This is a genomic window from Cnuella takakiae (genome assembly GCF_001953305.1).
In the GTDB taxonomy this organism is placed as follows: Bacteria; Bacteroidota; Bacteroidia; order Chitinophagales; family Chitinophagaceae; genus Flavisolibacter; species Flavisolibacter takakiae.
Genome location: NZ_MTFE01000010.1, coordinates 3,708,284 through 3,760,128 on the forward strand (window position 1 = coordinate 3,708,284; position 51,845 = coordinate 3,760,128).

Sequence of the window (51,845 nt, forward strand, 5' to 3'; positions counted from 1 at the left end):
GATAGGCAGCGGCAAATTTCAGCCAAATTTTTTTTGAAAAAGAAAGCCCCCTGGAAAGGGGGCTCGTAGTTATGATAAGCAAAAAATAAACTAGCGTTTCACCGTATCGAACTTGCGGAAGATGCTCCGCACGGTCGACTGGATGTCTTTCTTCGTCAGGTTGCGGCCCGACATTTCATCCGTTGCCCAACCCTGGAAGACCGTTTTTTCTGTTCTTGCATCAGCCATGCTGATGGTAACAGTGCCTTCCCGCACTTCCTGCGAAAAGTTGTTGTAACCCAGGAACTGCGAAGGGTAATGCAATCCAAACCATCTGCCGCTGTATGGGTTGAACATATAACGGGTAAATGGCCGGGAGAACATCGGGTTGCTTTGATCCCGGATGGATTTTTCTACCAACACATCGTAGGCAAGCAGCACATCGGGCTTTTGCTTGCTTTCCACCCAACCCTGCTTTTCCAATTCTACTTGTACTGCATCCTTGATTATCCTTTCTGTAAGATCCGACACTTTCCTTTTCTGTACCGAATCCTGCACCTGGCTCTCTGTCCATGCATAGGTTTTGTACTGGCTGAAGTTCACTGTTTCGTCCGTTTCAATATGGGCAACAGCAGCACAGCCACTCACTACAAAAGCTGCCAAAAACAGGAGTCCCAGCAGTTTCACAGTTTTCATGATCGCTCCTTTTTGCCTTATAGACGCAAAAAGCGCAGCAATATGTTCAAAGGCTTTGTGAAAACTGAGCCTTTAACAATTTGGCACCATGAACAAAGAAACTGAAAAAGGCCTAGCCCAGCAGGGGCATTTATCAAAATGCTTGTATCCAAATCACCAGGTGGGGTGACGCAAAAGAGAAAGCCTATGTAACGAAAACAGGTACCAACACCAACGCAAAAAGCAGCATGGAGGCATACCCGATTCCCAAAACCAAAGGAAATTTAGGATTTTTCACAAAAATGGAAAAACCAATTTATTACAGCCCAAATTCCTGGTGTTGGGCCGGAATCTGCACATCGGTAAAACCTTTGCGCAACAAACGCTCCTTGAACTCGCACTGCACGTCGTACTCGCCATGCACCAGGAACAGTTGCTGCACCTGCTTTGTATCCTGGCAGGCCAGCCATTGGCACATATCCTCGTAGTCGCCATGAGCGCTCATACTTTTGATGGCGCCAATTTCGGCGTGCACTTCGTGCTCTATACCAAAGATGCTAACCTCCTTATTCCCTGCCAGCAAACGGCCGCCCAGCGAGTGGGGCTCGCAGTAGCCACTCATCAGGATGGCGTTGCGTGAGTTTTCGATATTGTTGGAAATATGGTGTTTCACCCTGCCAGCCTCGGCCATGCCACTAGCCGATATGATGACACAGGGCTCTTTATGATAGTTGAGCAATTTGGATTCTTCAACGGTAGTGATGTACCGCAAACCAGGAAATTGGAAGGGGTCATTGTCCGCTTTGAGCACCTGTTGTATTTGTTTGTTGAAATACTCAGGGAACCGTTTTACCAGGTCGGTGGTGGCAATGCTCAGCGGGCTGTCGAGAAAATAATCCACCTTGGGCAGCCGGTTTTCAAGTTCCAGTTGGTTGAGGGCATACAGGATTTCCTGGGTGCGGCCAAGGCTGAATGCCGGGATGATCAATTTGCCTTTTCGCTTCAGGCAAACCTTTTCTATCCACTGGAGCAGCAGGTCTACACTGGAACTGATGCTGGCGTGCAGGCTATTGCCATAGGTGGACTCCATGATAATAAAATCGGCCTGTGGAAACGGGGCCGGTGAACGCAGGATCACATCGCGGTAACGGCCCAGGTCGCCACTAAAACTGACCTGGCGGGTTTGACCGTCTTCGGTGATGCGCAGGTGCACGGCGGCACTGCCAATGATATGACCGGCATCGGTAAACATCAGTTCCACACCTTCCGATACCGGAGTCCATTGGTTGTAATCAACAGCTTTGAATTGTTGGGTTGCAGTACGCGCATCTGTTACCGTGTACAGCGGCTCCACCAGCGGGCGACCTTCTACCCTGCGCTTTTTATTGGTGTATTTGATATCGCTTTCCTGTATGCGGGCCGAATCTTCCATCAGCAGGGCCGCTACCGCCACGGTTGCCGGCGTGCAAAAAACGGGTCCGGTAAAACCTTCGGCTACCAGGCGGGGCACCAAACCGCAATGGTCAATATGGCCGTGTGACAGCACCACTATATCCACCTGCGAAGGGATGAATCCAAAATCGCGGTTCAACGGATCCGTTTCTTTTCCCATGCCCTGAAACAATCCACAGTCCAGGAGGATGGTTGTTCCATTTTTCAGCGTGAGCAGGTGTTTGGAACCGGTAACGGTACGGGCAGCGCCATGGAAAGCAATTTTCATAATTGGTAGTTGGTCAGGTGATAGAGCATGAGGATTTAAGGTAAGCTTTATTGCCTGTGGGCAACCTAACACGGCTCAGGTTGCCGTGCTTTTTGCTTTAAACGACCATTCAAACCAGAACTCGGCGACCAGCTCGCCTTTTTCGCTCTTGCCTTCCGATCGCACTTTCACTGTTTGCGCCAGTCCCGTAGTATGGGCCGCTACAACGGCTTGTTTCACCTGGCTGCCCTCGCTGCAGGTAAACAAGGTGATACCGGTAACTTTTTTGTAAAAACGGCTTTCAACGCCCGTCACCAACATGGAAATGGGCGGATTTCGTCCCCAGGTCTGGGCCATGGCCAATATACCGGTACTGAGCTCTGCACCCATTGCCAGGCAGGCAAAATAAGTAGAGCGGAAAGGATTCTGGGTAAACCATTTATAAGGTACGCTCACAGCGGCTACTGTTTCGGTAGCGGACACTACCCGTAATCCGCTGAAGTAAGCGGCAGGTAACTTCTGCAGCAGGAAAACCCGCAATTTGACCGGTTTCCTGATCATGGAAAGAAAGGCTGCGGCAGTGGAAGAAGTGGCGGTTTCTGGCGGCATAAAGGGTTATGGAGCCGGTGTTTTTACTCCCGGCGCCCAGGCAACAAGTTACTCTTTATACAGTTCGGGTAAAAAGGCTGCTGGCGACCAGGCCTGCAAAAAGGCTTTCACTTTACGGTCATCGTAGCCGTTGCCTTTTTCCAGCAGCGAACTATTCTGGGTGTGCAACCTTTGACCCCTGGCATCCAACACCACCATCACCGGGAAACCAAAGCGCTGGGGGTAGCCCAGCCTCGCCAGCACCGCCAGGTTCTTGTTTTCCTTGCTGTAATTTAGGTGATAGTACAGGTAATTGTCGCTAACCAATTGTTTCAGGAGGGTGTCGGTTTGCACAAACGCATTGAACCGGTAACACCAGATACACCAGTTGCCGCCAACCTGTATCAGCACATGCTTTTTTTCTGCTTTGGCTTTCAGCAGCAAGGCCGAAATATCTTTTTCGGCATTGGCTGCCGGGTTGTACAGGCGGGTACTGTCGCCGGCAAATACCGGTGTAGAAAATAGTAAAGCCAGTATGATCAAAAACCGCATCTGCTTGTATTTGCTGCAAAATAGGTATTAAACCTGCTTGCCAATCACCCTCCAGGCAGCAGTGAGCGGATTGAATTAAAGTAATCTGGCTACCATTGTTTACAAATGGCTGTTCTTTTGCGGTTAGTTTTTCATTACCCCATTTTTTAAGGATATTTCGGAATGCTAATTGGAAAAAATGCCCAGATTGAATCGGAACGGTTAAAAACTGCCCTGGAAGCGGCAGGTGTGGGCGTTTGGGATTACGATCTGGTAAGGGATGAACTGGTTTGGTCGCTTCACTGTTACAGGCTTTTTGGCATCACTGATCCCTTTCCCATGAGCTTCGATATTTTCCTCTCCGGCCTCCACCCCCTCGACCGGGAGCGAACAAAAGAGGTAGTGCAGCATGCTTTCAATCCGGAATCGGGTGGCACCTATGATATTGAGTACCGCACGGTGGGCATACAGGATGGCATCACCCGCTGGGTGCGGGCTACAGGGAAAGCCTATTTCGATGCAACCGGCAAGGCTTACCGCTTTGTTGGTACCATCGCGGATATAAGCGCACAAAAAGAAGCGGAAGCACAACTGCAGGAAAGTGAAGCGCGCTTCCGCAATATGGCTGATAGCGCCCCGGTGATGATCTGGATTACCGACCCCAATGGCCACTGTAATTACCTGAACCTGCGATGGCTTGAATTTACCGGTCAGACCATGGAAGAAGGAAGTGGAATTGGCTGGGCAGATGCCGTTCACCCCGATGACCGGCACAAAACCAAGGAAGCTTTTGTAGCCAGCAATACGGAGAAAAGAGCTTTCAGGGTAGAGTACCGGCTGCGTTCCAAAAGTGGCCAGTATCGCTGGATGCTTGATTCTGCCCTGCCCCGCTTCGACGAAGCAGGACGTTTTTTAGGTTATATAGGTTCGGTGCTCGACATTTCCGATCGCAAACAGACTGAGGAAGAGCTTCAGTTCCGCACCGCCCAGCTTGAAGCCCAAAATGAAGCTACCGAATATGGATTGCTGCTGGTAGATACCAAAGGCAAAATCCTTTCCCAAAACAAGCGTTTTTCAGAGATGTGGCACATGCCGCAGGAAATCATCGACAGCAAAGACGACAACCGGGCCCTGGAACATGCCCAAACCATGGTACAGGAACCGGAACAGTTTATACGCCGGGTTAAAGACCGCTATGAAAGCAATATGGAAGTGGCCTCCGACGAATTCAGGTTTAAAGATGGCCGTATCATTGAGCGGACAGGGCGGCCAGTTACGGGCAAGGACGGAATGCATTATGGCTACCTGTGGCAGTTCAGGGATATTACCGCCTACCGTGCTGCGCAGGATGCCCTTGAACTACGCACTGCATTGCTGGAAGCCCAAAACGAGGCATCGCCATTGGGCATTTTGGTTATCGACCAAAACTACAAGTTCAATTATTTCAATAAGGGTTATGTGAAAGTGTTCGACCTCCCTCAAGAGGTGGTTGCTAACCCTTCACGGGAAGCACTGCTGGGCTATTTTGAACAAACCATCATCAACTACGAAGCATTTAACGAAAGGATCACCTATTTGTACAACAACCCGGTATCGGGAAGTTTGGATGAAGTATACCTGAAAAATGGGAAGATCATAGAACGATACGGCTATCCTATCCGCGGGAAGGAAGGTCGGTATTTCGGCTGGACCTGGCAGTTTCGCGACATCACCGAAGAGCGCCGCTACCAGGAGTATATGGAACAGAAAAACAGGCAACTGGAAACCTTGATCCAGGAGTTCAAATTCGTTACCGACTTTATGCCGCAGATGGTTTGGGCCACACAGCCCGATGGGTATCATGATTTTTTCAACAAACAGTGGTACGACTATACCGGGTTGGATTACGAAACCACAAAGGACAAAGGATGGAGCCTGGTGCTGCACCCTGACGACTCGGAACGTACCTGGCAGGTGTGGCACCACTCGTTGGAAACGGGCGCCATCTACCAGATAGAATACCGGATGCGCCGCTACGATGGTGTGTACCGGTGGATGCTTGGCCGCGCCATACCGATGCGCGATGCGGCAGGAACCATCATCAAGTGGTTTGGTACCTGCACCGATATTGACGATCAGCGCCGCTCCGCCGAACTGCTGGAACAAAAAGTTGCCGAACGTACGAGGGACCTCCAGGAAGCAAATGAAAACCTGGAGCGCTCCAATGCCGAACTGGAGCAGTTTGCTTATGTGGCCTCCCACGACCTGCAGGAGCCGCTGCGCAAGATCCGCACCTTTACCACTATGCTGGAGGGCGAACTGCAGCGCGGAGACCTGCACAAATCGAAGTCTTATATTGAACGCATCTGGCAGTCCAGTTCGCGCATGCAGGAACTGATCCGCGACCTGCTGGACTTTTCCCGGCTCAACCAGAGCGAGCCTGCGGCCTTTGAGTTGGTTGACCTGAATACCATTGCTAAAAACATCATTGGCGACCTGGAGCTTTCCATTGCTCAAAAAGGTGCAGAGGTGCATATAGAACCACTGCCCCACATAGAAGCGCATTCTGTGCAAATGAGCCAGTTGTTTTATAACCTGTTGAGCAATGCGCTTAAGTTTACCAAAGCAGGCCAGGTACCAGAGGTTAAGGTAAGTTGCGCCCTTGCCGACCCGGCTTTGCTGGAAGCACAGCACCTGAAAGGCAGTGGTACCTATTACCACCTCCGTTTTTCCGACAACGGCATTGGTTTTTTGAACGATTACGCGCAGCAAATTTTTACCATCTTCCAAAGGCTCCACAACCGCAGTACTTATGAAGGCACCGGTATTGGTTTAGCCCTTTGTAAAAAAGTTGTGGTCAACCACCATGGAGCCATCTATGCCGAGGGAGAGGAAGACAAAGGCGCTACCTTTCATGTGCTGCTGCCTGAAAAGCAGGGAGCCATCTAAAAGAAAAGGGTTTGAACATATAACCTGTTCAAACCCTTTTTTAATATTAATCGCGCTACTTTTTACAATACCTCGATCTGGTTGCGGAGCAGGTCTTCAAATTCATCGCGGCGGCGGATGAGGTGTGCTTCACCATCCTTCAGCAGTACTTCGGCAGGCTTGAGGCGCGAGTTGAAATTGGAAGACATCTCAAAACCATAAGCACCTGCATTATAAAATACCAGCAGGTCGCCTTCACGCACTTCGGCGAGGGTGCGGTCCCATGCGAAGGTATCGGTCTCGCAAATATGCCCTACCACGGTGTAAATGCGCGGGTTGCCGAAGGGATTGGAAATATTTTCAATACGGTGGTAAGCCTCGTAAAACATGGGGCGGATCAGGTGGTTGAAGCCACTGTTTACCCCCACAAATACGGTGGCTGTAGTTTGCTTGATCACGTTGGCTTTTACTATGAAATAGCCGGCTTCGCTCACCAGGAACTTACCGGGCTCAAACCATACTTCAAGCTCTTTGCCTGTTTCCTTGGCATAGGCATCAAACGCATGTTTCACCTTTGCGCCCAGTGCTTTTACATCGGTACGCACATCATCTTCATGGTAAGGCACTTTAAAACCGCTGCCCAGGTCAATGAACTCGATATCCGGAAAATGCGTTGCCACCTCGAACATGATTTCCAGGCCCGAGATAAACACGTTGATGTCCTTGATATCGGAACCGGTATGCATGTGCACCCCCCGCACATTGAGGCCCGTGGTTTTTACCACCCGTTCAATATGGCGCATCTGGTGAATGGAAATACCAAACTTGCTGTCGATATGACCGGTGGAAATTTTATAGTTGCCGCCGCCCATAATGTGGGGGTTGAAGCGGATGCAAATAGGATAAGAACCTCCGTACTTGGCACCAAACTGCTCCAGGATGGAAATGTTGTCGATATTGAGATTCACACCCAGGTCTTTGCCGGCTTCGATTTCTGAAAAATCAACGCAGTTGGGGGTAAACAAAATACGGTCGGGTGTAAAGCCAGCTTTCAGGGCCAGCTTCACCTCGTTGATGCTCACGCAATCGATATTGGCACCCAGGCTTTGCACGTATTTCAATACGTTGATGTTGGTAAGTGCTTTACAGGCGTAGAAAAAACGGGCCTTGGTACCGGTAAAGGCATCCTGAAGGCTCTCAAATTGTTCTTTGATTTTCTCGGCGTGGTAAACATAAAGGGGCGTACCAAAACGGTTGGCCAGTTCTACCAGTTGTGTATGCAATAAATTCTGTGACATATAAAGATCCGCACCTGCGGCATTTTCATTTGTAAACAAAACAAAAGCGTTGAAACAACGCTTTACAAAATTCAGGATGGCTGCTCCTCCGCACCGGTATCATCGGCGGAAGTTGTGCTGTCATCCTCATCCGGTTTTCGCTCCCATTCAGCGGTATCGTCGGCACCAGCACGGGCTGCTTCCGCAGCATCGTTGGTGCTGGCAGGGATAGCGCCGGAAGTACCATCGGCAGCATCTGCCAGGTCGATTCGGGCTTCTTCAGCGATATCGCTGGTGCCGCCACCCGCATCGGGCTCCACGCCATCCACAAACAGGCGGGCGCCGTCTTCGTTTCCTTCTACCTCGGTACGATCCACCAATTCGCCATCTTCCGATACTACCAGTTCTTCACTGGGCTCAAACTCGGTATTATTTACCAGGGTGGGCTGCACAATATTTTCCTGCAGCACTTCCCTGATCTTGGGCAGGTCGGCAGGACTGTTCAAGCCAAAATAATCCATAAAGCTCTTGGACGTGGTATACACCAGCGGGTGACCGGGTGCCAGCTCGTTGCGCCCGGCAATGATGATCAGTTCTTTTTCCAAAAGTTTCTGGATGGCATAATCGGCACTCACCCCCCGGATTTGTTCCACCTCGCCCTTGGTGATGGGTTGCTTGTAAGCAATAATGGCAAGGGTTTCGAGCGCTGCAGCCGAAAGCTTTTTCAAGAATTTTTCGCCATTGAGCTGGGCAACGGTTTTGTGGTATTCCTTTTTGGTTAGGAACTGCCAGCCACCGCCGCTCTGCCTGATGGTAAACGGATAAAATTCCGAGTCGTATTTCTCCACAATGCCTTCCAGCGCAGTTTCTATCTGCTCCACGGTCACCTTGTTTTCCATAAAGCCAAAAGCGCTGTTGATCAACTCGGTGATCTCAGCGCTGGTGAGCGGCTTGTCTGAAGCAAATATGAGCGCTTCGATGTGTGGGATGAGTTCGGAAAGTTCCATAGAAAAACGAATGTGCCAATTAGCCAATTAGCCAATATGCTAAGGAAGACAGCAGCCCACCCCAGCACATTGGCTAATTAGCACATTAGCAAATTATCTTTTAACCCTGCAGAGCCGCAGCACCGCTCACGATCTCTGTAAGTTCGGTGGTGATGGCAGCCTGGCGGGCACGGTTGTAAGAAATTTTGAGGTTGCGGAGCAGCTCGTTGGCGTTTTCCGAAGCTTTGTCCATGGCAGTCATGCGGGCGCCGTGTTCCGATGCGTTGGCATCCAGTACCGCTTTAAACAGCTGGGTATTCAGGATTTTGGGCATCAGTTCGGCGATCAGTTGCTCTTTGTTGGGATCAAAGATGAATTCGCCGGCGGCCTTGGCACCTTCCACTTTCTGCACCTTGGGAATGGGCAGGAAACGTTCGGTGGTAAACACCTGGGTAGCTGCGTTCCTAAATACGCTGTACACGATCTCTACGGCATCAAATTCTTTGCGCTCAAAAGCCTTCATAGCTGCCTGTGAAGCCTTCTGTACGTTTTCAAAGGAAAGGTTCAGGAAGGTATCGCGGTAGCTATCGCTGGTTTTGAAATTGGTTTTGGCAAAAGCTTCATACCCTTTTTTACCAATGGCCCAAACTTCCACTCCCCCTTTGGCAGCCTGTGTGGCATAACGGTCGGCGATCAGCTGTTTGGCAGCCTTGATCACGTTGGCGTTGTAGGCGCCAGCCAGTCCGCGGTCGGAAGTAATAACCAGCAACAGTACCCGTTCAATGGGGCGCTCGGAGGCAAGGGCCAGGGTGCCTTCCCCTTCGCTGCTGCTCACAATATTGCTCAGCATTTCCTGCAGTTTGCGGGCATAAGGACGCATCTGGATGATGGCGTCGGTAGCACGGCGCAGCTTGGCAGCGCTCACCATTTTCATTGCCTTTGTAATCTGCTGGGTGCTCTGCACCGATTTGATCCTGTTGCGTACTTCTTTTAACTGACCAGCCATGGAAAGTTTATAGTTTAATGTTTGGGTTTTGGAACGGCTTTAATCGCTCCAACATCACCGCTGAGGCCAATGGAAAAGAAAAGGCGGAGACAAGCCGCTCCGGCAAATCCTTGCTCAATCCTGCACATCAACGGTTCTGTATTCGGTGCGCAAAGGTAAGGGTAGCAGGGGAAACTGCCATATCTGTAAGCCGATAGAATGCCCTTGTGGATAATCTTAACGCAGGCTTGCCGGTTTATTCCAGCAGAAAGCTGCGGGTAAGGCTATAGGTTACCGATAAATTGCCCGGCAGCTTGCCCCCCAGCGGTCGGTCTTCCTCTGCCGAGAGGTACAGCACGATGGGGCCGCTGTGCATCTGCTCCAGGTGTGCAGCCGACAATACAATGGCCCCTGCTTTTACCAGGTATTGTTCATTGTATTCGTTTCCCGCAAAAGCAGTATCGGTAAGCACCATCCGCAGGCGGGAGCCATCGGGCAGGCCAGCCAGCCGGATTTCCAGGTCTTTTTTTGCCAACGTTTCCGGCAGCTCGGCGGCCAGGGTAAAAAGGGGAAAGTAGAAGGTATCCCTGAAGGTCACTTTATCTTCCGATTGGAACAGGATAGTATGCCTGCCGCCAAAAGAGGATAAAACTTGCTGGTATTCGTAATAAGTTCCTGTAATGCGGGCACTATCTCCCTCCAGTTCAGTTTGATCGAGTTGCACCCTTGCAGGCGCTTCCAGCAACAGGCTCTGCCGTTTTTGCTGATCGGTAAAGAATTGCAGCATGCAGGTAGCCATACTGTCGCCTTCAGCGGCCCATACCCGGTAGTCGGCAAAAATTGGCGGCGGGTTTGCCGGTTCTTTAGCGGGCGCCTGCTCATTGCCTGCACAACCCTGCAGCAGCATGCCCATAGATGCAAGTGCCAGAAGCCAGGCATAAAGCGGCGCAGTCGGTCGGAGGGTAGCGGTGAAATAAGGGGGCATGTTTAAACAATCACAAAACCTTATGCCAGCCGCAACCCCCATTCAGGCACTTGCCAATCAGGTAGGGAAATACCGTTATCTTTGGCGGCCTGTCAATTTGGCCAGAAAAACTTTTCAGCCCCATTTTTGACAACAAGCAACTTTCAACGACAACAGAATATTATGGGTTTTTTTTCCAAATTATTTGGCGGCTCCAAGTCGGAACGTGATGTGAAGACCATCATGCCCATTGTCGCCAAGATCAACCAAAATTTCCAGCAGTACCAATCGCTTTCCAACGACGAGCTTCGCAATAAAACCGTTTTCTTTCGTCAGCGCATTGCCGACCACCTGAAAGACGTAGACGCACAAATTGCAGCTACCAACCAGAAGGCTGACGATCTTTCTTTCGACGACCTGGTAGGTAAGGATACCATTTACCAGGAAGTGGACAAACTGAAAAAAGACCGCGACCAGAAGATCGAGGATATCCTGAAGGAAATCATGCCCGAGGCTTTTGCCGTGGTAAAAGAAACGGCCCGCCGTTTCAAAGAAAATAAAGAGATCGCATCTACCGCTACCGCACTGGATCACGAGCTGGTTGCGATGGGTAAAAATTATATCCGTATTGAAGGCGACCAGGCCATTTACCAAAATACTTGGACCGCCGCCGGCGGCACCGTTACCTGGAACATGGTACACTACGATGTGCAGCTGATTGGTGGCATTGTGCTGCACCAGGGCAAGATTGCCGAAATGGCTACCGGTGAAGGTAAGACCCTCGTGTCTACCCTCCCCTCCTACCTCAATGCACTGGCAGGTGAAGGCGTACACATCGTAACGGTGAACGACTACCTGGCGCGACGCGATAGCGAGTGGAACGGTCCCATCTTCGAGTGGCTTGGCCTGCGGGTGGACTGTATTGATAAATACCAGCCCAACTCCGAAGACCGCCGCCGTGCCTATATGGCCGATCTCACTTATGGCACCAACAACGAATTTGGCTTCGACTACCTGCGCGACAACATGGTGCACACACCAGAAGAAATGGTTCAGCGCAAGCACCATTTTGCCATGGTGGATGAAGTTGACTCCGTACTGATTGACGATGCCCGTACGCCCCTGATCATTTCGGGCCCGGTGCCGCGTGGCGACGACCAGCAATACCATATTCTCCGACCCCGTGTACACCACATGGTGGAAGCACAGGAGCGTCTGGTACGTGGGTTTCTCAACGAAGCAAAAAAACGCATCGCTGCAGGCGACGATGATCCCAAGAGCGGTGGCCTTTACCTGTACCGCGCCTACCGTGGCCTGCCTAAGTACGGCCCGCTGATCAAGTTCCTGAGCGAACCCGGCATCAAGGTTAAACTGCAAAAAGCAGAGAACTACTACATCGCCGACCAGCAACGCAATATGGGGATCGTGGACGAGGAGCTGCTTTTCCACATCGAAGAAAAACAAAAGTCGGTAGACCTTACCGATAAGGGCCTGGCGGCCATCACCGCTGCCAACGAGGACCCAGAGTTCTTCGTACTGCCCGATATTTCTACCCGCCTGGGCGAGATCGACGAATCGCAGATGTCGGCCGAGGAGAAAATGGCGCACAAAGAAGCCATCCTGAACGAGTACTCTGCAAAAGCCGACCGCATTCACTCGGTACAGCAACTGCTGAAAGCGTTTACGCTTTTTGAAAAAGATGTTGAGTACGTAGTAATTGAAGGCGCTGTGAAGATCGTTGACGAGCAAACAGGCCGTATCATGGAAGGCCGCCGTTACTCCGATGGTTTGCACCAGGCCATTGAAGCCAAGGAGAACGTGAAGATTGAAGCAGCTACCCAAACCTATGCTACCGTTACCCTTCAGAACTTCTTCCGAATGTACCACAAATTGGGTGGCATGACCGGTACTGCCGAAACAGAAGCAGGAGAATTTTGGAGTATCTACAAACTGGATGTGGTAACCATTCCTACCAATATCCAGGCGGTACGTAAAGACGAACAGGACCTGGTATATAAAACCAAGCGTGAAAAATACAAGGCAGTGATCGACGAGATCGAAACGCTGCGCAATGCAGGCCGTCCTGTGCTGGTAGGTACCACTTCGGTAGAAGTGAGCGAACTGCTCAGCCGTGCCCTGCAGGTTAAAAAGATCCCCCATAACGTACTGAACGCAAAACAGCACGCAAGGGAAGCACAGATTGTAGCAGAAGCCGGCTTTCCCGGCGCTGTGACCATCGCCACCAACATGGCGGGCCGTGGTACCGATATTAAACTGGGTGCTGGTGTGAAAGAAGCGGGTGGTTTGGCTATCATTGGTACCGAGCGCCACGAAAGCCGCCGGGTTGACCGCCAGCTGCGTGGTCGTGCCGGCCGCCAGGGTGATCCCGGTTCTTCGCAGTTCTATGTTTCGCTGGAAGATGACCTGATGCGGATGTTTGGCTCCGAGCGTATTGCCGGACTGATGGACCGTTTTGGTTACAAAGAAGGCGAAGTGATCCAGCACAGCATGATCACCAAATCCATCGAGCGGGCACAACGCAAGGTGGAGGAAAACAACTTTGGTATCCGCAAGCGCCTGCTGGAGTACGATGATGTGATGAACAAACAGCGGAATGCCATTTACGAGCGCCGCAACCACGCACTGTTTGGAGACCGCCTGGCCTTGGATATTGACAATGCCTTCTCTGTAACTGCTGAAGAGCTGGTAAGCATTTACCGCGAGCAGGATGATTTTGAAGGGTTTAAGATGGCTTGCATCATCAACTTCGCAATCGATACCAAAATCACCGAAGAGCACTTCAAGCGTACGGATGCCAACCGTTTGACAGAAGAACTGTACAACGAAGCCGTGGCCAACTACCAGGCGCACAAGGTTGCGGTACAGCAACAGGCCACGCCTGTTTTCCAGAATATCCGCGAAACACAGGGTGCGCATATCGAAAACGTGATCGTGCCGTTTACCGATGGCCGCAAGGGCATCAACGTAATGGCCGGCCTGGAAAAAACCATCACTTCCGAAGGTGTGGAGCTTACCAATGCCATGGAGCGCAACATCACGCTTGCCATCATTGACGACAAGTGGAAGGAACACCTCCGTGCCATGGACGATCTGAAGCAGAGCGTACAAACGGCTTACCTGGAGCAGAAAGACCCGCTGGTGATTTACAAGGTGGAAGCTTATAACCTGTTCAAAAACCTGAGCAGCGAGGTAAACAAAGAGATCGTTTCCTTCCTTTGCCATGCCAACCTGCCGGTAACCGAGGAAGTACCACAGGAGATGATGCAGGAAGCGCCTATTGAGCGTACCGATATGAGCCAACTGCTGGCCAACAAGGAAGAGATTGATGCTATTGGCGACGACTATGCCGCCAATGAAAAAGACTACCTAGGCCCCAACGACAGCGTACCTGTAAAGCAGGAACCCATCAAGGTTGGACCTAAGGTAGGCCGCAACGATCCCTGCCCCTGCGGAAGCGGCAAGAAGTTCAAGAACTGCCACGGACAGGATGTAGTGTAAACAAGTCAGCATTGCTTAAATAACTCAAAAGCCACCGGTCAGCCGGTGGCTTTTTTCTTGCATGCTTTAACAGCTTCCTATCATCAAACCCCGGCAATAAGTCGGAACTTGTTGGTAAGAAAACAAGAAGAGATGCGGTACCACATTATACTATCCATAGCATTTGTATTGCTGGCATTTACATTTGCCGGATGTGTAAAGGTGATTGCCGGCGAGGAAGAACTGACAGACAAGGCCTACCTGCACAACCAGCGCATTGGCGCCTCCGCCAAAGACCTCTTGCGCGCCGATAGGTATACTGCGTTACGGGTAGAAATTCAGTACATGGAGGGCTTTGAACCCGATAAGGCATCCTTGTATAACCTGCAGATTTTCTTACAGCAATACCTGGATAAACCCGACGGCATTTACCTGGAAGTAAAACAAATTGATCCGGCAGCAGATAAAATTCTGAACCGCGAGAATGTTCTGGGACTGGAACGAAGCTCCCGCTCCGTATATACAAATGGAAAGGAACTTGGCCTGTACATCCTGTACACCAACGGCAGGTATATCAATGAAAAAATTGCGGGTCTTGCTTACCGCAACACTTCGGCTGTGCTGTTTGGCCAAATGATCAAGGATCACTCGGGAAGAATTGGCCAACCCGACCGCACCAAGCTGGAAACAACGGTATTACTTCACGAAGTAGGCCACCTGTTGGGGCTCATCAACAAAGGTTCGGACATGCTGAGCGACCACCAGGATGAAGACCACCACGGCCATTGCAGCAATAAAGAATGCCTGATGTATTACCGTATTGGTACCGATGATCGTTTTGCCTACCTGGTAAAGGGTAAAATCCCTGAGTTGGATGTGCATTGCCAGGCCGACCTGCAAGCGATCAGGAATTAAGCACTGATATGGTGCCCTATTGTTTCAGTTCAGCAAAAAGCTTCTTATACCTGGAACATGCAATAAAAAAGGCCGCCCAAGCAGGCGGCCTTTTTAGGAGTGAAACAGCATACCACTACTTCAATTCATACTTGTGCTTATAGCGCTCATATAATTGCTTCTGCTTATCATCCAGTACAATCTTCCGACCCTGGATAAAAGCATCTGTAACCACTGAAGAACGCATATCGAGGAGATCGCCATTGGCAATAACGATATTGGCATCTTTACCCACTTCAATAGAGCCGGTTTTATCGGCGATGCCGAGAATTTTAGCCGCATTGAGGGTTATGGCCTGGAGTGCCTGCTCTTTGGATAAACCATAGGCAGCAGCTGTGCCGGCATTGTAAGGCAGGTTGCGGCCACGGGTTTGGCCATCTTCATCAGAAATGGCGAAAAGCACACCTGCCTGCTGCAATTGTGCCGGCGTTTTATAAGGCTGGTCCACATCATCGTCGTCCAAGATGGGCAGGCTGTGGCTCTGGCTCAGAATTACAGGGATGTTGTTTTGCTTCAGCAGGTCGGCTACACGCCAGCTGTCGGCACCGCCCACAACTACCATATCCAGCCCGAAGTCCTTGGCCAAATCAACGGCGATCAGGATCTGCTTGATGGTGTTGGCATGCACAAACAGCTTCATGCTTTTATCAAACAAGCCTTTTACCGCATCAAACTTGAGATTGGTCTGCCCCGATTTATCAGCTACGGCAAAATGTGCCTTTGCTTCACCCAGGAAGCTGCGGAACCGGTCGATGGCTTCCAGGCCGGTTTTCACCGGGTCGGGGGCATTGGCTGCTGCAGGAATAAACGAAGGGCGCGGCATCAGCAGGGGCAGGTACACATGCAGGCCTGCATCCATTTTGTAGGCCGCATCTTCCCAGTTCCATGCATCCAGCTGCACCACCGAAGAACGGCCGGCAACCAGCCCGCCCTGGGGTACAATGTTGGCCAGCAGGATGCCACTCCCCCGCAGGGTATTGGTTACCTTGCTATCGGTGTTGTATGCTACAATTGACCGGATATTGGGATTAAGTTCACCCAGCTCCTGTGCATCATTGGAGGCACGAACGGAGTTCACCTCCACCAGGCCTAGATTGCTTATGGATTGTATGAGGCCGGGATAAACCTGTTTGCCTTGGGCATTAATCACCGTAGCACCGGCAGCTGGGGTCACATTGGAACCCACCGCGGTAATCTTGCCATTTTCGAAAGCAACAGAAGCGTTGTTCAGTACCTGTCCATTACCCACATGCACCGTGGCATTGGTAATCACTACCGCGCCTTTTTGTGCCGGGGCAGGGTAAACAGTTTCCTGGCTGTGAGCCGAAAAGCCGCTAATTATTGAGAAAAGAATAAAGTACTTCTTCATTGAATGTTCTATTAATAATCGAATGATTTCTGCGTCCCCCGCTACTCTGCGTCCCCTGCGTGAAACATTTCTCGCGGAGGACGCAGAGTAGCAGAGAACGCGGAAGGATTACTCAACCTCCTCCGCATCTACAGTCAATAAACCATGGCTGTGCGAATGGTCGCTGCAGGTATGCATCAACTGGTAGCTGGGCAAAGCGGGGGTAACCGCAGCACCACCACGCTTCTCGCCTACCATTTTGCGTACCAGGCGCTGGCGCTCGGCGGCAAGGGATTTGCGCATTTGCTCGTCCTTACCACGATCGTAGAAAACGGTACCGTCAACAATGGTATACAGCGACTGCGCATAGATGCTCAGGGGATGGTTGCTCCACAGCACCACATCGGCATCCTTGCCCGTTTTGATAGAACCAACCTGCTTGTCGATATGCAGCATTTTGGCAGGGTTGAGGGTCACCATTTTAAGGGCATCCTCTTCGCTCATACCACCATACTTCACGCTCTTGGCAGCTTCCTGGTTGAGGCGGCGGGCCATCTCGGCATCATCGGAGTTAATGGCTACATTAAGCCCTACACGCTGCATGATGGTGGCATTGTAGGGAATGGCATCAATAACTTCCATTTTATAATTCCACCAATCGGAAAAGGTAGAAGCTGCAGCACCATGCTGCTTCATCTTGTCGGCAACCTTGTAGCCTTCCAGGATATGCGTCAGGGTGTTGAACTTAAAGCCCAATTTATCCGCCACCTTCAAAGCTGCGTTGATCTCACTCTGCACATAAGAGTGACAGGTAATGAAACGCTTGCTGTTGAGGATCTCCACAAGGGCATCGAGTTCCAAGTCGCGGCGGGGCGCCACTGCACCTTTTTTGCTTTTGTTAGCTTCGTATTCCTTCCATGCTTTTTCATAATCCTTGGCACGGGTGAAGGCATCGGTGAGCACCTGCTCCACCCCCATACGGGTGTCCGGGAAGCGATTGTTCTGGGTAGAGGAGGTACGCTTTACATTCTCACCCAAAGCAAACTTGATGAAGCCATCAGCACCTTTAAACTTCAGTCCTTCGTCGTTGGCACCCCAACGCAATTTGATCAGCTGGGTCTGGCCACCAATGGTATTGGCTGAGCCATGCAGGATATGGGAGGTAGTAACACCACCGCTCAACTGGCGATAGATGTTGATGTCATCGGGGTTGAGGTTGTCCGCAATCCGCACTTCAGAGGTAACACTCTGGCCACCTTCATTGATGGAGGCAGCCGCAATATGCGAGTGCTCGTCAATCACACCAGGGGTCAGGTGCTTGCCGGTACCATCAATAATACGGGCACCTGCAGCAGTGAGGTTTTTACCCACTGCGGCAATCTTGCCATCACGGAGCAGCACGTCGGTATTTTGTAAAACACCATCAGCTTCGTTGGTCCAAACGGTTGCATTGCGCACCAGGATGGTTTCGGCCTTTGGCTGAGCACCTTCTTCATAGCCAAAAGGTTCAAAGGGATAAGTCACTTTACCCAGTGCACCGGGTGCCTTTCTGCGGGCACTATCAGCTTTTGCAGTTGCGGGGTTGGCAGCGGTGGCAGTCCAGGTAAAACGATTACCCAGGCTGTCTTCGCCATAACCGGTCCAGCCCTGGCCACCTACAGTGCCTGATAAGCGGTACAAATTTTCCGTACTGCGCTCAGGTGCTACGTTGATGCGCACCGAACGGCCATCATAATAAAACTTGGAGGTTACGGTATCCTTACCACCCACCAGTGCTGCGGAAGTTCCGCTCTTCACGTTAAGGGTATAGTTTACCGGGCCATTAGCAGTATTGAACACCACCTGGTAAGAACCGGCGGGATCAGCCCAGTTTTCATCTTTTACCACGTATTTTTTACCCTGGATCCAGTTCTGGTAAATAACCGTTTTATCGTTAAATACGGGACCGGAACTGATAAAGAAATTGGCCCATTTGCCGGCGTCAAGGCTACCCACTTCGTTGTACACACCAAGAACAGTTGCGGGTGTTTTGGTAAGGGCATTCAGGGCAGCAGTTTCCGACAATCCATAAGCCATGGCTTTTTTCAGGTTGCTCATGAACTCACGGGCATCTTTCAGGTCGGCAGTGGTAAGACAGAAAGGAATGCCGGCCCTTTCAAAAGCTGCGGGGTTGGTGGGTGCCAGTTCCCAATGTTTCATGTCCGACACCGATACCATGCGTGCATCGGCAGGATCTTCCACATCCTGCGCCTGGGGGAAGGAGAGCGGGAGGATAAACGTAGCATTGGTCGCTTTCATTTCTCCAATGCGTTGGTATTCGTTGCCACCGCCTTTAATGATGTACTGAACGCCGGCTTCATCACCGATGCGGTCGGCACGCAGCACATTCCACTTGTCGTTGGCTTCAAATACCTGGGGCAGACCCTGGTTTTCATTCCAGGCCTGGAGCGTCAGATTCTTTCCTTCGGTAACAGGGTTTTGCTTGTACCAACGTGCATCCAGGTAAGTCTGGCGCAACAGGGCAATCATACCCATCATGCTGGAAGGATAGCTTTGGGTAGAAGAACCTTTACTGAAAGAGTAATGGGCAGAAGCCTTCTCTTTTAGCAACGCAAAATTTTCTTTGTCGCCACCCAGGGTAACCAGGGCTCCGGTACCACGCGAAATGCCATCCTTTACATGGGTGAGCACCGCACCAAAACCAGCTTCCCGCAGGGATTTGGCCTTGGTTTCATCGGCGGTGAAAACTGCGAACGCGTTTTGCTCTGCCTTCAGTGCCTGGTTCCAGCCGTAAGCACCCTTGGTAGCGGTGTTCAACTGGGCTGGTGCGCCAAAGTTGAAACCTGGAGCACGCTGCACGGCAGGCGTACCATAGTCGCTGTAGGCATCTACAAAAGAAGGATAAATGAATTTTCCCTGGCAGTTTACTTCCACGGCTCCAGATGGCACGGGCAGGTTGGCACCAACCGAAACAATGCGGCCATCGCGGATAACGAGGGTTGCGTTGTTGAGCGTAGTACCTGCATCTTTTACCAGGGTAGCGTGGGTGAAGGCATAATAACCTGTTCGGGGATCGGCAACACCATTAAGGGGGAAGGTGTTCTGGGCCTGGACATGATGCAGCCAAAGCAGGCCGCCCAGCCCAAAGAGCCAGTGTCGGAGTTTTCTCATGTAATAAGAATTTGGGTTTCTTTGCACCTGCGGTGCATTCCTTGAAAGCTCTAAAAATAACTAAAACAAATGTCAATAGCACACTTTATAGATCATACTATACTTAAGCCGGAAACCACAATTGCCGAGATTGAAAAGCTTTGTGCCGAGGCAGTGACATATGGCTTCGCATCAGTATGCGTGCCGCCTTACTTCATTGAACTGGCAAAAGAAAAGGTAGCCGGCAGCAGCGTAAAAGTGGCTACAGTTATTGGTTTCCCTTTTGGCTACAGCCACTACACGGCAAAAGTGGCCGAAGTAAACGATGCGCTGGCAAAAGGCGCCGACGAGCTGGATATGGTGATCAATATTGCTGCCCTGTTGCGCGACGACCTGAACACCCTGGAAGCTGAGATCAAAGCAGTAACTGGAGCTATTGGTGGAAGCGGTGCTACCCTAAAGCTGATCCTTGAATCCGGCATTCTCACTATTGAACAGATTGTTACCTGCTGCCAGTTGTACCGCCAGTACCCGGTTCAATTTCTGAAAACCTCAACCGGGTATGCAGCGAAAGGGGCGTCGGTGACAGCCGTACAAACCATGCGTGCCAATCTGCCCGAGCACATCCAGATCAAGGCCAGCGGAGGCATCCGCGATTATGCGTTTGCAAAAGAGCTGATTGACGCCGGCGCCACGCGTTTGGGCTGCAGTGCAAGCGTTGCCATTGTGAACGGCGAACCAGCCGGGACAGGGAACTACTGAGTGATGAGGAAAGAGCAATGAATAGTAAATGGTGAATGGTGATTAGTGATTTGTGTAAGATCAAATAATAACCTGCCTCAAAACTGTTTCAATGATCTTTAAACTTTCAATTACCCATAACAAATCACCCTTTGCTCATCATTCATTACTCATCAGTTCTGGAACTATTTTTGATAAATAAAGGCAACAAGCCAATGAAATCTATTTTACTTCTACTGACACTGGCATTGAGCCTACCCGGGTTATCCCAAATAGATACCACCCGCCGGATGGAACAATCTGTGGTGGTGCACAAAGACCCGCGGATCGACCTGCTGGTATCGAAGCAGGCGAGCATCAATACCTCTTCAAAAAAGATGTATGGCCGCACCATGCGGGGTTACCGCCTGATGGTGATGAACACCAATAAACGCGACGAAGCCATTGCTGCAAAAACAAAGGTTTATACCGCCTTTCCTGAATTGAAGGCCTACCTGGTGTACCAGGCGCCTTTCTTCAGGCTGAAAGCCGGTAACTTTAAAACGAGGGATGAAGCGGTCCGGTACCAAAGGATGATGAATACCTATTTTCCAAAAGGGGTTTTCATCGTCAACGATGTTATTGAAGTCAAACCGGAAGAAAGTCCGGAAGAATAAAGGAAAGCCTGCACAATGTGCGGGCTTTTTGTTTCACGCAAAGGCGCAGAGGAGCAAAGACGCAAAGGTGTTATCACGCAACGACGCACTGGGTTTATAATTAAGGGTTGCTTTTTCTTGCAGCTTGAAGCTTACAGCTTATAGCTCCTTTTTGCGTCTTTGCTCCTCTGCGCCTTTGCGTGAAACAGTTTGCGCCTTTGCGAGCAATCCCCCTTGCACTTTGCGTGCAATTATCCCCCAACTTTGCCGCAGACAAAATAGTACATGGAACTATCCACCATAAAAGCATTAGCCAAACAATACGCACCCGAGTTCATTGCGGTGCGCCACCACCTCCACATGCATCCCGAACTCTCCTACCAGGAGTTTGAAACATCAAAGTTTGTTCAGGGTAAGCTGGCTGAATACGGTATTCCTTTCGAGGTAAAAGCTACTACCGGCGTAGTAGGCATGATTGAAGGGCGCAATCCGCAAAGCCGGGTAGTTGCACTTCGTGCCGATATGGACGCATTGCCCATAACAGAAGAAAACGAGGTGCCTTATAAAAGCACCCGACCCGGAATCATGCATGCCTGCGGCCATGATGTGCACACCACTTGTTTGCTGGGCGCCGCCCGTATCCTTTCGGAAACCAAGGATCAATGGGACGGCACCGTTAAACTGATTTTCCAGCCCGGCGAAGAGAAAAACCCCGGAGGCGCTTCCCTCCTGATCAAGGAAGGTGTACTGGAGCATCCCAGGCCTTCGGCTATTTATGCCCTCCATGTAAACCCACAGCTTGAAGTAGGACAGCTTTCATTCCGTGGTGGCATTGCCATGGCATCGGCAGATGAAATTTATATTACGGTAAAAGGCAAAGGCGGACACGCAGCGGCACCCCACTGGACTACCGATACCATCCTGGTGGCATCACACCTTGTTGTTGCCCTGCAACAGGTTATCAGCCGCAACAATAACCCCTTCTCCCCTTCTGTACTGTCCATTACAGCCTTCCAGGGTGGGCATACAACCAATGTTATTCCCACGGAAGTAAAGCTGATGGGCACTTTCAGGGCCATGGATGAACAGTGGCGTTTCCGGGCACACGAAATCATCCGCAAGATCACCAACGAACTGGTGGCCAGTATGGGTTGCGAAGCCGACATTCATATCGACGTGGGCTACCCCTGTGTGTACAACAACGAACAACTGTATCCCAAGGCACGAGCCTTGGGCGAACAGTTTATGGGTGCCGCATTTGTACAGGAAACGGAAATGCGTATGGGTGCCGAAGACTTTGGATATTACTCGCAGGAAATCCCGGGCTGCTTTTTCCGCCTGGGGACGGCTAACAAAGCAAAAGGCATCACGGCTGGCGTGCATACGCCGGTTTTCAACATCGATGAAAGTGCCATAGAAACCGGCATCGGGATGATGGCGACCTTTGGTGCATTGGGAAACTTATAAGGGTTTCAAACCTTGTTTGGTAAATAAAAAGGCCGGCTGCACAAACAGCCGGCCTTAATCATTTTAATCTTTTACAATCATCCAGATCACTGGTCACCCTTTTTCCTTGCGGTACCGCACGTCCAGGAAGCCGATGATGGTAAACACAAAGAAGTACCCCAATGCATTCCACTCGTGTGGCTGCAACCAATAGGTGGTACTTTTATTAACCCACTCCAGTGTAAGATTGGGATGCGCAAAAGGCAGTTCATAGATATACTCCCAATCAAAAGCATTGGCAACGGTAGCCCCTATCAACATGGCCAAACCAATACCCACAGGAGCAATAAAGTTTTTAAACCGCAACGACAACCAATACTGGATTGCAGCAATGCCCATTGTTGAAATATAAATCTTTACATTAAGTGCCAGCAGCTTACCTACTTCAAACCCTTTGTCCAGAAAGTTGAACTGCTTGTGCACCAGTGCAGCCGTTACCCCGGTGAGCAACATAAACAGGTTGTACGCCACAAAAAAGAACAGCAGCATGGTATGTATGGTAAGCAACTTGGAAAAGTATATCTGACCATAGCTCTGTGGCGATGCGTATACCTGTTTCCAGGTGTTGTTGCGATATTCTATTTGTGGTACCAGGGCACAAAGCAACACTACAAACATGGGCAACAGGAAGCCAGCCATTGCCTTCCAACCCATAAAGAAGTGCATATTCCACGGTGCGGCCTGCATGCTGCGGGCTGCGCCATCTGGTTTCAACAGGTAAGCCAGTAGGAAAATAGCAGGTATAAATGCGGCACCCAATAAACTTAGCCAGAAGGATGAGGTGCGTTTTGTTTTCAGCAGTTCTGCACGGTAAGATGTAGCAAGGCTCATTTGGACTGTGAGGTTAGGTCAAGGAATAATTGTTCCAGGTCGGAAGTGCGGGCGTTTAACTGGTATACATCAATGCCCTGGTTCACCAGCAGCCTGTTGATGGCGGCAGTGTCTTCCTGCGAAGTAAAAGGCACCAGCAGGTGCCCGTTTTGCCGCTCGGGAGCAAAGCCTTTCAACACGCCCAGGGCTGCTTCATTATTACTGGTTTGGAGTTGCACAAAAGCCTGTTTTTGTTTCAACGCCTGCAACTGGGGCAGGGTTCCCTGAAACAACAGGCGGCCACCATGGATAATGCCCATATGGGTAGCCATCTTTTCTACTTCCGCTAAGATGTGGCTGGATACAATTATCGTTACACCGGCTTCCCGGTTGAGCCTTTGCACCAGTTCGCGGGTTTCAATGATGCCATTAGGATCCAGCCCGTTTGTGGGCTCGTCCAGTATCAACAGTTTGGGCTGGTGCAACAAAGCCAGTGCAATGGACAAGCGTTGTTTCATACCCAGCGAAAACTGTTTGGCTTTTTTACTGCCGGTAGCAGCAAGACCAACAAGGTGCAGCACTTCGGTGACCCGAATTTTGTCAACGCCATAAACACCCCGGTACACTTCAAGGTTTTCTTTTGCAGTAAGATGTGCGTAAAGGGAAGGCTGCTCGATCAGCGAACCTACCTGGCGGAGCACGGCAACCCGTTGTTCCTTAAGATCACGGCCCAATATGGAAACGCTGCCTTGTTGTGTAGCCAGCAGGCCCAGGATAAGCCGCAGTGTTGTGGTTTTGCCGGCACCATTCGGACCAAGGAAACCATAAATACTGCCTTCGGGCACTTCCAGGTTTACATCCTGCAGTACCGGTTGGCCTCCCGAGAAACGATGCGTGAGTTGTTGTGTTTGTACAATTAGTTGGCTCATCTGTGCTTACCTGTTTAGGTAAGTGAAAGATAGATAGCCCAGCCTTGAGCAGCTGTAAAAAATGATGAATGGTAACACCTGACAGGAACATAAAACCTGTCAGGTATTACCATTTAAATCAACGTACAATTATAATTTGCCTGCTGACAACAAAAGCACTTTCCCGCACCACAAGTATATAAGTTGCAGGTGGAAGTGTTTCTACAGGCACCAGTAGTTGGCGGTTTGCAACCTGGTTGAAACGCATTTGCCTGCGCAATGCACCCGACCTATCCAAAACCTGCACGGTTACAGGGTGCACGGGGCTCCAGTTTAGCGTTACGCGAGCAGTGCCCATAACAGGATTGGGTGCAATATTCATGGACCTGGATGCAGAGGTGTCTGCCTGGATGTGCATGGTGGCAACAGGTAAATTCGTCACTGAATCAAGTGCCAGGTGATCTACATTAGGACCACTGGCGCCACTGGCAATAAGCCTGATATTGTTGGTGCCCGCCACCAAACTGACAGGTATGTCACTATAACCCCAGTTGTTGAAACTTCCCGTTGTGGGAAAATCAAGTGCAGCGGTAAGAACCGAATCATTCAAGGTAAGCTGCATGGGCCTGTTGGCCTTGCTGCCATTGGCATACCGGAACTTAAGCACCACGGATCTTGCCTCCGGTACATCAATCGTCCATTCAATAAAATCTTCCGTAGGATGTTGGTAATCCACATACCCGCTACTGGTATAACCGGGATGGAGTGTGTCAAGAATAGCTCCGGATCGTACGGCACTTTCGGCTTCCAGTATATCATTGCTCACTTTTACTGAAATGCAGTAAGAAGCACTGGTAAAACCTTCCCCTGTTACATCCAGGCTGGCCTGGTATTCACCCGGTTCCAGATTGGCAGCATCAATGGTATAGCCAATATCAACGCCATTTACAACAGCTACCCCATTTGCACCTTTAGTTGGCTTTAGCCAGGTAGCAGTGGAACTGACCGTATATGCAGTACTGCTGTCAGCAGTAAACAAAAGCGTTTGTCCTTGCGCCACACTACCCTTGAGTAAATTATAGGAACCACAGCCTGCCGGTAGCAAAAACCGGTAGTTGGGATTACGTGCAATGCTTTGGGTAAAAATGGCCTTTCGGGGCCTGCGGCTGGATCCTTCTCCCCCATGCGAAAACAATAAAGCACTGCCTATCACTTTAGCCGCTGGTCCTTCGTAGGCGCTGGGTAATTGCAGGGTACTATCGTTGTACCAACCACCAGCACCATTGTTGGCTGAAGGGTCGAAAACCGTGGCAAGTTTTGTATTGATGCTTCCTTCCACTTGCCCTCCCAGCACATAAATTTTTCCATCCACGGCAAAACTGCTGCCCTCCACATGCGAGCGGGCCTGGGGCATATCGGGCAACCGTTGCCAGCTGTCGGTAGCGGGATCGTACACATGGCTCCAGCGTTTGTCCTGCCCACCCCGGCAGTCATGCCCTGTTTGCCCGCCAATAGCATAAATTTTACCGTTCAAGATAACCGTCCCGAAATGGTTACGCTTTAAAGGCATCGGTGCCTTTTCATTTTTCCATGGTGCTGGCGCACCTGGATTGGCAAGCCAGGCATCCACATCAAGTGTTAAGTGGTAGGTGCTCTGGTCGGCATCACAGGCAGTTGCTACAAACCCGCCAAAAACATGCAGGGTGCGCCCTAAAAACACCGCACCCCCGGCTCCCCACAACAGTGGATTTCCAGTTGCCGGATCAAGGATGGAAGGACCCTGGCTCCAGCTATCCGTGCTGATATCATAGATCCAGATTTCATTTGTCAGCGGGCCTGGGTGGTTGCCCCGCCGGCCACCTATATGCCACACCCGGCTGTCTAGTCGCGCCACACCTTGGTGGGTGACGGCTTTGCCATCGGGTATACTTTGCAAAAGCTTCCATTCGTCCAGTACCGGGTCGTACACTTCCGAATTGGTAGCAGGCTCCAGCTCCGGGGTACCGAAACCCATGAAGACATAATACTTGCCTTCGTAAACCACTGAACTTGCTTCGGAACGTGTTTGCAGTGCGTTGGCACTTCGTTTCCACTGGGCAGTTGTGCTTTGCGTAACAGATACAAAGAAAAAGGCCATTAGGACCTGTAAGGGGTAGCGATTGTATTTCATGTGCATATTTGTCTGGTTTGCTCCAGGTGGATGCACTGTTGGTGGTTGAATCGCTTTCGAGGGGGAGGGATTATATATTGAACTGAAAGTAAGTGAAATCTACCATTTAAAAGTTTTACCGGGACCTATTGCCCCGGTAAAACTTTTCTTTAAATACTATTCTCCTGCTTCTTTGTGGTGTTACGATCGGCACCGCCATTGCTGTCATCGCGTTCATGGCGTTTGCTGCCACCCGTTTGGTTATTGCTTTTGGCAGGTGCGCCTTTTTGCTTTTCCTGTCCCCTTACTTTTTGTTCCTGGCTGCTGCGGTTTTCTTTTTCACGGTTCATAGAAATGGTTTATGTTTTTGGGGTAAAAAACAATGCCAAAGCCACTGCCTTTACATTTACCCCATTTCTTTCCTGGAACTGTGGTGGTGCTTTTGTTTGAGCAGGAATAAACTGAGGGAAATGAGTAATATGGACCCGGGGAAAAGCAACAGTTCGGGACCTGGATGCTGCCGGTTTTTATACAACTCCACAAAAAAAGCAATCAGCATGGTGGTCAGGATTGTTTTCCACAAAACCAGCTTTAATTCGGTAAAATCATCAAACCGCAGCCATGCGGTATGCTCCTGCATCCCGGCAATGCTTTTACCCAAAAACAACTGCACCAGGCCAATAGCCAGCACCAGGAACACCAAGGCTATCAGAAACACATCTACCGATTCCAGTAATGCCAGCATTGCCTCCTGCCGGTGGGCGGGATTAAAAAGCAAAAGGAAAGAATGGAACATGATGTAAAGCCCCATGCCAATGAATACAATGGAAGCCAACACAATGCCCACCACCACAATACTGATCAATAGTTGTAAAAAATGCGTGTACAATTTCATGAACTTGTTTATTGAAGAATGGACCAATCAGCATGAGGGTACCATAAGCAAACAGGCCCCAATTGAGGGCCTTTAATTTTGCACTATACAATTCCTGCTCACCAACATTCTTAAGCTAGTTTTCAGGGCAACTGTTCCCTGGAGGTTTGTGCCCATTACTTATCAGGTTTTAACCAGTCGGTGGTGCAGAATTTTTGTTGGCGGGCTTCCGCTTCTACGTTACATCAAGCTGCTAATTGAGACCAGCAACTACCTGTACTGCTGCACGGTCCACCTGCACCAACTGATTGCCTTTGCGGCTGCCTACAGCAAAAGCAGCAGCCTCTTGCAAGCCCTTGTCGGGAGGATCAATGTTTTTGAAATTACCTACCACCTTTTTGCGTGCTGAATCTGCGGAGTAAATGGTTTTGCCTTCTTTGATGGTTTCAAGTACCTGCAACTTGAACAGTTGGGGTGCCGGTATCTTCAGTGGGTTCTTATCCAGGATCACCAAATCGGCAAGCTTGCCTGCTTTCAGGGTTCCCTTTTTGTTTTCTTCAAAATGCTGGTAGGCCGCATTTTTGGTAATTGCGCAAATTGCTTGGTAAGGGCTGATCTTTTCATCTGCGCCAATTACCGCACCGGTGCGGCTGGTACGGTTCACCGCCGTTGCCATGATCATGATGCTGCTGGGCAAGCCCACAGGTGCATCGTGGTGCTCCGTGTACAGCATGCCTTTTTTGATGGCCGTTGCTGCAGGTGAAATGCGGTAAGCCCGTTCTTTCCCCAGGGTCTCATCGCGGTGCCAGTCGCCCCAGTAATAAGTATGCATACTGAAAAACGAAGGAATAATGCCCAGGGCTTTCATTTGGTCCAGTTGATCGTACCTGGCTGTTTGTGCATGGATCATTACCGGGCGGTAGTCGGCAGCACCATTCTTCCGGATGGCCTTACTTACGCCATTGATCATCATTTCGGCTGCCGCGTCCCCATTGCAATGCACCAGCAAAGGCCATTTGTTGGCAAAGCTCAGATCGATCAGGGAATCGAGCTGTTGTTGCTTCAAGGTAGGATAACCCCGGTAACTGTGGGGCATGCCCGGAGGGGGCACCTTGTATGGCTGGGTGAGGTAAGCGGTTTTACCCTGAGGTGAGCCATCCTGAACAATTTTGACCCCGGCAATCCGCACATGTCCACTATAGGCGGTATCTATGCCATGGTCCAGCATGAATGCCCTTGCGGCAATCAGCACGGGATATATGGCAATATCAGCTTTTACTTTTCCCTGCTGGGCCAGTTTAAGCCAGGTTTTATAAATATTTGGCGAGGCGGCACCTTCCTGAATGGTGGTGAATCCAAATCGGGTGTAGGCATCAATACCGGATAGTGCAAGGTAATCGTTGGTGGCAGCATCGAGCTTTCCAACCAGTTCAAACATGATGGACATGGCAGCCGTTTCTTCCAAAACCCCATTGGGAGTTTTACCGTCCTTTTCCCTGCGAATAATGCCGCCTTCCGGGTCTGGTGTTTCGGCGGTGTAGTTTGCCAGTTCCAGTACCTTGTGGTTTACCGCTGCCAGGTGCCCCGATTGGTGCAGGAGCAACACAGGTACGGTTGTAGACACCTGGTCGAGTTCAGTTGCCGTGGGATGCCGTTTTTTTTTCAGTTGCGATTCGTCGTAGCCAAAGCCAACGATCCACGCCGGCGCTTTACCATTGATGGTATTGTCGGTATTCCATTTTTTAAGCACCCGAACAAGCACGGGAATGTCTGTTCCCTCACCATCGGGCGGGGGTAGCAGGTTGGCTGCCGCCTTCTGGAAACCCGCCCCGAAAGCATGACCATGCGCATCGATAAAGCCTGGCAAGAGGGTATGACCTTGCAGGTCAACCATCCGGTGGCCACTGCCCGCCATTTTCATGGCCTTCTCTTTCGAGCCCAGGTACAGGATCTTGCCATCTTTTATTGCGATGGCCTCAGCGTATTGTGGGGTATCGCCTTCCATGGTGAGGATATCGCCATTGTAATAAACGGCTGCCTGCACTGCCGCATTTGTTGTAAAACTTTTCACTTTCGTTTCATTGTTGTTACAGGCAAACAGCAGGCAGGCAGTTGCGCATAAAAGCAGGTATTTCATATGCTTGGTTGATGTGTGGAAAAGGAAAGCCTCCTAACGGCTCTTGCAAACAGCCAGGAACTGGGCGCCCATTGAACTTTGCTATTGCTAAACACCAAGGCTGTATACCTAAATCAAAGTTTTACTTTCCACGAGATGCAACAGGAAATAGCAATTGCAAAACCAAATCATGGGAATCGGTGTAAAGAAAGGGTTGGAACGAGTTGCAAGAAATATTTTAGTCCCGGAATTGTTGCATCTTATAATTATCAACCTATTTGGGACAAGTCAATTGGCTTGGTCGGCAGTTTGCCAGCCTGTACCTGGCTGAAATAAACAGAAGGTGTTGTGCCCGTAACTTTTTTAAAGGCTTTTATAAAAGTGCTTCTTGAATTGAAACCGGATTCCATTGCAATGGCCTCCAGCGTATAATCCTGCCAGCGTTCCGAATCGCGGTGATTGATGATGTATTGTACGCGGTGCTGGTTAATAAAATCGTTATAGCTCATGCCATACTCGCGGTTGATTACAGCAGACAGGAAATGGGGTGGCACGCCACATCCCAATGCCAGGTCGCGAATGGGAAGTTTGTTGTTCAGGTAGGGTTGCTTTTCCTGTACATAGCTGTCCAGTTGCTTTTTAAACAGCTGCACCTTTTCGGGAGGCAAAGTGACCTTGGGCACCAGCTGTTCTGCCTGCGGGCTTTCCGTGCTGTTTTGTTCCACTGGCATAGCAGGAGCAGCATTTCCCCGAACACCATAAAGCACCTTGGGTTTAAACACAAGGGTAGCCGTAGACAGAAACAGGATGAGGGTGATGGGGACACTTACCAGGATGGAAATATGCTGCAGGGAATTCCGGAACAAGAGCACCAATAGCATAAAGCCATACAATACCCCAACAAAAGTGGTCAGCCATTTCAGCCACCACCACAATTCCCTATTTTCCTTCTGCCAACTGGGGTTGTGCTGTTTAAACCTGCGCAACAACTGCACATCGGCAACAACATAAACCGATCCCAGGGCCAGTTTTAGTAGTGGGTGCATCCAGGGTGCCAGCAATCCCTCGCGGTGTTGCACCCACCCGGCATTCTGCTGGTGTATCCAGTGGATATAAGCAGCCTTCTCCTGTGTCGGTTGCAGGTAAAAAGGCATAAGCTCGGCCAGGTGCAGCAGGGCAGGCAAAAAGTGAAGCCAGTCCCAGCGGCGGAATGCCAGCTCTTGCTTCAGGCTGGCACGTATGTACAAATAAAACATCGGTGCAACGAGGTAGTGGAAAGGCAGGGCCGTGCGCCAGAAATGCGGGTATTGTTCAAAAAAGCGGGGCACATAAGTGAGGCCGTTCAATACTACCGTATAGGCAAGCGTTAGTAAGGCAAATGCCAGTATCCGGTTGGCGTGTTTTTGCTCTTCGTTGATAACTACAAGGATGTACACACATATAAGTCCCAGCAAGCCGCTGGCAAAGAAGAAGCCATACACAAACTGGTAAGCATTGATCATGGCGCCGGTTCAGATTATGAATTTTCAACAAATTAATAGGTGGAACCAAGAAAGAGAAACCGCAATGGCTACTACCTGTCTTTGGATAAATGAACAGCCAAAAAGCTCTTCTTTTAAATAACCTTTAAATGAAGCCCGTAAAGGCCTGCGGGGCATGGGCAAAACCCCTGCTTCCCGCATTTCTCTGTACCTTGCGCCCTTATTTTTCAGCCACTTGCTTATTTGGAACAGGTTTCCGGGAAATGGCTGACCCCGGCAAAAACGATCGGTTCCGGTACGAATAATAACCAATATGCAGAACGATCTACGGAAACAGGAAGCCCTTGATTACCATGCTAAAGGAAGGCCCGGAAAGATTGAAGTAGTGCCTACCAAAGAAGCTAAAACCCAGCGCGACCTTTCGCTGGCCTACTCCCCCGGCGTTGCCGAACCCTGTAAGGAAATCAAGGCCGACCCTGAAGCTGTTTATAAATACACCGCAAAGGGCAACCTGGTAGCGGTAATCTCTAATGGCACCGCGGTATTGGGACTGGGCGATATTGGCGCCGAAGCCTCCAAACCGGTAATGGAAGGGAAGGGCGTACTGTTCAAAATCTTTGCGGACATTGATGTGTTTGATATTGAAATCAACGAAAAAGACCCGGAGAAGTTTGTTCAGATCGTAAAGGCTCTGGAACCAACGTTTGGCGGCATCAACCTCGAAGACATCAAGGCACCGGAGTGCTTTTATATTGAAAAAGCCCTGCGGGAGCAATGTTCTATCCCCGTGATGCACGACGACCAGCATGGCACGGCCATCATCTCTTCGGCAGCCCTGCTCAATGCCCTGCAAATACAGAAAAAAAAGATTGACAAGGTACGCTTTGTGGTAAACGGAGCCGGTGCTGCCGCAATGGCCTGTATTCAACTCTATGTTGCATTGGGTGCACGCCCCGAGAACTTCTTTCTTTTTGATATCAATGGTCCCCTGCACCGGGGCCGCACAGACCTGGAAGAGTTCAAACGCAAGTTTGCCAATGCCCCCGCCGACAGCAACCTGGAAAAGGCCCTGCGCAATGCCGATGTATTTGTGGGCCTGAGCGTAGGCAACGTGGTTACAGGCGATATGGTGAAAAGCATGGCCAAGAACCCCATCGTTTTTGCCCTCGCCAACCCCGATCCGGAGATCTCTTATGAAATAGCCAAGGCCAGCCGCAATGATGTGATCATAGCTACCGGCCGCACCGATTTTGCCAACCAGGTGAACAACGTGCTGGGCTTCCCCTACATCTTCCGCGGAGCGCTTGATGTGCGGGCCCGCCAGATCAATGAAGCCATGAAACTGGCTGCGGTAAAGGCCTTGGCCGAACTGGCACAAACACCGGTACCCGATATCGTGAACATGGCCTATAACACCAAGACCATTTCTTTCGGCCCCGACTATATCATTCCCAAACCGCTTGACCCACGACTGCTGGCAACGGTGGCGCCTGCTGTAGCCCGTGCCGCCATGGAAAGCGGGGTGGCGCAGCAACCCATTACCAACTGGGACAGCTATGTTACGGAACTGAACAAGCGCCTGGGCCTCGACAACCAGGTGATGCGCGTTCTGGGTTCGAAGGCCCGCCGCGATCCCAAACGGATTGTTTTTGCAGAAGCCGACAATGTGAAGATCCTGAAGGCGGCACAGATCGTGTTCGACGAGGGTGTGGGTTACCCCATCCTGTTGGGCAATGAAGAAAGGATCAGGGACCTGGCCGATGCAAATGGCATTGACATTGAAGGGCTGCCCATCTTTGACCCCAAGGGCGAGGCGATGAAAGAAAAGCGCATGCAGTACAGCGAGCATTTCTTCAAAAAACGCCAGCGTAAAGGCATCAACTTTTACGAAAGCCAGAAAATGATGCGCGACCGCAACTATTTTGGCAGCATGATGGTGGAAATGGGCGATGCCGATGCAATGATTTCGGGCCTGACCAAGAATTACGCAGATACTATCCGTCCTGCTATCGAGGTAATTGGTACCGAAGAAGGTGTGAAGAAGATTGCGGGTATGTACCTGATGCTTTCCAAGCGGGGTCCCCTTTTTCTTGCCGACACCACCATCAACTTCAACCCTACCGCTGAAGAAATTGCAGAGATCACCATGCTGGCGGCACGCGAAGTAAGGGCCTTTAATATCCAGCCCCGTGTGGCCCTGCTCTCCTATTCCAACTTTGGCTCCAGCAAATCGCCCGAGGCACATATGATGGCAGAAGCTCGCCGCATCATCAAGGAGCGTATGCCTTCGCTGATCGTGGAAGGCGAAATGCAGGCTTCAGTGGCGTTCAACCAAGAACTGATGAAGGAAAACTATCCCTTCAGCGAACTGGTGGACAAGGATGTAAACACCCTTATTTTCCCCAACCTGGCCTCCGGCAACATCACCTACAACATTTTGAAGGAGCTGGATGCCGCCGATGCCATTGGCCCGATTTTGTTGGGCTTGAAAAAGCCGGTACATATCCTGCAACTGGGTTCTTCGGTGCGCAGCATTGTAAACATGAGCACCATTGCCGTTGTAGATGCGCAAATCAAAAACCAGTCGGCAACCGATGAAGTGATCCGTCGTTCCCCCTGGTGGAAACGACTGAAGCGGAACAAGCAATCGGTGAATGTATAGGGATGATGGACCATAGACGATGGACCATAGACAATGGTCCACGAACGACCGGCAACAATCGTTATTCGGAGGCTTGATGCATCTGCATGGAGCCTAAGATAGCGTACAAGGTGCCGGTCGTTCTATTTTATTACTTTTGGCCGTAACGTATAATTATTATGAAGTTTTTTGCCGAACTAGGTAAGTTTTTCCTGATGCTGAAAGGCATGTTTTCGAAACCCGAGAACTGGAAAATGTACTGGAAGGAATTCATGCACCAGTGTTCGGAAATCGGCATCGGCTCGCTGCCCATTGTTTCCATTATCTCCTTCTTTATCGGTGCGGTGTCGGCAGTACAAACTTCCTATCAGTTGGTATCGCCGCTTATTCCGTTGGAAACAATTTCGCAGATTGTACGCGATACCGTGATACTCGAATTTTCATCCACCCTGATCTGTATCGTGCTGGCTGGTGTAGTGGGCTCCAAGATCGCCGGCGAACTGGGCAACATGCGCGTATCGGAACAAATCGATGCCCTTGAAATTATGGGCGTTAACTCCAAAGCCTACCTGGTACTGCCCAAGGTGCTTGCCGCTATGCTGGTGATACCCATGCTGGTGGTGATCTCGATGGTATTGGGTATTCTTGGCGGCCGTGTAGCTTCCGCAATGTCGGGTATCGTACCTCCTGCCACTTTCGATAAAGGATTGATTACCGAGTTCCTGCCCTACAATGTTTTCTTTGCCCTGGTGAAGGCATACACTTTCGCTTTCCTAATTGCCAGCATCCCTGCCTATTATGGCTATCATGTACAGGGCGGTGCGCTTGAAATAGGCCGCTCTTCAACAAAGGCCGTGGTGGTTACCTGTATCGCCATCCTGCTGATGGACTATGTATTGGCGGCATTGTTGCTGTAAGGGCAGCTGTTAGCTATTGAGTTTTAGCAGGTAGCCAGCAGTACAAAATTTAATTTGCCCTATTGTACCTTACTTAAAAGCTAAAGGCCAACAGCCAATAGCCAACAGCTTTTCACTATGATCGAAATAAAAGACCTGCGGAAAGGATTTGACGACAAGGCGGTACTTAAAGGTGTTACCGTAAACATGAACCCCGGAATGTGCAACCTCATCATTGGTAGCTCGGGTAGCGGTAAAACCGTATTTATGAAATGCCTGGTGGGCTTGTTTCAGCCCGATTCAGGCGCCATATTGTACGGCGGCCGCGATTTTACCCGGTTGAGTGTTGAGGATAAAAAAGAAATCCGAAAAGAGATTGGGATGCTCTTCCAGGGATCTGCGCTGTTTTCTTCCATGACCGTGGAAGAAAACATCATCTTCCCCCTGGACATGTTTACTGATTGGGACCGTAGTAAAAAGCTGGACCGGGTGAATGAAGTACTGGCCCGGGTTAACCTGAATGGCGCCAATAAAAAGTTTCCTGCCGAACTCAGTGGTGGCATGATGAAAAGGGTGGGCATTGCCCGCGCCATTGTGCTCAATCCCAAGTACCTGTTTGTAGACGAACCCAACTCGGGCCTAGATCCGCAAACCTCCGGGCTGATTGATAAACTGATCAAGGAAATTACCGAGGAATTTGGCATTACTACCATCATCAATACCCACGATATGAACTCGGTTATGGAGATCGGCGACCATATCGTGTATATGTACCAGGGCGAAAAAGAATGGGAAGGCAATAGCAAGGACATTATCTTCTCCAAAAACGAAAGGTTAAACAACTTCATCTTTGCTTCCGACTTCCTTAAAGACGCCAAGGATATGCGAATGCTGGAGGAAACCGGCAACATTCCATCTTCCGAAGACCGCAATATCGAGGAGATGATCCGGAATGCCGAAGAGCCGCTTATTCCTCCTTCTTCTGAGTAACAATACCCACTAAAAAAGGCGCTAAACAGCGCCTTTTTTATTAATTTTTTTTTCAAAGTCATATCATTGCGACATTTGGCGCGATATTTTTGCCAACTGTCATATTAATGTTGTAAACTTGTTTGATGGCGAAAACAGCAACCGCAAAAAAAGAAAGCTCCGACGGCACAACGGCTGTAGCCGAGCATGCCCGGGCCTATGTCCGTCAGGAGCGGGCCAGTTCAGATCCATTTTCCTGGACCTACTCTTCTGTGGACGACCGCAATATGGTAGCATTGATCGGGAAGGTGCGTAATGGCATCCCGTTCCACGAGTTCCGCAAGATCAGGGGACTGGTAGACTTCAGCATTGATGAATGGGCCAACTATCTGCAGGTTTCGGTGCGCACCCTCCAGCGCAACGAAAAAGAACAAAAGGCTTTTTTGCCGGTGCAATCCGAGCGCATTATGGAACTAACCATGTTGCACAATTACGGCATCGAGGTTTTTGGCGATAAAGACCGGTTCAACCGCTGGCTTGCGGCCCGCTCCGTAGCCTTGGGCGGTGTTGCCCCCAAGGAATTGCTCGATACCAACTTTGGCATCCAGATGGTAAAAGACGCCATTACCCGAATTGAACACGGAGTACTGGCATGAACCTGTACCGTTTATCTAAGGACCGCTGGAAACAGGACCTCAGCGGTAAAGGTGCAGAGATGACGGGTAACCGTTGGAATAGCCGGGGTGTTGCCATGGTTTATACTGCAGAGTCGCGTGCACTGGCGCACGCTGAAATTACGGTTCATCTCAACCTCGAAGACCTGCCTACCGATTACTGGATGCTCCAACTTTGGGTCCCTGATGACGCCCCCATGCAGGTACTTTCAGAAAAAGACCTGCCGGCAGATTGGCGATCCTGGCCACATCCTGCCAGCACACAGGCCATTGGCGACGCGTTTATCCGCCACAATCAATATTTGTTCCTGAAGGTACCTTCTGCCGTGGTAGATGGCGATTACAATTACCTGCTCAACCCTTCTCACCACCGCATGCTCGAGGTAACCATTGCCGAAATGAAGCCTTTTCGTTTCGACCAGCGTCTTTCCCAAAGCCGCTAGGTAGCACTTAAAAAAAGGTACTTCTTCGTTTAAGCTTAACCGTAGTAAAGGACCGGCCACTCCCCTGCTCCGGGCTTTTTATAAAAACCAGGATAGCTGCAGGCGACAAGCCCAAACTCCAAACGCCAAAGCTCAAACTAACCCCTATATTTGCCCAAATTTTTTAGGTATGAACTTGCACGAGTACCAGGCCAAAGAGCTTTTGAAAAAATTCAATGTTCCGGTGCAGGAAGGCTTTGCCGCCAGCACACCCCACGAAGCCGAAGAAGCTTACCGTCAGATCAAGACCGATACCGGCAGCAACTTTGCCGTGATCAAGGCGCAGATCCATGCCGGTGGCCGCGGTAAGGGTAAAATCCGTGAAAATGGTATCAATGGCGTAAAGGTGGTTAAGTCGCTGGACGAAGTAACCGAAGTTTCACAAAAGCTGATTGGCGGTACCCTGGTTACCATTCAAACCGGTGAAGCCGGCAAGCTGGTAAACAAAGTGCTGGTAGCCCAGGACATGTACTACGATGGTCCCTCGGAGCGCAAAGAGTTCTACCTCTCCATCCTGCTCGATCGCAGCAAGGGCCAGAACGTTATCATGTACTCTACCGAAGGCGGTATGGACATTGAAGAAGTAGCCCACAACACACCTGAGAAAATCTTTAAAGAGTGGGTACACCCCGGTGGACTGCTGCAGGGTTTCCAGGCACGCAAAATTGCCTTCAACCTGGGCCTGAAAGGCGATGCCTTCAAAAACATGGTGAAGTTTGTTACCAACCTGTACAGCGCCTACGTTGGACTGGATGCAGCCATGCTGGAGATCAACCCGCTGTTCAAGGCATCCGATGACAAGATCGTTGCTGTTGACTGCAAAATGAACCTGGACGACAATGCCCTGATGCGTCACCCCGACCTGGCCAACCTCCGCGACATCACCGAGGAAGATCCTACCGAAGTAGAAGCCGGCAAATACAACCTCAACTTCGTTAAGCTGGATGGCAACGTAGGTTGTATGGTAAACGGTGCAGGTCTGGCCATGGCTACCATGGATATGATCAAACTGAGTGGTGGTGAGCCCGCCAACTTCCTGGACGTAGGCGGTACTGCCAACGCACAGACCGTAGAAGCTGGTTTCCGCATCATCATGAAAGACCCTAAAGTAAAGGCGATCCTGATCAACATCTTTGGTGGTATCGTTCGTTGCGACCGCGTGGCACAAGGTGTGATCGACGCTTACAAAAACATGGGCAATATTGAAATTCCCATCATCGTACGCCTGCAGGGTACCAATGCCGAAGAAGCCAAGAAGCTGATCGACGAAAGTGGCCTGAAAGTACAGTCGGCCATCCTGCTTTCCGAAGCTGCCGACCTGGTAAACAAGGCTGTTGCTTAATTGATACTGATAGAAGCCTGTGCGCTTCTATAACATAAAAAAGGTCCTGTCATTACTGACAGGACCTTTTTTATGTTGGAGCCATAAGGTTTAAGCTGCGAAGGAGTAAAGTACGCAGGGACAAATAACCATGAAACAGATCGGATATACCAGTAAGCTTTGAATGGGCATATAAACCGTTGAAACGTTTGGGTAGTAATTACCAGGTCATAATCAACCCACGGTTAAAACCGTGGGCTAAAAAATGGCACCTGAAATGCGATTTAGGGTCAACAGCTATTTGCATGGATCCTGAAACACACTCACACTAGCCCAAGGTTTCAACCGTGTGTTAAAAGCCAGGCAGCAGCTCCTGGCAAACCGTTTCAACGGTTTGGTTTTAGTAATACGATCAAAAAAATGGGAAGGATTATAAAACAAAAACTCCCCGCACAAACGAGGAGTAATTTTTTGCCAGGCTAGGACAAAGCTTTCATTGGGTACAGCCTGTTTGGTCTTTCAAAGGATCCTGGAAAAATTCTTCGACATTGGATTTGGATGTCTTTCAGCAGGATGGTTGGATATTGTGATGTAAAGTTGCAAGCATTACTTCAGTTGCAAAAGTTTTCACAAGCGTAGTTTTGATTTTTAGTGCTATTCCCCGAAGGCTGTTAAGCGAATCCACTTACACCCAGGTGGCATATTATTCAACAACCATAAGAAAATGCATTTTAGAAGCAGGAATCCTAACTTGCCGCCCCTAACAGAAGCGCACATGAGTCATTTGCAAACACCGGTAAATATTCGTCCTATTCAGCCTGCCGACAATGAAGCCTTGGCCCAAATCATCCGCAAAGCCTTGGAAGAATTTGGTGCCAACAAACCCGGAACCGTTTACTTCAATCCAACCACGGATGCCCTTTTCCAGTTGTTTCAAACACCCAGGGCCCGGTACTTTGTTGCCGAAGATGAAAATGGTTTATTGGGCGGTGGTGGCATATTCCCCACAGCAGGTCTTCCCGCCGATACCTGCGAACTGGTAAAGATGTACCTCAAACCCGAAGCGAGAGGATTGGGGCTGGGCCGCACCCTGATTGAACGAAGCCTGGAAGCAGCAAAAGAAGAAGGCTTTTCCAAAGTATACCTCGAAACCATGCCCGAACTAAAAAACGCACTGGTGGCTTACGAAAGACTGGGCTTCAAATACCTCGACGGCCCCATGGGCGACTCGGGTCATTTTGGCTGCGGGTTGTGGATGTTGAAAGAAATTTAATCACACCCCCTGTCCCCCTGAAGGGGGAACTTAGGTCAAACAACTTGATAAACAACTAAGCCACTCTATTCGGAGTGGCTTAGTTGTTTATTCTATTCAAATTGAAGAAGGCAGGAGAAAGGTTAGGCACTCAGGCCTAAGTTCCCTCTTCAGGGGGACAGGGGGTGTAATTTCACCTCATACACCGGGCTAAACAAATACAATCTTTTTGTCGCCACCTCTTCACATTTAAACCGCTTGCGTACCCGGGGACCTTTGCGAAACACGCGGCCATCGGATGTTTGAAACAATACGCCTTCGGCAACGGCCTCTACCAGCATTACGCCTTCTTCTTTTTCATCATAATTCTTCAGTACCCGCAGCAGCACTTCATCGGCACAGGAAGAAGCCGCAGGGTTGTGGAGCGACCGGAGCAGGGCAGCATTGATATCATCGGGAAAAACGCCGTGGCGGATAAACTGGTCGAGCAGCTGGCCAAAGCTGGCCTTCCACTCCTTTCCGTGTGCCTGCACCCGGTTGCCCCATTGTTCAAAAGTGAGCAGGTGCGCCAGCTCGTGCAGCAGGGTAATGAGAAAAGAATAAGGGTTCAGGTTGCCGTTTACCGAAATACGGTGGTTCTGCGCAGGGGTGCGGTGCCGGTAGTCGCCCAGGATACTTTTGCGTTCGCGGGCAACGGTGAGGTGCACTTTGTATTGCTGCAGGTAATCCAGCACCGGCTGAAAAGTGCCGGGCGGCAGGTAATGCTCCAGGGCATTGATGGGCGCTTCTTTCTTAGCCATTTTTGCTTTGCTTCAGCATTTTCATCAGTACAGAAACTTCCAGGAAAGTATATACCAGGTAAAGCCCCATCAGCGTAAAGAGCGCGGGTTTATTGAGGTTGCTTTTATTGATGGCGATATAGGCCAGTGCGGCAAACATGCAGGCAAAAAGCTTTACCAGGATGCTGCTGTACACGCTCCGCAAAAAGCGGTTGGGATTGGTGTCATTTAACCCGCGTTTGGCCATGAGGAAAGAAAAGAGGGTGATGACAAACAACAGCAGGTTGCCGGCAATCAGTACCGACTGGTCGGCACCGATACGGGCAAGCATCGACCTGCCGGCAGTAAAAAATGCGTTGAGCACAACAAACAACAACACTACAGGGTAAAACGCACGCATTTTATATCGGGTCATCGGTCTTTCTTTTTGGATGTCTCTTTGATGAGTTTGAAAATAAGGACGCAAAGTACGGCAAAAGGCAGTATCCACACCAGCAGGGGCAAGGGCAGCTTCAGCCAGCCATCAGCCTTATAGCCAGCCCAAACCGCTAGTCCCAGGGAAACAAAAAGCTGGGTAGCAAGCCCTGCATAGCGCATCAACTCGGAAGAATTCTGGGGCATTGTGGTAATAGGTTGGGGTTAAGGATTAGAAAGGAAAGTTTTAAAGTCACCCAAAGAAGAAGCGGGATCAGGTAGCAGTGTAGCCTTGACCTTGGCTAATTGGATTGCTACTTTCCAGCCCCACCGTATTCATCTTGTGGCAGCTCCAATTTTGTAGTATCTCTTTTCAGTTCCACGCTCCCATCCAGTACACTCTTTACACTTTCGATGTATTCCGATTGGTAGCTCACCTGTTTTTGCAGCGAGTCGGTCAGGTATTTCAGCTGCCGGTATTCGCGGCCAATGCGGGCACTGCCATAGCCGGGAATATAATAGCGGAGCGGCGTAAACACGACCACGGCAACGGTAAGCCCCACCAGCAAAACAAAAATGCTGCTAAAGGCAATGTACACGCTGGTGCGCGACAGCCGGAAGGTCACCACTTCCTCGTAGGTATCGTCGTTCATCACCACCAGCCGGTAGCGATTGCGCAGCCGCCTCAGGGTGGAACCGGCTTCCAGTTTTGCCATGCGGGAGTTTTGCGTAAAGATAAGCCTGTGGCAAATGCACCCATGGTGTTGAAAGACAGCCCAGACAATCAATAAGACATCCTGTTTACAGAACCTTTATCTTGTCCGTCAAAATACCGGCCCTGCAGCATGGCAGCAGCCGCCGTATTAAAAACGGTGCTCATCTAATTTCCGGGCAGCCACCATACTAAATTTGCAATTTTGCTGTTATAAGCTCTTAGATCGCGATCCAAAATGCATTTTCTTCGATTTATCGTACTGATAACCCTATGTTCTTTAGGCATGGAGGCAGGAGCCCAAACGGGCTTCAACCTCGACATCAAAAAGCCTGAACCTTATGAGAACCGGCAGCTGAAAGCAGAAAAGAGCGGCGCCAAAAAGTTTACGGCGCCCAGGCGCTTCATGCAAAACCTGTATACGCACTACAACTACTTTTTCAACGCCAACAATAAGCTGAACGAGGTACTGCTGCGGGCAAAAGAAGGCCACAAGGATGATTACAGCCAACTTTTGGCCTATTACAATTACAACCTGGAAGCAACCAAGGCCGACAAGCAACAGCTGGATTCGGTGATGTATAAATCCAGGACCGGCATTGTAATGCACGACCTGCGCAACGATTGGATCGATGACCTCTACCTGTTGTGGGGACAGGCTTATTTCCTGCAAAAAGAATTGGACTCGGCCTACCAGATGTTTCAGTTCATCAACTATGCCTTTGCGCCAAAAGAAGACGACGGATATTACCGATATATCGGCAGCCGCATGGATGGCGGCAATGCAAGGAGCATTGTAACCCAGGAACAGGAAACTTTCCTGAAGCGCCTCACCACCGACCCGCCCAGCCGCAACAATGCATTTTTATGGCAGGCCCGCACCCTTACCGAAGCCAATGCTTTTGGCCAGGCAGGAAGCCTGCTGTCTACCCTGCGCCTCGACCCGAATTTCCCTGCCCGTCTTTTGCCCATGCTGGAAGAAGTACAGGGCTATTGGTTTTACAAACAGGGCGTCTGGGACAGTGCGGCCCTGCACCTGGTACAGGCACTTCCGCAAGCTCAGAACAAAGGAGAAAAAGCCCGCTGGGAATACCTTGCCGGACAGCTTTTTGAGCTTTCGGGTAAAAGGGAACAGGCCCGCCAGTATTATGCTGCCGCCATCGACCATACCATCGACCCCGTAATGGATATCTGGGGTCGCCTCAACATGATTAAGCTGAATAAAGAGGGTGGTGAAGATTTTATCGCCAAAAACATTGAGGAACTGGGCAATATGGCGCGTAAGGAACGGTTTGCACCTTACCGCGATGCCATTTACAACATGATGGCCCGCATGGAGCTGGAACGCGGCAATCCCGAAGCTGCCCGCAATTACATGCTGAAGGCTTCCAAATACATTTCGGAACTGCCGGGCGCCCGTAATAATACCTTCCTGAACCTTGCCGACCTGCTGTACGATCAAAAACAATATGTACCATCGGCTGCCTTTTACGATAGCGTGGAAGTAAGCCAACTGGCCGACACCCTGCAGACCAGGATCGTTCACCGCAAAGATTACCTGCAAACCCTGGTTGCCGGCACAGGCACCATCCAGCGTCAGGACAGCCTGCAACGCCTTGCCAGCCTACCCGAAGCTGAACGCACCGATGCCCTGAAAAAGATTGCCCGCCAGCTACGCAAACAAAGAGGGCTGAAAGAAGAAGAAACAACGACCGCCAGTGGTGGTGCCCGCGATATCCGCAATGCGGAAGCCGTCGCTCCTGCCCTCTTTAATGACCAGGGAAATAAAGGCGAATGGTACTTCTACAATCCAAGTTCCCGTACCTCGGGCGCCGCTTCCTTTAAACAGGTTTGGGGCAACAGGCCCAACGTAGACAACTGGCGCCGCGCTTCCAGCGTTGCAGCCCAGTTGCAGGAAGAAGAGTCGGTAAACGCGGTAAATAGTACCCGCGGCAACCCCGTACCACAGGCCGATCCGCTGGCCAATGGTTCCATCAATGCAGCTTCCCTTTTGGAAACCCTGCCTACTACCCCTGCAAAGCTTAAGCTTTCCAACGACAGCATCCGCAATGCCCTGTTCAGTAATGGAATGGTATACCTTACCGAAATTGAAGACTACCCTGCAGCTATTGCCACTTTCGAGGAACTGCGCCGCCGCTTTCCCGATGATGCCGATATGAGCGAAGTATTGTTCCGGCTGCAGTATGCCTACAACAAAACCGCCCGGCAGGACAGCGCCCAACACCTGAAAAGCGCGGTGGTAAGCCAGTACCCCACCAGCAGGCAGGCAACCATTTTACGCACCGGCAAAGACCCGGAGGACAAAACCCCTTCACCCGAAAGCACAAAGGCTTACGAGGCCGTGTACGACATGTTTATAGAAGGCCGCTTTGCAGCGGCAGAAGCTGCCAAGAAGCGCGCCGACAGTATTTACCAAACCAATTACTGGAACCCGCAACTGCTCTTTATCGAGTCGGTTTACTTTATCAAAAAAAGAGAAGACAACACGGCTATTGATATCCTGAATACGCTGATCAAGCAGAACCCTGAAGCGCCTATTGCCGAAAAAGCAATGAACCTGATTGAAGTGCTGGGCCGCCGCGCACAGATCGAAGAGGAACTGCGCAACCTGAAACTGGACCCGATCACAGAAGAAAAACCCGCGGTAGTTGCAGCCCCGGTTAAAAAGGAAACGCCTAAACCGGAGGAACCTAAAAAAGAAGAACCTGCACCCGTGGTAAAAACACCGGAACCTCAGCCCAAAAAGGCAGAACCGCCTGTGGTAAAACAAGAGGAGAAACCGGCACCGGCGGTTGTGCAAACGCCTCCGCCCGTTGCAAAGGTTCCGGAAAAAGCAGCACCGGTACAAAAACCCGTAGAGCAGCCCAAGCCTACACCTGTTAAACCAGAGGAACAGCCTGTAGTGGTTAAGCCTGCGGTACAGGAGCTCCAACTGCCTTCGGTAAAACGCGATACAACGCAGGCACAGCAAGCCGAACTGAAAGATGTGGCGAAGAAAGGAAAGGAAACAGCCAAAGTGAGTACCACACCGGTGGCCCAAACACCCGTGAGCCTGCCCAAGCAAAACAGCGCGGGTTATAGTTTTTATCCCGACCTGCCGCATTATGCGGTGGTGATCCTGAACAAGGTGGATAATATTTACGGCAATGAAGCCCGTAATGCATTTACCCGTTACAACCGCGATAAAGGCCTGGGCGCCCAACAAAATATCCAGCTGCTGCCGCTTGATGGCGAGAACAAACTCCTGCTGATTGGCGGCTTCTCCGATGTACTGGGTGCGGTTAACTATGTGCAGCAGGTAAAACCGGTAGCCGGCAGCACTATTGTTCCCTGGCTCAAAGCGGATAAGTACAGCTTTACCATTATTTCGGAACCCAACCTGGAATTTTTAAAATCCCAGCCCGACCTGAAAGCTTACCAGAAGTTTTTGGAAAGCACACCGGTGAAGCTGTAAACAACCTGACCTAAAATTGCATTTTATAAATACTCAAAAGCCGCATTAGTTATGTGGCTTTTTTTGCGTGTATAAAGCGCGGTACTACGGAAAGTTTGCTATTGATATGGGAAAAACCAACGGAACAACAACCCGTTTTGTTTTTCCCAAATTACACCACCCATTTTCAGGGCTTCCCTTGGTCCATGAATTGCAGCGCCTGCACACCTAAACCCTAAGCCATGGCTTTTTCCAACCTGTTTCAAAAAACTGTAGTGATCACCGGCGCCTCCAGTGGCGCAGGCAGGGCCATAGCCCTCCGTTTTGCCCGCGAGGGCGCCCACCTGGTGCTGGCAGCCCGCAGGGAAGCAGCACTTAAGGAAGTTGCGGCCGCTTGCGAGGAGACAGGTGGCAAGGCCATCGTGGTGGTATGCGACGTCACCGACGCGGAAGCTGTTAAACAGCTGGCACATGAGGCCTTCATCACTTTTGGCGGTATTGATGTTTGGGTAAACAATGCAGGCGTACTGGCAGCAGGTACCTTCGAAGAAACACCCATTGCCGTTCACGACCAGGTGATCCGCACCAACCTGATGGGGTATATTCATGGTGCCCATTCTGCACTTCCTTATTTCAAACGACAAGGCAAGGGTGTATTGATCAATAATATCTCAGTTGGAGGCTGGTTCCCTACACCCTACGCTGTAGGTTATTCGGCAAGCAAATTTGGATTACGCGGTTTTTCAGAGGCCCTGCGTGGCGAGTTGCACCGTTACCCCGAAATACATGTATGCGATATGTTCCCGGCCTTCCTGGATACACCTGGCATGCAACATGCCGCCAATTATACCGGCCGCTACCTCAAACCCGCACCCCCTGTATTCGATCCACAGAAAGTGGCAGAAGCTGCGGTGGCCCTTGCCCTGCGTCCCCGGAACTCCGTCAATATCGGGTTTATGACTTCGGTACTCAAAACTGCCCATGCCCTTGCGCCGGCACTGTCTCGGAATGCTACTGCCCTTTCTATTGAAGGCTACCTTAAAGTGGCACAGCCCCTGCCGGATACGCCAGGTAATGTTTTTGGGCCGGTTGAATACGGCACCGGTATCCACGGGGGCTGGAACTCGCCCGCAGATGCCGAAAAGCGCAAAAAGACAGGCCTGATGATCCTGGCAGGATTGACCTTGGGTTGGCTGTTGCTGGCAGGACGGAAATGAAAAAAGGTTTTGGGGTTTTTTGTTTTTAGTTTTTTGTTTTCTGTATTAACAACTTTTCGTCATCAATAACAACACCGGATTGGCTATGAGCCAACCTACAGGATTAAGAACTTTCTAATTACCATATAGCCTTTTTCCAAAAACCAAAAACGCCTATGCCCCTCCCCACCCGCGAACGCCTTCACCAGATTGTTTTTGGCGCCGATACAAGGGCGGGAAGGATTTTTGACATCATCCTGCTTTGGCTGATCGTGGCCAGTGTGTTTGTGGTGGTGCTGGAAAGCATGCCCACGCTGAACCAACCCTACCGGGTTCTGTTTTTCAACCTCGAGCTTTTCTTAACTGCCTTGTTTACGTTCGAGTACCTGTTGCGGATCTTTGTTTCACCAAAGCCTACAGCATATATGCGCAGCTATCTGGGCATCATCGACCTGCTGGGCATCCTTCCTTTTTACCTGAGTTTCTTTTTTGAAGGGTATCACTATTTCGTGGTGTTCCGGCTGCTGCGCATGCTCCGGGTGTTTCGGATCCTGCGGTTATTCCGGTTTATACAGGAAAGTGAACACCTGTTCAGGGCCCTACGCGCAAGCACTTATAAGATCGCGGTTTTTATTTCTTTTGTGCTCACCCTTGTAGTGCTGCTGGGCACCCTGATGTACGTGGTGGAAGGACCTGAAAATGGGTTTACTTCCATTCCCCAAAGTATTTACTGGACCATTGTCACCATCACTACGGTGGGTTATGGCGACATTACACCAAAAACCGGTACCGGAAAATGGATCGCCTCCATCATCATGCTGTGTGGCTATGCCATCATTGCCGTACCCACCGGTATTGTTACGGTTGCCCTTAGCAGGACCAATAAAAACGAAGGCGACCGCAAATGCCAACGCTGTGGCCAGGCTAGCCCGGGCAACGCACGTTATTGCATGCATTGCGGCGAGCTGTTGGAGACAAATAACCCATAATTGCAATCGCTCATCCCTGAAAGGAGCCTGTTTTCCTTTTTTAAGGTCAACACCCGTTGGTAGCCCTTTAAATTGCGGCCAATTCTTTTCTGCTTATGTATGCTTATTTGGCTTCCCTGTTATTATTTATAGCACCCCTTTTTGCCCAGTCTCAGGAGGGCAGGTTCAGGATCGGAATGGGTGCGCACTATATATCCAACAACTACACACAGGATCACCTGTACGATTTCGGGGCCTTATCACTTAATACCAGTTATACCCTCTTGTCGGAGGATCGCTTTTCCGTAGTTTGGGAACAGCAAATCTTACTGAGGCAAAAGGAAAACGGCGGCAGCAGGCGCTCCGCCTTTATTGCATCGGCACCCTTGCTATTTCGGTACCAGCCCCGCCGCAAAGCATATTACCTGGGACTTGGCCCCTCGTACCTGAACCACCAGTACCAGGATTATGCACAACAGCAAAAAGTATCGGGTTTGCAAATACACGCCCTCGCCGGCCTGGTATTCAGGAAAAAAGAAGAGGCTACTTTACTGCTTCCCGAAACCCATCTAAGGGCAGGCATATTTAAAGATTTGCGCAGTGGCAATATGGCGCCACACCTATCCTTGCTGTTCCACATCGGATTCAAAAAAGAAGGACCAGCAAACGGTTAAGGCAGAGCTTGCAAGCCCGGCCATTTGCCAAGGACTTCACAAAAGAAAAAATATTAAGGGGCTTAACTGTTTTTACAAGTTTGTAGCACGTAACTTACAGGCAGTTCTTAAGACACCGTATCATCTTTCTTAACCAGATAAACAACAGCAATATCTTATGAGTCTGAGAGAGTTCCTGTCCATCCTGTTGGGATATAAGAAGCCACAACTCGTTCCGGTAAAAGTGCAGCAACAAAGAAAATCACCCCGATAAAAAACTTTTTCCAGTGATAACAGCAGCCTTCGTGCTGCTTTTTTTATGTCCCTATAGCAGGGTGTACAGCCACATAACCGCTGCACCGGCTAAGGTGTTGGCGGCATTTACCAAATTGTTGGATAGCCGTCCTTTTCTTTCAAGAGTAGCACCCAGCCAGGAGTCGAGCAGGTTGCCGGCTGTGCCGGCCAGTAAAAGAGCACCCACCTGCCATACACCACCCACAGCACCCAGTAGCAAGGCGATGATCAGGGAACCTGCCATACCCAACAAAGTACCCTCCAGGCTCACTACGCCATCCAGACCTTTAGTTTCGGGTTTGAAGCTATTTATATTGTAAAACCTGCGGCCATACAGCACACCCAGTTCAGAAGCAAGGGTATCGGCTGCCGCTGCCGAAAAAGAACCGGCCATCATCAACAGCAAGGCGGGTTGGTATACAGGGAACATCCATGCTGCCAGCCCCAGCAAACCTGCCACGCCGCCATTGGCCAGTACCTGACCTGCAGTGCGGCGGCTGCTCTCCGCATCGCTCAGGCCTGCAATTACCTTGTCCTTTTTCCCCCAAAGCGTGACGCCTGTACCCAGCATGAAAAAAGCACCGAGCAGGACAATCCCCGTCCAACCGGTTCCTTTAAATATGACCCCTGCTAACACACCTGCCACCAGCGTACCGGCAACGGTTAGCTTGCGGGTGTACCACACCAAACCCAAAACAATCAGCAGCAATATAAGCGGGAGCATGCCGCAAATTAAGCCAGCATCCAAAGTGCCGCATCAATTTGACGCAATACTCTGGGTGCAATCGGGTAAATACAAGAAGATGTAAATGGAAAATTTCTTTGGGAATTTGCCCACGGTTTCAACCGTGGGTCAAAAGCAAACAACAATCAAGTAAACCGTTTCAACGGTTTATTGCAAGGGTATTTGCCTTGCTTAAAACAAACCCAAGAACAGGGCCATTGTTCTGTGCCAGCAACAACTGTTTCCGTATACCGGCATCTAACCACACCATATGGCTTATTTGGGTAAAGCTGGGTGTACCAGCTACCGGCTGCGGCCGCCACTGTCCACCCGCACCCTGCAACAGCAACTGCACACCTCCGGCATCATAACGCCCTTCATAGGGCAACACGCCAAAATGGTTGCCAGCCATGAACAGGTCTTTTTTTCCATCGCCATTACAATCACCCGCAGCAATAGCGGTGATGGGTGCCCATTGTACCTGGGGGGGCAAGTTGGTCAGGGTCAATTTCCCTTGATTGTTCTTTACCAGCAACGATGCCAGGGTATGCACGGAATGCCGCTGCATAGATTGCAGTTTTGTTCCAAATATGGATTCCATGGTTTGCCCGGCCATGGAGCTGTAATCGGGATATTTTTTCCGGATGATGGATGGCATGGCTTTCTCCAGTTCTTCTTTTCCGAGGAATGGAAAGTACTTACCGCCCTTGTTGATGGACAGCAATTGCTCGGTGGCTCCATTGCCATCTGCATCGCCCACATACATCAGGAGCGGGTCTTGCGGGCTTGCGGTTAATTTGCTGTTCAATCCCCAGTTGCCTGCTACCAGTTCGGGCCAGCCATCGCCATTAAGGTCACCGGCATAGAGGCATTGCCAAATGCCCGAACTCTGTGCCAGCCCCATTGCCGCAGTTTCGTTGTGTAATATCCCTTTATGGTTGATGAAAACGGTCAAGGGCATCCACTCGCCCGCCAACACTAAGTCGGGCCAATCGTCGTGATTGATATCGGTGAATACAGCGCTGGTGATCATCCCTGCACGTTGTAGTCCGGGTGCCCTCGCAGGAGCAGCAATGGCAAACTGTCCACTGCCATCATTTAAAAGCAGGTGCGAAAGGGGTGCGGCACCATAACTACCCCCAATAGCACGGCTGCCAACAAAAAGATCCTGGTCGCCATCCTTATCAATATCAGCGGCGCAAACAGTGGAACGGTTGCCACCCAAACCGGCAGGCAAACTTGCTTTTTTGAATTGCCCTCCACTTGTGTTTAGGTACAGCCGATCCTGCAACAAGGAGCTGGTATCGGGCCATTCGTTTCCGCCGCTTACCACGTAGAGGTCGGGCTTTTTATCGCCATTGGCATCAAAGAAAAGAGCGGAAACATCTTCACTTTCCGCATCAGCAGCAAATGGCGTATTGACCGGGGACATCCATTGCCCCGCTCCTTTTTGCAAAAACAATGCGCCTGCCTGGCCGGGGCAGCCACCCACAAAAAGATCGGGGAAGCCATTGCCATCCACATCGGCGCTGGCCATTGCCGGTCCAAGGGCGCTCTGCGCATGCGGAATGAGTTGTTGCTGGTTGAAATCAAACCAGTCGTTTTCCTGGTGTTGCCAATCGGGAAAATTGGCAAGAGGTGCCAACGCAGGTAGTTGTTTTTTCAATCCGGGTTTCTGGAGAGGTTCAACCTGCTTGTTTATGACCAATCGCCGGTTACCGGTAACACCTTGTAATACCTGTACGGAACCATCAGGCCATTGTACCCGGAGGCTGTCGATGGTTCTTGTTTTTCCCAAGCCAAAATGCAGGATGGTGGAAGACGCACTTTGAAACCCACGGGTAGGCATAACCGAAAGGGTTTGCGGTACGCCATTTTGCCACATGGAAACTGTGGCACCAACGGACTTTTTGTTTGCTCCCTCACTTTTCAGTTCTACGGCAAGCCAGTTGTTGCCTGATTGCTGTCGGCTATTGTTGCGGTAAATGGACGCAGGTGCATTAAGGTTGTTGGTAACAATATCAAGGTCGCCATCCCCATCCAGGTCGCTATAAGCCGCACCGGTACTGATGGATGGCGTGCTGATGCCCCACTCATTTCCTGCATCCCGGAAACGCAGGCTTGCGCTTCCCTGGAACAACCTGTTGGAAACTGCTCCTTCGGGCATCAGGGCAATGGCAGCGGCATCGGCATCCTTGCCCTCCTGAAGAGCTGCCTGCATACTGCCGGAGGATACATACTTAATAAAATCAAGATCGTTGGGCCTTCTTGGAATACCATTGGCAACAAACAGGTCGCGGATGCCATCATTATCAAAATCGGCCAGCAGCGGCGACCAGCTCCAGTCGGTAGCGGAGATACCCGAGTACAGGGCTATGTCCCGGAACTGCGCTCCATTGCCGTTGTTCAACTGCAGGCAGTTGCGGGCCAGTTGGTGGTGGTAGCCCCGCTCCGTTTTAAACTGGTAAATATCCAGCGGGTCGTCGCCGGCGGATGCTTTCAGCACCGCTTCGTCTTCGGGCAGCATGTCCAGCGTAAGAATATCAGGTGCACCATCGCCGTTTATATCGGCGGCATCGCTGCCCATGGAAAACCGGCTGAAATGACCAAAAGCCTTTTGCCCTATTTCAGAAAAACTGCCGTTACGCTGGTTAACATAGTAATAGTCGTGCTCGTGAAAATCGTTGCTCACGTAGATATCGGGCCAGCCATCACCGGTAAAATCGGTGGTCAGCACATTGAGGCCATAGCCGAGGGCACTATTGTAAATGCCGGCTTCCTGGGTTACCTCGGCAAAGCGGGGTTTTGCATGGGGGCCATTGTTGCGAAACAGCTTGTCGCCCGCAGCAGCATTGGGCGTATTACGCAGCGAAGAATCGCCATAACTTTCCACGGTATGCACCGAGTGGTTGACAAGAAACATATCCAGGTCGCCATCTAGGTCGTAGTCAAAAAAAGAAGCCTGGGTATTGAAGCCTTCCACATCAAGGCCATAGGTTTCGGCTTCTTCGCTGAAGCGCATGCCCCCTTGGTTGATAAAAAGCTGGTTGTGGCCTTGCAGGCTCTTGTAGCCGCCAACGGCACAGAGATAAATATCCAATAGACCATCACCATTTACATCGGCCATGGTAACACCTGTTTTCCAGTTGCCGTTTCCTTTTACGCCTGCGGTTTCGGCAAGGTCTTCAAAAAGCAGGTTGCCCTTGTTGTGGTACAGTTTATTGCTTTCCCTGTTGGAGGAAAAATAAAGATCATCCAACCCGTCGTTGTCAAGGTCGCCGATGGCTACCCCTCCGCCATTGTAGTAATAGAGATAATCGAGGATGTTGAAGGTATCTGTGAGGTTAAGGGTATTTTGAAAAGCAACGCCGGTGGTTCGGGTATCCATAACCGTAAACAGCTGCTCCGCTTGTCTGGTGTGGCAGGCGGTGAGCAGCAGGAGGAGGTATGGTAAGAAGGATTTCAAAAGAAGGTTTAAAGTAGTTGGTAGGAGTACAGAGTTGATTTGTTGAACTTGGTGGTGGTGCGCTTTTGGTGGTTGGTATGGAAGCTGTTTGGTGCTGGAAAATCCCCCGAACCCTATAGCACTAAGCGGTTGAAGGTCGCCCCTTTTACAAAGGGGAGGCACCCTCATTACTACGGAGCGGCACGGGAA

40 protein-coding genes are annotated in these 51,845 nt (G+C 50.5%); 17 read left to right on the plus strand and 23 right to left on the minus strand.

The genetic code is table 11. From position 1 onward, the window contains the following. Positions 1 to 90 precede the first annotated feature (90 nt). The 4 genes from BUE76_RS16065 to BUE76_RS16080 all read right to left on the minus strand — a co-directional run bounded on the left by BUE76_RS16065 (position 91) and on the right by BUE76_RS16080 (position 3,493). The gene (locus tag BUE76_RS16065) at positions 91 to 675 is read right to left on the minus strand and encodes a DUF4136 domain-containing protein (protein WP_073042705.1); all 585 of its coding nucleotides are present in this window, start codon (positions 673 to 675) and stop codon (positions 91 to 93) included. A gap of 298 nt (positions 676 to 973) precedes the next feature. Beyond that, a complete protein-coding gene (locus BUE76_RS16070; RefSeq protein WP_073042707.1) occupies positions 974 to 2,374 on the minus strand; it encodes an MBL fold metallo-hydrolase in 1,401 nt (466 codons plus the stop codon). A 75-nt stretch (positions 2,375 to 2,449) separates the two neighbouring features. Then, positions 2,450 to 2,962 (minus strand): hypothetical protein, encoded by a 513-nt coding sequence (locus BUE76_RS16075; protein ID WP_073042709.1) that lies wholly within the window; start codon positions 2,960 to 2,962, stop codon positions 2,450 to 2,452. 48 nt (positions 2,963 to 3,010) lie between these two features. Next, positions 3,011 to 3,493: a thioredoxin family protein gene (locus BUE76_RS16080; RefSeq protein WP_073042712.1), complete on the minus strand. Its 483-nt coding sequence runs from the start codon at positions 3,491 to 3,493 to the stop codon at positions 3,011 to 3,013. 162 nt (positions 3,494 to 3,655) lie between these two features. Here BUE76_RS16080 and BUE76_RS16085 point away from each other — a divergent pair, with 162 nt between their 5' ends. After that, positions 3,656 to 6,400 (plus strand): PAS domain S-box protein, encoded by a 2,745-nt coding sequence (locus BUE76_RS16085; RefSeq protein WP_073042713.1) that lies wholly within the window; start codon positions 3,656 to 3,658, stop codon positions 6,398 to 6,400. Between the two features lie 62 nt (positions 6,401 to 6,462). On the opposite strand, the gene lysA is transcribed toward BUE76_RS16085, so the two are convergent. The 4 genes from lysA to BUE76_RS16105 all read right to left on the minus strand — a co-directional run bounded on the left by lysA (position 6,463) and on the right by BUE76_RS16105 (position 10,612). After that, positions 6,463 to 7,677 carry a diaminopimelate decarboxylase gene (gene lysA / locus BUE76_RS16090; RefSeq protein ID WP_073043119.1) on the minus strand — a complete coding sequence of 405 codons (1,215 nt, stop codon included), beginning with the start codon at positions 7,675 to 7,677 and terminating at the stop codon, positions 6,463 to 6,465. Between the two features lie 71 nt (positions 7,678 to 7,748). After that, a complete protein-coding gene (gene scpB / locus BUE76_RS16095) occupies positions 7,749 to 8,663 on the minus strand; it encodes an SMC-Scp complex subunit ScpB (protein ID WP_073042715.1) in 915 nt (304 codons plus the stop codon). A 100-nt stretch (positions 8,664 to 8,763) separates the two neighbouring features. Beyond that, the gene (gene atpG, locus BUE76_RS16100) at positions 8,764 to 9,648 is read right to left on the minus strand and encodes an ATP synthase F1 subunit gamma (protein WP_073042717.1); all 885 of its coding nucleotides are present in this window, start codon (positions 9,646 to 9,648) and stop codon (positions 8,764 to 8,766) included. A gap of 235 nt (positions 9,649 to 9,883) precedes the next feature. Next, positions 9,884 to 10,612 carry a hypothetical protein gene (locus tag BUE76_RS16105; RefSeq protein ID WP_073042719.1) on the minus strand — a complete coding sequence of 243 codons (729 nt, stop codon included), beginning with the start codon at positions 10,610 to 10,612 and terminating at the stop codon, positions 9,884 to 9,886. 162 nt (positions 10,613 to 10,774) lie between these two features. On the opposite strand from BUE76_RS16105, the gene secA reads away from it, so the two are divergent. Beyond that, entirely contained in the window at positions 10,775 to 14,110 is a 3,336-nt protein-coding gene (gene secA, locus BUE76_RS16110; RefSeq protein WP_143157288.1) for a preprotein translocase subunit SecA, read from the plus strand. Between the two features lie 132 nt (positions 14,111 to 14,242). Beyond that, complete coding sequence (locus BUE76_RS16115; protein ID WP_073042721.1) at positions 14,243 to 15,004, plus strand: hypothetical protein; 762 nt, start codon at positions 14,243 to 14,245, stop codon at positions 15,002 to 15,004. 115 nt (positions 15,005 to 15,119) lie between these two features. On the opposite strand, the gene BUE76_RS16120 is transcribed toward BUE76_RS16115, so the two are convergent. After that, positions 15,120 to 16,412, minus strand: a complete 1,293-nt coding sequence (locus BUE76_RS16120; RefSeq protein WP_073042723.1) for an amidohydrolase family protein — start codon at positions 16,410 to 16,412, stop codon at positions 15,120 to 15,122. Between the two features lie 108 nt (positions 16,413 to 16,520). Beyond that, positions 16,521 to 19,562 (minus strand): amidohydrolase family protein, encoded by a 3,042-nt coding sequence (locus BUE76_RS16125; RefSeq protein WP_073042725.1) that lies wholly within the window; start codon positions 19,560 to 19,562, stop codon positions 16,521 to 16,523. A gap of 69 nt (positions 19,563 to 19,631) precedes the next feature. Here BUE76_RS16125 and deoC point away from each other — a divergent pair, with 69 nt between their 5' ends. From deoC to BUE76_RS16140, 3 genes are all read left to right on the plus strand, one after another. Beyond that, positions 19,632 to 20,303 carry a deoxyribose-phosphate aldolase gene (gene deoC, locus BUE76_RS16130; RefSeq protein ID WP_073042727.1) on the plus strand — a complete coding sequence of 224 codons (672 nt, stop codon included), beginning with the start codon at positions 19,632 to 19,634 and terminating at the stop codon, positions 20,301 to 20,303. 194 nt (positions 20,304 to 20,497) lie between these two features. Continuing rightward, a complete protein-coding gene (locus BUE76_RS16135; RefSeq protein ID WP_073042729.1) occupies positions 20,498 to 20,938 on the plus strand; it encodes a hypothetical protein in 441 nt (146 codons plus the stop codon). Between the two features lie 264 nt (positions 20,939 to 21,202). After that, entirely contained in the window at positions 21,203 to 22,384 is a 1,182-nt protein-coding gene (locus BUE76_RS16140) for a M20 metallopeptidase family protein (RefSeq protein ID WP_073042731.1), read from the plus strand. Between the two features lie 93 nt (positions 22,385 to 22,477). Here the strand turns inward: BUE76_RS16140 and BUE76_RS16145 are convergent, their stop codons facing one another. The 7 genes from BUE76_RS16145 to BUE76_RS16175 all read right to left on the minus strand — a co-directional run bounded on the left by BUE76_RS16145 (position 22,478) and on the right by BUE76_RS16175 (position 30,782). Continuing rightward, a complete protein-coding gene (locus BUE76_RS16145) occupies positions 22,478 to 23,254 on the minus strand; it encodes an ABC transporter permease (protein WP_073042732.1) in 777 nt (258 codons plus the stop codon). After that, on the minus strand, positions 23,251 to 24,162 hold the full coding sequence (locus tag BUE76_RS16150; protein ID WP_073042734.1) for an ABC transporter ATP-binding protein: 912 nt from the start codon (positions 24,160 to 24,162) through the stop codon (positions 23,251 to 23,253). Before BUE76_RS16150 ends, BUE76_RS16145 begins: the two co-directional genes overlap by 4 nt. A 118-nt stretch (positions 24,163 to 24,280) precedes the next feature. Then, complete coding sequence (locus tag BUE76_RS16155; RefSeq protein ID WP_073043123.1) at positions 24,281 to 26,311, minus strand: kelch repeat-containing protein; 2,031 nt, start codon at positions 26,309 to 26,311, stop codon at positions 24,281 to 24,283. A 149-nt stretch (positions 26,312 to 26,460) separates the two neighbouring features. Further along, a complete protein-coding gene (locus tag BUE76_RS16160) occupies positions 26,461 to 26,640 on the minus strand; it encodes a hypothetical protein (protein WP_073042736.1) in 180 nt (59 codons plus the stop codon). 56 nt (positions 26,641 to 26,696) lie between these two features. Next, entirely contained in the window at positions 26,697 to 27,185 is a 489-nt protein-coding gene (locus tag BUE76_RS16165) for a YqhA family protein (RefSeq protein ID WP_073042738.1), read from the minus strand. Between the two features lie 232 nt (positions 27,186 to 27,417). Next, positions 27,418 to 29,301 carry an amidohydrolase gene (locus tag BUE76_RS16170; protein ID WP_073042741.1) on the minus strand — a complete coding sequence of 628 codons (1,884 nt, stop codon included), beginning with the start codon at positions 29,299 to 29,301 and terminating at the stop codon, positions 27,418 to 27,420. A 248-nt stretch (positions 29,302 to 29,549) separates the two neighbouring features. Next, positions 29,550 to 30,782 carry a helix-turn-helix domain-containing protein gene (locus BUE76_RS16175; protein WP_073042743.1) on the minus strand — a complete coding sequence of 411 codons (1,233 nt, stop codon included), beginning with the start codon at positions 30,780 to 30,782 and terminating at the stop codon, positions 29,550 to 29,552. Between the two features lie 292 nt (positions 30,783 to 31,074). Between BUE76_RS16175 and BUE76_RS16180 the strand changes: the two genes are divergently transcribed. The 7 genes from BUE76_RS16180 (at position 31,075) to BUE76_RS16210 (ending at position 39,017) form a co-directional block, all read left to right on the plus strand. After that, on the plus strand, positions 31,075 to 33,423 hold the full coding sequence (locus BUE76_RS16180; RefSeq protein WP_073042745.1) for an NADP-dependent malic enzyme: 2,349 nt from the start codon (positions 31,075 to 31,077) through the stop codon (positions 33,421 to 33,423). Positions 33,424 to 33,581: 158 nt separating this feature from the next. Then, on the plus strand, positions 33,582 to 34,319 hold the full coding sequence (locus BUE76_RS16185; RefSeq protein ID WP_073042747.1) for an MlaE family ABC transporter permease: 738 nt from the start codon (positions 33,582 to 33,584) through the stop codon (positions 34,317 to 34,319). Between the two features lie 117 nt (positions 34,320 to 34,436). Continuing rightward, entirely contained in the window at positions 34,437 to 35,288 is an 852-nt protein-coding gene (locus BUE76_RS16190) for an ABC transporter ATP-binding protein (RefSeq protein ID WP_073042749.1), read from the plus strand. Positions 35,289 to 35,413: 125 nt separating this feature from the next. After that, positions 35,414 to 35,923 (plus strand): type II RES/Xre toxin-antitoxin system antitoxin, encoded by a 510-nt coding sequence (parS, locus tag BUE76_RS16195; protein WP_083596484.1) that lies wholly within the window; start codon positions 35,414 to 35,416, stop codon positions 35,921 to 35,923. Then, positions 35,920 to 36,384 (plus strand): RES family NAD+ phosphorylase, encoded by a 465-nt coding sequence (locus BUE76_RS16200; protein ID WP_073042750.1) that lies wholly within the window; start codon positions 35,920 to 35,922, stop codon positions 36,382 to 36,384. The genes parS and BUE76_RS16200 overlap by 4 nt, the downstream gene beginning before the upstream one ends. A 169-nt stretch (positions 36,385 to 36,553) precedes the next feature. After that, complete coding sequence (gene sucC / locus BUE76_RS16205; RefSeq protein ID WP_073042752.1) at positions 36,554 to 37,765, plus strand: ADP-forming succinate--CoA ligase subunit beta; 1,212 nt, start codon at positions 36,554 to 36,556, stop codon at positions 37,763 to 37,765. Positions 37,766 to 38,519: 754 nt separating this feature from the next. Then, complete coding sequence (locus BUE76_RS16210; protein ID WP_073042754.1) at positions 38,520 to 39,017, plus strand: GNAT family N-acetyltransferase; 498 nt, start codon at positions 38,520 to 38,522, stop codon at positions 39,015 to 39,017. Between the two features lie 149 nt (positions 39,018 to 39,166). Here the strand turns inward: BUE76_RS16210 and BUE76_RS16215 are convergent, their stop codons facing one another. The 4 genes from BUE76_RS16215 to BUE76_RS16230 form a co-directional block, all read right to left on the minus strand. Continuing rightward, positions 39,167 to 39,796 carry a SprT-like domain-containing protein gene (locus BUE76_RS16215; protein ID WP_073042756.1) on the minus strand — a complete coding sequence of 210 codons (630 nt, stop codon included), beginning with the start codon at positions 39,794 to 39,796 and terminating at the stop codon, positions 39,167 to 39,169. Beyond that, entirely contained in the window at positions 39,789 to 40,190 is a 402-nt protein-coding gene (locus tag BUE76_RS16220) for a hypothetical protein (protein ID WP_073042758.1), read from the minus strand. Before BUE76_RS16220 ends, BUE76_RS16215 begins: the two co-directional genes overlap by 8 nt. Further along, the gene (locus BUE76_RS16225; RefSeq protein ID WP_073042759.1) at positions 40,187 to 40,396 is read right to left on the minus strand and encodes a hypothetical protein; all 210 of its coding nucleotides are present in this window, start codon (positions 40,394 to 40,396) and stop codon (positions 40,187 to 40,189) included. The genes BUE76_RS16220 and BUE76_RS16225 overlap by 4 nt, the downstream gene beginning before the upstream one ends. 107 nt (positions 40,397 to 40,503) lie before the next feature. Beyond that, complete coding sequence (locus BUE76_RS16230) at positions 40,504 to 40,905, minus strand: hypothetical protein (RefSeq protein ID WP_073042761.1); 402 nt, start codon at positions 40,903 to 40,905, stop codon at positions 40,504 to 40,506. 282 nt (positions 40,906 to 41,187) lie between these two features. Here BUE76_RS16230 and porW point away from each other — a divergent pair, with 282 nt between their 5' ends. The 4 genes from porW (at position 41,188) to BUE76_RS16250 (ending at position 47,193) form a co-directional block, all read left to right on the plus strand. Further along, complete coding sequence (gene porW, locus BUE76_RS16235) at positions 41,188 to 44,376, plus strand: type IX secretion system periplasmic lipoprotein PorW/SprE (RefSeq protein WP_073042763.1); 3,189 nt, start codon at positions 41,188 to 41,190, stop codon at positions 44,374 to 44,376. 221 nt (positions 44,377 to 44,597) lie between these two features. After that, positions 44,598 to 45,572, plus strand: coding sequence for an SDR family oxidoreductase (locus BUE76_RS16240; protein ID WP_073042765.1), 975 nt, complete (start codon positions 44,598 to 44,600; stop codon positions 45,570 to 45,572). A gap of 155 nt (positions 45,573 to 45,727) precedes the next feature. After that, a complete protein-coding gene (locus BUE76_RS16245; protein WP_073042768.1) occupies positions 45,728 to 46,540 on the plus strand; it encodes an ion transporter in 813 nt (270 codons plus the stop codon). Positions 46,541 to 46,635: 95 nt separating this feature from the next. Continuing rightward, complete coding sequence (locus BUE76_RS16250) at positions 46,636 to 47,193, plus strand: hypothetical protein (RefSeq protein ID WP_073042769.1); 558 nt, start codon at positions 46,636 to 46,638, stop codon at positions 47,191 to 47,193. 304 nt (positions 47,194 to 47,497) lie between these two features. On the opposite strand, the gene BUE76_RS16255 is transcribed toward BUE76_RS16250, so the two are convergent. Both BUE76_RS16255 and BUE76_RS16260 read right to left on the minus strand, forming a co-directional pair. After that, complete coding sequence (locus BUE76_RS16255; protein ID WP_073042771.1) at positions 47,498 to 48,190, minus strand: DUF92 domain-containing protein; 693 nt, start codon at positions 48,188 to 48,190, stop codon at positions 47,498 to 47,500. 160 nt (positions 48,191 to 48,350) lie between these two features. After that, complete coding sequence (locus BUE76_RS16260) at positions 48,351 to 51,656, minus strand: VCBS repeat-containing protein (RefSeq protein ID WP_073042773.1); 3,306 nt, start codon at positions 51,654 to 51,656, stop codon at positions 48,351 to 48,353. Positions 51,657 to 51,845 lie beyond the last annotated feature (189 nt).

What these genes read in the sequence shown, in the direction of transcription:
- BUE76_RS16225 (WP_073042759.1), bottom strand. Translation starts at nt 40,396, where the DNA reads ATGCCCCAGAATTCTTCCGAGTTGATGCGCTATGCAGGGCTTGCTACC.
- BUE76_RS16250 (WP_073042769.1), top strand. Translation starts at nt 46,636, where the DNA reads ATGTATGCTTATTTGGCTTCCCTGTTATTATTTATAGCACCCCTTTTT.
- BUE76_RS16135 (WP_073042729.1), top strand. Translation starts at nt 20,498, where the DNA reads ATGAAATCTATTTTACTTCTACTGACACTGGCATTGAGCCTACCCGGG.
- BUE76_RS16160 (WP_073042736.1), bottom strand. Translation starts at nt 26,640, where the DNA reads ATGAACCGTGAAAAAGAAAACCGCAGCAGCCAGGAACAAAAAGTAAGG.
- BUE76_RS16080 (WP_073042712.1), bottom strand. Translation starts at nt 3,493, where the DNA reads ATGCGGTTTTTGATCATACTGGCTTTACTATTTTCTACACCGGTATTT.
- BUE76_RS16105 (WP_073042719.1), bottom strand. Translation starts at nt 10,612, where the DNA reads ATGCCCCCTTATTTCACCGCTACCCTCCGACCGACTGCGCCGCTTTAT.
- BUE76_RS16125 (WP_073042725.1), bottom strand. Translation starts at nt 19,562, where the DNA reads ATGAGAAAACTCCGACACTGGCTCTTTGGGCTGGGCGGCCTGCTTTGG.
- BUE76_RS16240 (WP_073042765.1), top strand. Translation starts at nt 44,598, where the DNA reads ATGGCTTTTTCCAACCTGTTTCAAAAAACTGTAGTGATCACCGGCGCC.
- atpG (WP_073042717.1), bottom strand. Translation starts at nt 9,648, where the DNA reads ATGGCTGGTCAGTTAAAAGAAGTACGCAACAGGATCAAATCGGTGCAG.
- BUE76_RS16245 (WP_073042768.1), top strand. Translation starts at nt 45,728, where the DNA reads ATGCCCCTCCCCACCCGCGAACGCCTTCACCAGATTGTTTTTGGCGCC.
- parS (WP_083596484.1), top strand. Translation starts at nt 35,414, where the DNA reads ATGGCGAAAACAGCAACCGCAAAAAAAGAAAGCTCCGACGGCACAACG.
- BUE76_RS16065 (WP_073042705.1), bottom strand. Translation starts at nt 675, where the DNA reads ATGAAAACTGTGAAACTGCTGGGACTCCTGTTTTTGGCAGCTTTTGTA.
- BUE76_RS16170 (WP_073042741.1), bottom strand. Translation starts at nt 29,301, where the DNA reads ATGAAATACCTGCTTTTATGCGCAACTGCCTGCCTGCTGTTTGCCTGT.
- BUE76_RS16190 (WP_073042749.1), top strand. Translation starts at nt 34,437, where the DNA reads ATGATCGAAATAAAAGACCTGCGGAAAGGATTTGACGACAAGGCGGTA.
- BUE76_RS16115 (WP_073042721.1), top strand. Translation starts at nt 14,243, where the DNA reads ATGCGGTACCACATTATACTATCCATAGCATTTGTATTGCTGGCATTT.
- BUE76_RS16070 (WP_073042707.1), bottom strand. Translation starts at nt 2,374, where the DNA reads ATGAAAATTGCTTTCCATGGCGCTGCCCGTACCGTTACCGGTTCCAAA.
- BUE76_RS16220 (WP_073042758.1), bottom strand. Translation starts at nt 40,190, where the DNA reads ATGACCCGATATAAAATGCGTGCGTTTTACCCTGTAGTGTTGTTGTTT.
- porW (WP_073042763.1), top strand. Translation starts at nt 41,188, where the DNA reads ATGGAGGCAGGAGCCCAAACGGGCTTCAACCTCGACATCAAAAAGCCT.
- BUE76_RS16200 (WP_073042750.1), top strand. Translation starts at nt 35,920, where the DNA reads ATGAACCTGTACCGTTTATCTAAGGACCGCTGGAAACAGGACCTCAGC.
- BUE76_RS16075 (WP_073042709.1), bottom strand. Translation starts at nt 2,962, where the DNA reads ATGCCGCCAGAAACCGCCACTTCTTCCACTGCCGCAGCCTTTCTTTCC.
- deoC (WP_073042727.1), top strand. Translation starts at nt 19,632, where the DNA reads ATGTCAATAGCACACTTTATAGATCATACTATACTTAAGCCGGAAACC.
- BUE76_RS16180 (WP_073042745.1), top strand. Translation starts at nt 31,075, where the DNA reads ATGCAGAACGATCTACGGAAACAGGAAGCCCTTGATTACCATGCTAAA.
- BUE76_RS16145 (WP_073042732.1), bottom strand. Translation starts at nt 23,254, where the DNA reads ATGAGCCTTGCTACATCTTACCGTGCAGAACTGCTGAAAACAAAACGC.
- secA (WP_143157288.1), top strand. Translation starts at nt 10,775, where the DNA reads ATGGGTTTTTTTTCCAAATTATTTGGCGGCTCCAAGTCGGAACGTGAT.
- sucC (WP_073042752.1), top strand. Translation starts at nt 36,554, where the DNA reads ATGAACTTGCACGAGTACCAGGCCAAAGAGCTTTTGAAAAAATTCAAT.
- BUE76_RS16215 (WP_073042756.1), bottom strand. Translation starts at nt 39,796, where the DNA reads ATGGCTAAGAAAGAAGCGCCCATCAATGCCCTGGAGCATTACCTGCCG.
- BUE76_RS16120 (WP_073042723.1), bottom strand. Translation starts at nt 16,412, where the DNA reads ATGAAGAAGTACTTTATTCTTTTCTCAATAATTAGCGGCTTTTCGGCT.
- BUE76_RS16175 (WP_073042743.1), bottom strand. Translation starts at nt 30,782, where the DNA reads ATGATCAATGCTTACCAGTTTGTGTATGGCTTCTTCTTTGCCAGCGGC.
- BUE76_RS16085 (WP_073042713.1), top strand. Translation starts at nt 3,656, where the DNA reads ATGCTAATTGGAAAAAATGCCCAGATTGAATCGGAACGGTTAAAAACT.
- BUE76_RS16165 (WP_073042738.1), bottom strand. Translation starts at nt 27,185, where the DNA reads ATGAAATTGTACACGCATTTTTTACAACTATTGATCAGTATTGTGGTG.
- BUE76_RS16140 (WP_073042731.1), top strand. Translation starts at nt 21,203, where the DNA reads ATGGAACTATCCACCATAAAAGCATTAGCCAAACAATACGCACCCGAG.
- scpB (WP_073042715.1), bottom strand. Translation starts at nt 8,663, where the DNA reads ATGGAACTTTCCGAACTCATCCCACACATCGAAGCGCTCATATTTGCT.
- BUE76_RS16210 (WP_073042754.1), top strand. Translation starts at nt 38,520, where the DNA reads ATGAGTCATTTGCAAACACCGGTAAATATTCGTCCTATTCAGCCTGCC.
- BUE76_RS16230 (WP_073042761.1), bottom strand. Translation starts at nt 40,905, where the DNA reads ATGGCAAAACTGGAAGCCGGTTCCACCCTGAGGCGGCTGCGCAATCGC.
- BUE76_RS16255 (WP_073042771.1), bottom strand. Translation starts at nt 48,190, where the DNA reads ATGCTCCCGCTTATATTGCTGCTGATTGTTTTGGGTTTGGTGTGGTAC.
- lysA (WP_073043119.1), bottom strand. Translation starts at nt 7,677, where the DNA reads ATGTCACAGAATTTATTGCATACACAACTGGTAGAACTGGCCAACCGT.
- BUE76_RS16150 (WP_073042734.1), bottom strand. Translation starts at nt 24,162, where the DNA reads ATGAGCCAACTAATTGTACAAACACAACAACTCACGCATCGTTTCTCG.
- BUE76_RS16185 (WP_073042747.1), top strand. Translation starts at nt 33,582, where the DNA reads ATGAAGTTTTTTGCCGAACTAGGTAAGTTTTTCCTGATGCTGAAAGGC.
- BUE76_RS16155 (WP_073043123.1), bottom strand. Translation starts at nt 26,311, where the DNA reads ATGAAATACAATCGCTACCCCTTACAGGTCCTAATGGCCTTTTTCTTT.